This is a genomic window from Anaerosporobacter mobilis DSM 15930 (assembly GCF_900142955.1).
Taxonomy (GTDB): domain Bacteria; phylum Bacillota; class Clostridia; order Lachnospirales; family Lachnospiraceae; genus Anaerosporobacter; species Anaerosporobacter mobilis.
Genome location: NZ_FRCP01000006.1, coordinates 230,685 through 288,355, shown reverse-complemented (window position 1 = coordinate 288,355; position 57,671 = coordinate 230,685). Strand labels below are relative to the sequence as shown.

Below are 57,671 nucleotides of genomic sequence, written 5' to 3'. Positions count from 1 at the left end.
AGGCAGAGGTTCGTGAAGTTAGTATAAGTAAACTTAAATTAACGAAAGATGCTATTTGCTACGATGTGGGCGCAGGTACTGGGTCTATAGGAATTGAGATTGCTTGTAAATCAACAGATATCCAGGTATATGCAATAGAGAAGAATTCAGAAGCAGTAGACTTGATTGAACAGAATAAACGAAAGTTCCGAGTTGATAATCTAAGCGTAGTAGAAGGGCTCGCACCACAAGCCTTAGAATCGCTACCGGCACCGACACATGTCTTTATTGGAGGTACGACTGGGAATTTAGAGAGTATTGTATATGCAATATGGGAGAAGAATCCTACGGTTCGTATTGTACTTAATGCAATTGCGCTCGAGACAGTAGCGCTAGCAGTCGATTTTGAGAAGAAGCACCCAGAGCTTCAAAGCGAAGTAGTTCAACTTCATGTGTCCAAGTCGAGAACATTAGGGGGCTACCACATGATGACGGGGCAAAATCCAATTTATATTATTACATGGCAAAAGCCGTGATATATGTATGTACTTTGCTATAAAAGCAGACAGAAAGGGGGGCTCATATTGAATTCAACAATGAAACGATTGGTTAAAGTTCCAAGAGTATTGATTACAGGGATCTCTAGTGGTAGTGGGAAGACTACAATGGTTTGTGCTGTCCTACAAGAACTAAAAAGACGTAACCTATCACTTGCTGCGTGTAAATGTGGTCCCGATTATATTGATCCTATGTTTCACAAAGCTATTACTGGAGCAAAAACAGCAAACCTGGATTTGTTCTTTACACCGCCAGAAGTAGTGCGAGAGATACTATATCAGAATAGTATTGATACAGACATAACGATTATTGAAGGTGTAATGGGATACTATGACGGAATGCAGTTAGGAAAAGATACTGCTAGTTCATATGATGTTGCAAAACAAACAAGGACACCTGTAATATTAGCTGTTTCTTGTAAAGGGATGAGTCTATCACTTGCTGCAATTATAAAAGGCGTTATGGATTTCCGTGAGGATAGTAATATTCAAGGGATTCTTCTTAATGGTATAGGTAAAGCCATGTATGAAAGAATTAAACCAGTTATTGAGGAAGAAACAAAGTTGCCAGTGGTTGGATTCTTACCTCCTTTAACAGATTTTAAGCTAGAGAGCAGACATCTTGGGTTAGTGACCCCTGATGAAATCGAAAACTTACAGAAACAACTAGATTATCTTAGTGAAATTGCTAGGGAGAGTATTGACCTTGATGCTATTCTTAAGATAGCTGAGAATGCTCCGGAATTCGAAGTTCGAGAAATAGATGAGGTACTTGATAATTCTACGGTTAAGAAAGAGGAGATAATTCGTATTGGCTATGCCTATGATAAGGCATTTTGTTTCTATTATCAGGAAAATCTACAATTACTTGCAAAGATGGGCGCAACGTTAGTACCATTCTCTCCACTAATGGATGCTACAATTCCCAAAAATCTGAATGGCCTATTATTAGGTGGAGGTTATCCAGAAGTGTATGCCAAGGAGCTTGAAGAGAATATAAGTATGAGAAAGTCGATACAGGAAGCAATACATTCTGGAGTGCCATGTATTGCAGAGTGTGGTGGCTTTATGTATCTACATGAACGAATGCAGGGCAAAGATGAAGAGTGGTATGAAATGGTTGGAGCTATCCCTGGGGAGTCTTTTAAAACAAAGCGCTTAGTACGTTTTGGATATGTAACATTAATAGCCAATGAAGAGACCGCGTATTCCACTAAAGATGAAGTAATACGTGGACACGAATTCCATTATTGGGATAGTACTGATACCGGATCCGATTACACAGCTACCAAGACCTCCTCAGCCATATCATATCCCACTACGCATGCTAGGGATAACTTAATGGCTGGATATCCGCATTTATATTATTATAGTAATCCAGATTTTGCGAGGCGTTTTATAGAGAGGTGTAAGGCAACTAGAGATATTTAGCTAGTCAGATCGGGTAATGGCAGGAATAAATATTCTTGATTCTTCGTAGAAACAAGGAAAATGTACCTTTTGACACTAGAATCTTATTGAATAGAGAGGAGTATGATTAAATCGAATGTTAGAACAATCATTACTAGCAATTCTTGAAGAGATAAAACCAAAAGATGAGACAGCAATGGAAGAAGCGAGAAAGCACTGGCTGAATATAGCGAAACCTCTATTTAGCTTAGGAAAGCTAGAGAATGCTGTAATAGATATGGCCGGCATGAAAGGAACCTGTGATTATAGAATTGATAAACGTGGTTTACTGATCTTCTGCGCGGATAATGGTGTTGTAGAAGAAGGAGTTACACAAACAGGTCAAGAGGTGACAGCGATTGTAGCAGATAATTTTACGAAGAATGCGACTAGTGTATGTCATATGGCTAATATTGCTAAGGCAAATGTGATTCCAATTGATATTGGAATGGTAGTTGATGTTGAAAGCATCACAAAGAAAGATTTGAAGGTGTCATATGGAACGAAGAATATGACCAAGGAAGCAGCCATGACGAGGGAAGAGGCTGTAAGGGCGATACTTATTGGAATTGATTCGGTTAAGAGATGCAAGGAAGCAGGTTATGATATCTTGGCCACTGGGGAGATGGGAATTGGGAATACAACAACAAGTAGTGCAATTGCATCGCTACTGTTAGAGAAACCAGTAGAGTTAGTTACAGGAAAAGGTGCAGGCCTTACAGGAGAAGGATTCGAGAGAAAAATTCAGGCAATTAAGAAGGCTATTGACTTGAATAAGCCTGATGTTTCAGATCCAATTGAAGTGCTTGCCAAAGTGGGAGGGCTAGATATTGCGGGACTTGTTGGTGTATTCCTTGGAGGAGCAAGATATCATATTCCAGTTGTGATAGATGGCTTCATCTGCGCAGTGGCGGCTTTGATTGCATCAAGAATTAACCCAGTCGCTAGAGAATATATGATGCCATCTCATGTCTCAAAAGAACCTGCAGGACAGATGTTGTTAAAAGCGCTTGAGTTAGAGCCCTACATAACATGTGATATGTGTTTGGGGGAGGGAACTGGCGCAGTTGCAGTATTACCGTTACTTGATATGGGGTTAGCGGTGTATCGTCAGATGAGTACGTTTGCAGATATTAATATTGATAATTACGAGGTATTTGATGAATGATGACGTTAGTTACAGGTGGCAGTGGAAGTGGTAAATCAGAATTTGCTGAGAATCGAACATTAGCATATAGTAGAGAGGATCTAGTATATATAGCGACGATGGTTGCCTTTGACGAGGAAGCACATCGTAAGATCGCAAGGCACCGCGAGATGAGAAGTGAGAAGAATTTTAATACGATAGAATGCTTTGTAGATTTGAAATCTTTAGCACTTGAGAGAGAGAATACGGTGTTACTAGATTGTATCTCTAATCTTGTTGCCAATGAGATGTATCAAGAAAATGGTGCGCATGATCATACAGTAAAACAGGTTATTGAAGGGGTAAAGAATATAAAAGAGCAAGTAAGAAACCTTGTTATTGTAACAAATGAAGTATTCAGCGATGGAATAACTTATGATGAAGAGACAAAAAGATATATAAATTATCTTGGAGCTATTAATAAAGCATTAGCCCAGATGTCTGACGAAGTAGTAGAAGTCGTGTATACCATACCTGTCTCTCACAAAGGAAAGGAGGAGAAAAGATGTTAGCATCCTGTATTATTGCGTTTTCCATGTACTCAAAAGTTCCGATGCCAAGAGTTGATTGGAATGATAAGAATATGAAATACGCATTCTGTTTCTTCCCATTGGTAGGTGCAGTGCTAGGAGTTATTGTGTATGGGATTGGGACTTTTCTTTTTCGTATTCATATTAGCAGTCTTTGTTTTGCGGCACTGATGACCATCCTTCCAATATTCTATACTGGAGGAATCCATGTGGATGGTCTTTTAGATACACTAGATGCACTGCATTCATATGGAGACAGAGATAAGAAGTTAGAGATTCTTAAGGATCCACATACAGGTGCATTTGCTATTATTGGAGCAGTTTGTTACTTTGTTCTATCACTTGGTGTATGGAGCGAGATTTCTGTTAAAGGACTCTCGATTATAGCAGTCGGCTATGTGCTAACAAGAGCATTCAGCGGATTAAGTATTGTAACTTTCCCCCTTGCTAAGAATACTGGTTTGGCAGCTACTTTTTCTGATATGTCCCATAAAAATCGTGTAAAAGTCGCAATGCTTGTGTATAGTTTTGTGTGTTCCATAGTTCTGTTGTGGATAAACCCATTCCTTGGAGCTGGCGTCATCATCGTTACATTACTTATGTTTGCTTATCATTATTATATATGCAAAAAACAGTTTGGTGGAGTCACCGGGGATTTAGCAGGATATTTCCTTCAACTGAATGAATTAGCCATTCTTATATGGATTGCGGTTGGTTGTAGGATTGGAGGGGTAGTGTGAAAGATGAATCTTTCACACGCAATTTTGTGCCTGCGGGCTAAAGTTTGCAGGCTATGGAAAGGCATGGTTATTACTATGAAACTTATAATAGGCGGTGTAGCGCAAGGAAAACTTGAAGTGGCAAAGCAATGTGCTAAGAGTGTAAATAGTGAGCTTGAAACATGGAATGCAAGTAAAGAACTAGTAATTGCTGATGAGAACTATAATTTTGTTGAAGAATTATATAGTGCAACAATAATTAACCATTTTCATCTTATAATCAAGAGAGTATTACAAGAAAAGCAAGAACCAGAATTAATCCTAGATGAAATAATCGCGAGAAATCCTAAAGTGTGTATTGTAAGTACAGAGATAGGATATGGAATTGTTCCCATGGATTCGTTTGAGAGGCAGTATAGAGAACGTACCGGTCGTATCTGCTGTAAGATAGCAAGCAAAGCGGAAGAAGTATATCGTGTATTATGTGGAATAACAACTCGAATCAAGTAACAAAAAGACTAAAAAAGGAGGTGTGAAAGAATGAAAATCTATATGATTAGACATTCCATCACATCAGGGAATAAAAGACATGCTTATATAGGTGCTACTGATGAACCTCTCTGCGAGGAAGGAATTGAATTGCTTAAGGAACGTATGTATCCAGAAGTAGAGATGGTTATAGCGAGTCCTATGAAGCGATGCATACAAACGTCCATGTGCATCTATCCGGATAAGAAACCTTATGTAATTGATGACTTGAAAGAGTGTGATTTTGGAGCATTCGAAGGAATGACCTACGAAGAATTAAAAGAGAATGTAGACTATCAGGAGTGGTTAACAAAAGAAGGAAAGATTCCATTTCCTCAGGGAGAAGACCAGTTAGAATTTCGCAAAAGATGTGTTAAGGGTTTTGAAGAAGCAGTTGAATATATTCATAATAGGAATATACAAAACGTAGCGATGATTGTACATGGGGGAACGATAATGGCTGTTCTTGAAGCATATGCTAAACCACAAGAAAACTTCTATCATTGGAAAGTCCAGAATGGAGAAGGTTACTTAGTTGAGGTCGATGATGCTAGTTGGTTTACAAAAACTGTTGATAGATACGTAACTGTAAGTGAAATTATTAGATAGTAAAGGGAAAGTGTGAATGGAAAGTATGAGATATGGTATCTATGCATGTATCATAGGATTTATCCTAGATTTGATAGTAGGAGATCCACATTGGATCTATCATCCGATACGACTGATCGGAAAATTAATTAGCAGTACGGAAAAACTAATTCGACACTGTTTTCCCAAGACAAAGACGGGAGAACGAATAGGTGGAATTGTATTAGCGATAATTGTAATGATTATATCAACTGGAATTCCGCTTGTACTATTGATCATCTGTTATAAAACGAATGTTTATCTTGGGATTATAATTGAAGGTATCTTCTGCTATCAATTATTGGCTACTAAGTCTCTTAAGGTTGAGAGCATGAAAGTATATAAGGCATTAAAGGACAAGGATATAGAGAAAGCAAGATATGCGGTGTCTATGATAGTAGGAAGAGATACGAAGAGTCTTGATGAAGTTGGGATAACTAAGGCAGCAGTAGAGACAGTAGCAGAGAATACTTCTGATGGTAGTATTGCTCCTTTGATAGCAATTATTATAGGTGGTGCACCGCTTGGATTCTTATATAAGTCTATTAATACTATGGATTCAATGATAGGGTACAAGAATGATAAATACATTGATATAGGTAGATTCGCAGCAAAACTGGATGATGTGGTTAACTATATACCTGCAAGATTTTCAGCCTACATGATGATCCTAAGTGCCTATATGTTAGGAATGGACGGCAAGAACGCATATAGAATCTATAAGAGAGATCGCTATAAACATGCCAGTCCCAATTCAGCCCATACAGAATCCGTATGTGCTGGGGCTCTACGTATTAGATTAGCAGGTGATGCCTATTACTTTGGCAAGCTTCATAAGAAAGAATATATAGGTGATGCTCTCCGGGAAATCGAGATAGAAGATATCAAAAGAGCAAACCGTTTGTTATATATGTGTGCGTTTTTATCATTTGTTTTATTAATTGGAATTAAGATTGGAGTTAGCATGGCTATTTAGCTATTAGAATTATGTATTCAATTAACAACCAATCTGTACTGATAAGGGAGGAAATCTGATGAATGTACATGGTGGTGATATCTATAAATACCAACCTAAATACGATTTTTCCGCGAATATTAATCCTTTGGGGGTTAATGAAGCAATATTAATGGCAGCAAGAGAGAGTTTACGAGAGGTTGCAAGTTATCCTGATGTTCGTTGTGGAAGATTACGAAACGCACTATCGTCAAAACTTCAGGTTCCTGAGGAGTACCTCTACTTTGGAAATGGAGCTGCAGATGTGTTATTCACACTGGTATTAGCAAGCAAACCTAAGAAAGCTTTGATCGTTAGCCCAACATTTGCCGAATACGAACAGGCTCTACAATCGGTTGATTGTGAAATCAATTATTATGAACTTGATTCTTCGAATGGTTTTTCTGTAACAGAGGATTACCTAGAGGCTCTAACTACGGATCTTAATATGGTTATTCTATGTAATCCAAACAACCCAGTTGGCAATACCATATCCCATGAGTTACTACTGCGTATTCTTAGGCGTTGTGCGGAACTTGATATTATAGTAGTAGTAGACGAGTGTTTTAATGATTTTTTAAAGAAACCTGAATACCATACGCTAACACCACAGTTAGCAGAATATAATAACTTGGTGATTCTACGAGCGTTTACTAAAATATATGCAATGGCAGGCCTACGACTTGGATACCTAATGACGGTTAATGTTAAACTGTTAGCTAAGATGAACAGTGTAAGTCAGCCTTGGTCTGTATCTATTCCAGCGCAAGCAGCAGGTGTCGTTGCATTAGGTCAAGAGGAATACGTAGCTAAGACAAGAGCGTATATTAAGAAAGAACAGGAATTTTTATGTGAGGCGTTATCAGATTTGGGGATTCAGTATTTTATACCAGAGGCTAATTATATCTTCCTCTACGATCAGATAGACTGGTACAAGAAGTTATTAGAAGAAGGTATATTGATTCGCGATTGTAGTAATTATAGAGGTTTGTCAAAAGGATACTATCGAATTGCAATACGTACTAGAGTAGAGAATGATGCTTTAATCAAGGCAATGCGAAAAATCAAAGTTGAACTTAAACAACAAGTGACGAAATGTAATATGAATATTCGTGATTATGCAGGCATAGGAGAGGATTAGGAGGTAAAGACAATGGCAAAATCAATTATGATTCAAGGAACAATGTCTAATGCGGGAAAAAGCATATTAGCAGGAGGACTTTGTCGTGTGTTCGCACAGGATGGTTATAAAGTAGCTCCGTTTAAATCACAGAATATGGCTCTAAATTCCTTCATAACCAAAGAAGGACTTGAAATGGGAAGAGCGCAGGTCATGCAAGCGGAGGCGGCAATGATTCAACCTTCTGTTCTTATGAATCCAATTTTACTAAAACCAACGAATGATACAGGATCACAAGTTATTGTCAATGGAGAAGTTGTGGGAACCATGTCGGCTAGAGAATATTTTGCATGTAAGAAGAAGTTTGTGCCCGCTATATTAGAAGCTTATCATAAACTAGAACAAGAGCATGATATTATCGTAATTGAAGGTGCAGGTAGTCCAGCAGAGATTAATCTTAAAAGCGAAGATATTGTGAATATGGGGATGGCTAAGATGGCGAAAGCTCCCGTGTTATTAGTAGGTGACATTGATCGTGGTGGAGTGTTTGCACAATTATTAGGGACTGTTTTACTTCTTGAAGAAGAAGAGCGCGCTATGGTAAAAGGACTAATTATTAATAAATTCCGTGGAGATAAGACGATTCTTGATCCGGGACTTCGTATGATTGAAGATAAGGTTGGTATCCCAGTGCGTGGTGTTATACCATATTGTCATCTTGATATTGATGACGAAGATAGCTTATCGGAACGATTTACGAAGAAAACTACAACTGGGTTAATAGATATTGCGGTTATACGTCTACCTAGAATCTCTAATTTTACAGATTTCAATCCATTTGAATATGTGGAAGAAGTATCTTTACGTTATGTTACGCAACCGAATGAATTAATGGACCCCGATATGATTATTATTCCAGGTACTAAGAATACAATTGAGGATTTATTATGGCTTCGCGAAACAGGTTTAGAGGCAAAGATTTTGCAACATGCTGCTAGGGGCAAAGTAATCTTTGGTGTATGTGGAGGGTACCAGATGTTGGGAAACACAATTGCGGACCCAGACAATATGGAGACGGATAAGATAGAATTTAAGAAGGTGAAGGGACTAGGACTACTCCCAATCGATACAGTATTCTTATCTGAGAAGACAAGAACTAGGGTACATGGAACATTCACAAGGGTGGAAGGTACTTTAAGTAATCTATGCGGAATCGACTTTGAAGGGTATGAGATTCATATGGGCGATACGGATAGTAAGGGGAACCCATTGACAAACTTGACGGATACCACGAAGAGTGATAACGTGAAAGAAGATGGCAATAATGTTGGGAATATTTATGGAACTTATGTGCATGGAATCTTTGACATGTCTGGGGTGGTAAATAGTATCGTAGAAGCATTATTAAAGGAAAAAGGATATGATGCAACCGACGTTCATGCATTGAATATACAAGAATACAAAGAAACGCAATATAACTTACTTGCAGATGCAATTCGTAAGAACCTAGATATGGAGGCAATCTATCAAATCATGGAACAAGGTGTGTAAGACAGGAGGGATATCTTTGAAGATAGAATTAGAAAAAGTATTACCGGCGGAGATTGAGAAACGTAGTTTTGAGATTATAACAGAAGAGCTACAAGGAAGAGTATTTTTAGAAGACCAAGAGTTGATTATTAAGAGGGTAATCCATACAACTGCTGATTTTGAATATGCTGATAATCTGAAGTTTTCAGAAGGTGCTGTAAGTAAGGCAATCGAGGCAATTAAATCAGGAGCTTGTATTGTCACAGATACGCAGATGGCGAAGGCTGGAATTAATAAGAAGTCGCTTGCCAAACATGGAGGTGAAGTATATTGCTTTATGTCTGATGACGATGTGGCATTAGAAGCTAAGGAATTAGGAACGACAAGAGCGACAGCAAGCATGAATAAGGCTGCTAGATTGGAAAAAGATGTAATATTCGCTATTGGAAATGCCCCAACAGCGTTGGTCCATCTATATGAACTGATTAATGAGCATAAGATTACACCAAAATTGATTATCGGTGTACCAGTAGGGTTTGTTAATGTAGTTCCATCTAAGGAGCTAATAATGAAGACAGATATCCCTTATATAGTAGCAAAGGGAAGAAAAGGTGGCAGCAATGTAGCTGCAGCAATTTGTAATGCACTATTATATATGATAAATAACGAACGATAGGAGGAGTCAGCATGGACATTCAAATGGTAGGAATTGACCATAGCAAGGCTTCCATAGAATATAGAGAAGGTTTTAGTTTTACTCGTCATGAGGCAGCAATGGCGATGAATCAGATTATGGAGTGGTACCAAGAGGAACTTACGGGCTGTGTAGTGCTATCCACATGTAATCGTACAGAATTGTACATCAGTTGTGTAGAAGAGAGCATGGATCCTTATGAGATTCTTTGCCGTGTCAAGGACATAGATGAGGAGGTGTATCAAGATCTTAACACACAAAGAAAAGGTAGCGAAGTAGTAGAGCATTTGTTTTCTTTGGCATGTGGATTAAAGTCAAAGGTATTCGGTGAAGATCAAATCATTACGCAAGTAAAGGATGCATTGGCGAATGCTAGAGAGGCAGAGTCGACAGATATCGTGCTAGAAAAACTGTTTCAGACTGCAATAACTGCGGCAAAAAAGGTAAAGACAAGTGTACATCTTACAGCAGTAAATGCTTCTGTTGTGGAGAATATGATTACAGTGCTAACAAGAGAGTTTAATACTTTACAAGATATTCCATGTTTGGTGATTGGTAATGGGGAAATTGGTAGATTGGCGGCTACAAGGTTATTACAAGTTGGTGCGAAGGTTACTATGACATTACGACAATATAAGAGTAGAGAAGTTGATATACCACTAGGAGTTCATTGCATTGATTATCAAGATCGCTATGGTGTTCTTTCTGATATGTCGGTTGTAGTAAGTGCCACAACAAGTCCTCATCATACGATAAGATATGAGGATTCACATGAAATCTTAGATGATGATAGGAAGAGAATTCTAATAGATATGGCAGTTCCACGTGACATCTCATTACGATTATCGGAATTAGACAATATTGAGCTCTATAATATTGATAGTTTAGGTGGGGTAGCTACCGATACAATTAATAACCAATCTGTTGCGGTAGCTATGGAGATATTAGAGGAATACCAAGAAGAATTTAATACATGGTATCTATTTAGAGAATACATTCCATTGATCCAAAGTGTTGGTAGAACCTCATCCATAAGTGTATTAAACCGTATTGATAAACAGATGAAGAAGATTATAGATGATCCAGAATCTGCAGAGGAGATCAGAAAGCTTGTGAAAGCCGCGTCTAATCGTGTAGTGACGAATCTATTATATGGATTGAAAGAGAGTCTTAATAAGGAACAATGGAGTAGTTGTCTTGAAGCAATTGAAAGTGCATCTAGCAAGAATGGGAATGAGGAAGTGTAATTATGGAACAGGCATATTTTCCGATATTCATAAATTTATTAAATAAAAGAGTAGTTGTAGTTGGTGGTGGTGTGATTGCTACAAGAAGAGTACAGACATTATGCTCCTTTGGGTGTAATATAGAGGTAATCGCACCAGAAATCTCAGAAGCACTAAAGAATTTAGCTAATGAGGAGAAGATTACTTGGCATGCCCGTTCTTATCAAGAGAGAGATGTTATTGGAGCCGCAATTGTGGTAACTGCGACGAATCAAAGGTTGATTAATTATAAAGTTGGACAGGAATGTTTGAAAGTATTAATTCCGGTTAGTGTAGCAGATAGCAAGGAAGAATCCACTTTCTACTTCCCTGGTATCGCGAAAGAAGAAGCTGTTGTTGTTGGAGTAAGCGCCAGTGGAACCGATCATAAAATGGCCAAAAGAGTTACAGATGGAATAAAGAATGTATTAAAATCCATAGTGCAGAAGGAATGAGATTCTATCGTTAACTTATCGAAGGAAACCAAATACTCACTTTGCTCGTGCTTAATTTCATTTGAATAAGTTAAATTAAGGAGGTCTATATGGAAGGAAGAATTAGAAAGAGAATTAGGATTGGGAGCAGAGATAGTAGGCTAGCAGTAACACAGTCACAGATTGTTATAGAGGCTATTAGAAAAGCCCACCCAGAACTTGAATTAGAATTAGTTACTATGAAAACTACAGGTGATAAGATTTTAGACAAAAGCCTTGATAAAGTTGGAGGCAAAGGCTTGTTTGTGAAAGAACTTGATATCGCTCTTAGAGAAGGTAGAATTGATTTATCTGTTCATAGTCTTAAAGATATGCCAATGGAGATACCCGAAGATTTACCGCTCATTGGATATTCGAAAAGAGAGGATCCAAGGGACGTGCTTATCTTAAAAGATGGCTTCCATATGGAAGAGGAATGTGGAATTATTGGGTCATCAAGTAAGAGAAGAGTGCTGCAATTAAAGAAGCTCTATCCGAACTTACAATTTGAGACGATACGAGGCAATGTACAGACTCGGATTAAAAAGATGGAGGAACAAAACTACAATGGTATTGTGCTTGCATTAGCAGGAATTAAGAGATTAGGGTTAGAAAGTATCGTTACAAGAGTATTGTCAACAGAAGAAATGATTCCTGCAGCAGGTCAGGGAATCTTAGCTATCCAAGGAAGAAGGGGATTGGATTACTCTTTCTTAGATACATTTCTTAATAAAGAATCAGAAATTATATCGACTTGTGAACGTGCATTTGTAACAGCACTTGATGGAGGTTGTTCTTCTCCAATAGCTGCTTATGCACAGATAAAAGGCAATGAGATAAGCTTACAAGGCTTATATTGTGAAGAAGATAGTGAAGATATTCGTATTGGAAGTATTCATGGTGAGGTAGAGAAAGCAGCAAAATTAGGAGAAACATTAGCGAGACAACTAAGAAGTGGTAGATAGTGTGAAGATATTTTCGCGTAAACAGTACATCTGTGTTTAAGGTTGTCACCAACAATTTGCTTAGAATCACACGACTTGGTATTCAATAAAGAGCATTGTATGTGACTGCAATTTAGGAAGGAGTTAGCCTGTTTATATGGTAGATAAAAAAGGTAAAGTGTGGCTTGTAGGAGCAGGACCAGGGGATATTGGATTGTTAACCGTGAAGGGAAAACAAGTGCTTGAGTCGGCAGAGGTGGTTGTATATGATGCACTTGTTAGTGATGAAATCGCATCGTTAATTCCGTCTTCTGCAAAGAGAATAAATGTAGGGAAACGGGCAAATCATCATCTAGTTCCTCAAGAAGAGATTAATAAAATTCTACTTATGGAAGCCTTGGAAGGAAATAGAGTAGTTCGTTTAAAAGGTGGAGATCCGTTTGTATTCGGCCGAGGTGGAGAAGAATTAGAATTGTTAGTAGAGAATAACATTCCGTACGAGATTGTTCCTGGAATTACTTCTGCTGTTTCTGTTCCAGCCTATGCAGGGATACCAGTTACACATAGAGACTACACCTCCTCTGTCCATATTATTACTGGGCATGCAAAAAAGGGTGGATCATCTAGAATTCAGTATGATGCTTTAGTTAAGATGAAGGCAACTCTTATATTTCTCATGGGGATAGGAGCACTTGAGGAGATTTGTAAGTCGTTAATAGAAGCGGGTATGAATCCACAAACTCCAGCAGCTGTCCTTGAAAAAGGAACAAGTGCAAAGCAAAGAAGAGTTATTGCAACGGTAGAAACACTTAAAGCGGCAGCAGATCAGGCAATTATACAAACTCCTGCGATTATTGTAGTTGGTGAGGTGTGTAGTTTGTCGGATTCTTTTGCATGGATTGAGAAACAGCCACTTGCAGGTATTCAGGTTGTAGTAACAAGACCAAAAGAAAAGAGTTCTACACTTACTGAAAAACTACGCGCACGGGGAGCTCATGTCATTGAGATGCCTGTAATTAAGACCATAACAATAAAAGAACAAGAAGAGTTAGAGAGATTTTCTAGGAGTTTTGATAAGATTAGTGAAGTAAGTGGCGAACAATGGATTCTGTTTACAAGTCCAAAAGGTGTGGAGAGTTTCTTCTCGCTATTAACAGTAACTAAGAAAGATATACGCCATCTGTATAGTATGGGTGTTAAGTTTGGGGTAGTTGGTAATGCTACAAGGAAGGAGTTACGACTACATGGTATTGAAGCAGATTACATGCCAGATATCTATTGTGGTAAAGAACTTGCGACAGGTTTAATTAAGGAGTTTGGTCAAAATCCTTATGTAACATTATACCGTGCAGAAGATGCCACAGAAGATTTAGTAGAAGTTTTAGAAGACAATAAGATTTCATATCAAGATGTGGCCGTTTATCGTACCCTGTACCTTATTGATGAAGAGCTTGCAACAAGGATTAGTACAGGTATTGAGAGCAAAATGATAGACTATGTGATGTTTACGAGTGCTTCCTGCGTTAAGGCATTTACATCATGTCTTACAGATATAGATTATACTAAGATTAAGGCAGTCTGTATAGGGGAACAAACAGCGGCGGCAGCTACTAAGTTTGGAATACAAGTGGGTGTTTCTAAAAAGGCTACGATTGATAGTATGGTAGAATGTTTGAGCAAATAAGGGCGTTCCAAGTCGCCTAAATTGGGCTCGGAGGTCATGTCAAAGCAAAATCCTAACAGTTATTTATAAGGTGCATAACGTGATTGGTATCATAGTGAGTTAGGCAAGAATTATAAGAAATCTGAAGCAGATTATGAAAGGAATAGTGATATAGATGGAATTACTTAATAGACCAAGAAGGTTAAGAGGAAGCCAAATACTTCGCGATATGGTTAGAGAGACTAGAGTTTCAAAGAATGGTTTAATCTATCCAGTATTCGTGAAAGAAGGGCAGAAGATTAGGGAAGAGATAGCGGCTATGCCTGGTCAGTATCGTTATAGTTTAGATACCTTAGCATATGAATTGGAACGTATTCAGAAATCAGGAGTGCGTGGAGTTTTGTTTTTTGGTATTCCTGAACATAAGGATGCGTGTGGTAGCGGAGCTTGGGCAGAGGATGGTATTGTGCAAAAAGCACTGGAACTTGCTAAGAGAGAATTTCCTGACTTATATCTAATTACGGACGTCTGTCTATGTGAATACACCTCCCATGGGCATTGCGGTATATTACACGATCACACGGTAGATAATGATAGTACCTTAGAAGTATTAGCTAAGACATCTTTATCTCATGTTCAAGCAGGAGCGGATATGGTAGCTCCATCGGATATGATGGATGGTAGAATCTTAGCAATTCGCAATACCTTAGATGGTGCAGGATATACGAATACGCCTATTATGTCTTATGCGGTGAAATATTCATCAGCTTTCTACGGACCATTTCGTGATGCAGCTGGTTCAGCACCAGCATTTGGTGATCGCAAATCCTACCAAATGGATTACCATAATAAAAGAGAGGCAATTAAGGAAGCAGAATTAGATCTAGCTGAAGGTGCGGATATTCTTATGGTAAAACCGGGTCTTGCGTACTTAGATATAGTCAAAGAGATTTCTGAACGTTTTCCAGTTCCTTGTGCGGTATATAGTGTTAGTGGAGAATATTCAATGATTAAAGCAGCAGCAATGGCAGGTTACATAGATGAGGCCGCGGTAGTTGGTGAATCTGCTGTCAGTATGTTTCGTGCTGGTGCAGATATTCTCATCTCTTATTATGCGAAGGAAATTGCAGGGTACATCGAGGAAGGAAGAATAGGGTAGAATTATAATTAGGTAATTGCGAAACTCTTCTCCATGTCGACAACATATCTGTGTTTTAAGGCTACCTACTACAATTCTCTTAAAATTGTGTTACTTACCCATACAATAGAAAGCATTGTATGGGACGTTTAACACAATGCAGAGAATTGTAACGGTAGACATAAAACACATTGATATGTTTGTCGCCATTACAAAGAGTATCGCAACTGTCTATAGAATTATAATAATAAGGGGGGGATTACAATGTTAGTGCAGGATTCCTTAACGAAGATAATTGAGGATCAGACAAGAAGGACATTGTGGGAAGTGAAAAATGTAATTGACTGTATCCCGAATGGATTATGGAATAAGATATATGGTGAGATGCCATTATGGAAGCATGTTTATCATATGCTACATTCGTTAGATTTGTGGTTTATTAATCCCCGTGATCTGAATTATCAGGAGCCATCAATACATGTGAAGGATCTGAATAATCTAGATGTTACTAGTGAGAAGAGGCTAGCAAGAGAAGATATTGAGTATTATTATAATCAAATAGCAGAGAAAATAATAAACTATGTAAATGGTTTGCTGGATAAAGAATTATTAGAAAAACCAGTTAATTGTGAATATGCAAAGTTTACTCTAATATTAGCACAGTATAGACATTTACATTCTCATATGGGAATGATTATGGGCTTTATAATTGACGATACGAATCAATGGCCACGGGTAGTTGGTTTAGAGAAAGAAATCCCACAAGGGGACTATAGCAAGTATTTTTAAGTGAAGTAAATGGCATTAATTTGTAAGATTAAAAATTGTCTTGAATTATGCATGGAGGTAAGAATGAAGACAGATAAATCAGAACGTTTATTTACAGAAGCAGTTGAGATTATACCAGGTGGTGTGAATAGTCCGGTACGTGCTTTTCAAGCGGTTGGTGGAAGTCCGAGATTTATAGATAGGGCAGAGAAACAATACATCTATGACGTAGATGGGAATGAATATATTGATTACATTGGTTCTTGGGGGCCGATGATTCTTGGACATAAGAATGAGCAGGTACAAGTAGCGGTACAAGAAGCAATTGATAAAGGTCTTAGCTTTGGTGCAGCGACAGAAATTGAAGTGGAGATGGCTAAGTTGATTTGTGATATAGTGCCTTCCATTGAGATGATACGAATGGTGAATTCAGGAACAGAAGCTGTTATGAGTGCAATTCGTGTTGCAAGAGGATACACGGCACGTAATAAGGTAATTAAGTTTGAAGGTTGTTACCATGGTCATGCAGATGCTATGCTAGTGAAAGCTGGTTCTGGTGTTATGACGTCAGGTGTACCGGATAGTGCAGGTGTACCGGCCGGTTGTGCAGAGGATACATTAACTGCAGTATATAATAATCTTGAAAGTGTAGAGAAATTATTTGTCGAGAATACAGGTGAGATTGCAAGTTTAATCGTTGAACCGATTGCAGCGAATATGGGTGTTATTTTACCACAGGAAGGTTTCTTACAAGGGTTACGAGAAATCTGTACAAGAGAAGGAGCACTTCTTATCTTTGATGAAGTAATTACGGGATTTCGTTTACAATTAGAAGGTGCATCAGGTTACTTTGGTATCAAACCGGATCTTATTACTTATGGTAAGATTATAGGCGGAGGAATGCCGGTTGGAGCTTATGGTGGACGTAAAGATGTGATGCAAGTTGTATCCCCAGTAGGAGCTGTATATCAAGCAGGTACATTAAGTGGAAACCCCGTAGCTATGCGTGCAGGGATTACACAACTTAGAATACTGAAGGATCACCCAGAAATCTATAGGAAAATTAACGGATATGGAGAAAGACTTCGTTCAGGTTTACGTGATTTAGTTAAGAAGTACGAAATTCCATGTGTAGTGAATGGAATTGGTTCATTAAGCTGTATATTCTTTACGAAGGAACCTGTAGTAGATTATGTGTCCGCAAAAACGTCTGATACTATTATGTTTGGTAGATATTTTAATCATATGCTGAATAAAGGACATTATATTGGACCAAGCCAATTCGAGGCAATTTTCTTATCTGCAGCTCATACAGAAGAGGATATTCATAGATTCTTAGAGGATGCGGAAGAGTTCTTTAAACAATGTTAGGATTAAAGGGCTGAATAGCTATAAAATAGAATATGTAATTAATAGTTAATATAGAAGGAAGACGTGATTGCTTTTAATCAAGATCAATCACGTCTTCCTTTTAGTGAAGCAAAGTTTTATTGTAGTCTTTTACATAAGTGGCTCACTATATAATTATTGATCAGAACAAAATTAGTTCTGTTCTTAAAGTAATAAACAATCACAATTGTCATTGCGTCTACAATTATTTATTGATTGCATGAACATTTTTATTAGTCTGCATGCGACCTAATACCTTAATACCAAGAATAAGAAGAATCGGGAATATAATCGCCCCTAAGATTCCTGCTTTCAAGTTATCAGAGAAGGTACTAGATACCAATCCCACAAAGGTTGGTCCACCAGAGCAACCAAGATCACCAGCTAATGCAAGGAAGGCGAACATGGCAGTGCCGCCTCCACGTATAGTAGCAGAGGCAATACTGAAGGTTCCAGGCCATAATATTCCTACCGATAATCCACATAAACCACAACCGATTAGTCCTAGGACAGGATATGGAGAAAGAGATATAATCAGGTAAGATAGGACGCAAGTGAAACCACTGAATAACATGAAGCGATTCAAATTAATTTTATGACCGTATTTTCCGTATATTGCACGTGAGGTTCCCATAAGGATAGCAAATAACATTGGTCCTGCGAGGTCACCAACCGTCTTACTAACATGTAGTCCTTTTTCTGCAAAAGTTGAGGCCCATTGACTTACCGCTTGTTCGCTTGCTCCTGCACAAACCATTAGCAACATAAGCACCCAGAAAACTTTCGTCTTTACTAAATCTTTCAATTTCAAACCAGTTTCATCATCGTCTATGAGTGGAGCAATTGGTACCTTAGTAAAGGAGATGGCATTTATAATAGGAATGATAGCCCAGAAGATAGCAAGTAACTTCCAGTTATGTATACCGAATAGGGCAAAGAATAAAGTGGAAAGTAAAACAACACTTACATGGCCCCAACAATAGAAGGAATGAAGTAAACTCATAGCCTTTTCTTTGTTATCTGTAGGGCAAGCTTCTACAATCGGACTGATTAGAACTTCGAGTAAACCACCACCAATTGCGTAAACCATTACGGATATTATTATTCCTATATAGGCATCCGACATCAAATCTGGAAGGATAGTTAATAAGATTAATCCTGCAGCGGAGAAGATGTGGGCAAGTAAAGCGGAGGCACGATAGCCTATTTTGTCTACAAAGCCTATGGATAGTAAATCAATTATAAGTTGTAATCCGAAGTTAACAGTCACTAGAAAGGTTATCTTGGATAAAGAGATCTGATAGGTTGATTGTAGGGTAAGAAAGAGTAAAGGGACGAAATTATTAATAATAGCTTGAACAATATAACCAGTAAAACAGGCATATATGGTTTTTTGGTATTTATTTTTCAATAGTAGAATCCTCCGTTATTCATTGATATGCTATCCAATACTACAGTGAAATTAAAATGTAAAGTGTAATTGAATAGGCAAACTAATATAAATAATAGCATATATAAAGTATATTTTCTTGCATTAAACGGTTTAATAATAACACAATAGTAAGATTGTGTTAGAAAAATATAGCAATGTATTGACAATTACTCAACGTTGGATATATAATATATCCAACGTTGAGTAATTGCTATGTCTATAGTACTGTAGACTAAGAAAAATTCATGACAATAGAAAGTTCAAAAACGTGCTTTCTATTGTTTCTGGAAAAGAGGAATTGTATGATAAGAGCGTTAATTCTATATTATCTTAGTATAAAGCCAACACACGGGTATGAGATTCAAAAATTCATTCAGCTGTCAGGTACGGATCAATGGATGAAGATTCAGTCAGGATCTATTTATTATGCATTAACAAAACTGGAAAAAGAAAAATGTATTGATGTTTTAAGGGAAGAGAGAACTGGATCAAGAGTGCGTAAGATCTATAAGATTACAGAACATGGTATGAAGGAGATGCATAAGGAGATAATGAGTGTGTTACAAACCCCAATTGCTGGTACAGGGTCACCCAAATTCATTATAGAACCTATGCTTTCATTACTTGATGAATCTGAATTAAAGGTAGCGATTCAAAACCATATTAAAGAACTAGAAGAAAAGCGCGAATATTGGAAGAGATGGTCCGACATAAAGGCAGGTAAAGATGCAACTAAATTGGTCCAGTTATCTTTCTCGATGACAATTAATGCGTTAGAGGATCAGATTCTTTGGCATAAAGAGCTATTAGATAATCTAGAGCTATATTTGAATGAAGGGGATGCCATGAAGAACTTCATTATACAGTTTGATGTAGATAGTGATGAAACAGAAGTAGAAGTGTCTGAAGTGGATCAAAAAATTAGCTATTTGAATAAAATAAAAGATATTATTAAGGATAATCCGAGTAAAGCTCTAGATAACCTGGACTTAATATTAGAAGAATTACAAAGACAGAAGTCATAACTACGCTCAAAAAGTATATAAGGTGCAAATGTTGAAAAGTCTTGAAGAAAGTATGGAATATCGTCTAAGATAGGAAGCCTAATGTGGATAACGCCATAGAAATTTCTTTGACTTTCAATGCTGCACCTAAATATATAAGCATATATCCAATGTTGGATAAACAATATTGGTCAAAAAATAATTAATAAGGAGAAAGAGGCTGTTATGTTAAAAGAGATTAAGAAGGAAAAAGAATGTATTATGGAATTACAGGATATGCAGAAAAGTTATAACAAGGTAGAAGTATTAAAGGAAATTAGTTTTAGAGTTCAAACGGGGGATATCATTGGACTACTTGGACCTAACGGTGCAGGTAAGAGTACATTGACTAAGGTTATAGCGGGAATTGAGAAGGCGGATAACGGTGTGGTTTTATTCCATGGAGAGAACATACAAAAGAATGCCATCAATTTTAAGAAAAGGCTTGGAGTTGTTCCGCAAGATATTGCATTATATGAGGACTTAAGTGCTTACGACAATGTTAAATTCTTTGGATCGTTATATGGTTATAAAGGGTTAGAGCTTCAAAACAGAATAGAAGAAGTTTTGAATTTTGTTGGGTTGTGGGATCGTAGAAAAGAATCTCCATCTAAATTCTCTGGTGGTATGAAGCGAAGATTAAATATTGCTTGTTCCGTCGTTCATTCCCCTGAAATCTTAATTATGGATGAGCCAACTGTAGGAATAGACCCGCAGTCGAGGAATCATATTATGCATTTGATTCGAACTTTACAAGAGAGAGGAACTACCGTCATCTATATATCACATTACATTGAAGAAATCGAAGAATTGTGTAATCGAGTGATTATTATGGACTATGGTAAGCTCCTTGTGGATGATGAGAAAGATATAATCAAGAAAAGGTACTATGATAAGGGGTGCGAAAACTTAGAGTCAATATTCTTGACTTTAACGGGGACAGATTTAAGAGATGGGGTGGAATAGATGAATATACTAAAGGTTTTAATTCGTTTTCAAACAGGAAGAAGAATAAAAGAAGGTTTTTCTATTGGCTATAACATTATATTTCCTATCTTGTTAATTAGTATATTAGGTGTGTTGACTAGGAATCAATTTGGTGATGTTATAACAAGTTACCAATACTATACGGTTGTAATGATTCCATTCTGTGCATGTATGGCCCTGATTACTGCTGCTTATGCTGGTAAAGAGGAAGCTTATGCAAAAACAGCTGTGCGTATAGTTATGGCGCCAATAAGTGAACGACAGATTGTTTTATCTAAGATATTCTCGTGTACAATCGTATTCAGTATCTGTAACTGTTTTACTTTCGTCATATGTGGCTTCATATGGCAATTACCTAGAGGAATAGAGTGGATCTTGATTTGTTTATTATTAGTGGCTATGAGTTTTTTAGTTGCAGCAATCGGCGTACTTCTCGGAACAGGTATGAAGAATTTTCTTTTCATTAAGAATCTTATCAATCTACCTGTGGGGTTGTGTGCAGTAGCAGCAGGAGTGTTTTTCCCACTTGGAACTAGTAATCCAGTAGTTCAAGGAGTCCTTAATTTATCACCTCTTACTCACGTAAACCGTTATCTTTTTGCTATGCTGTTCGATCATATGAAATCAGGAGTATGCATTCTAATATTGATTCATGTTGTGGTTGGTGTATTCATTTCGATTTTTGCTATAACAACATTTAAAAAGGAGGAATTTTTACATGGGGATTTACCTGGTTATAAAGAATAATATAAAGAGGGCAATGAGAAACCGCATGAATATAGTAATGGTTGTATTGGCTCCTTTGCTGATATGTGTAGTAACGGTTATTTCTCTACAGTTTAAGACTAATATAGTACGGGTAGGAATTCTAGACGATGCAAATACAACAAAAGAAGATATTAAGTATGTTATGGAACAACTAGATGGGTATCAGGGTATTGAAGTTCAAAGGGCTGAGTCAACTTTAATAAATACGAATCTTATAATGGGGAGATATCATAGATATATCGATACGACAAAACCTCTAGAACCACAGGTCCGAGAGATTAAAGCTAGCACAGTAATAGCAAAAAACGTTTCGAACTCAGAAAAATCATCGAAGACGGCAAAGCAGGCAGTGGGTTTATTAATAACAACCTTTTTAATATTAGCAACCGTTCATGCAACACAATATCTTAAGGATCAAAAAAGTGGAACTATTTCTAGATATATGATGTCTGGTCGCGTAAAAGGTAGTTATTTTATTGGTTACTGTGGATATACGTTCCTAATTACTGCGGTTCAGTGTGGAGTGTGTCTGGGGCTTATGACGGCAATAATGCCAAGGGTACGAATGGAGTTTACTCTGTTTATAACCATTGTATTAACCATTGCTTTATTAGCAGCAGTATTGTCCATGTGTATCGTCAAATTAAGTAAGAGTGATCTGAGGGCAAATCTAACCGCATCGTCTGTAGCAATTATCTTATCATTACTAGCCGGAACTTTTGTAGCGACAGAACATATGCCTAAGAGTATGCAAACACTACAAGTACTTAACCCGATAAATTGGATACTGAATCTATTGTAGGGGTTTGAAATAGCTCATAATGAAATTCTTGATTTATTAGTATTAGAATACCCGACTAATGTTATGCCGAACGTAGTTCGATGAGCAACTGTATAATGTCGTTGTTACTAGTACCACTACGAACTTCAGCGTTGCGAGTGAATTAACAAAAGGATATCCAATTGGATATCCTTTTGTTGTTATATTTTTTCTTTATCTTTTGTATCTATATTTCTTTATCCTTCGTATGGTAATCTTTTGTAATTTAATTCTTTATCGTTGGTAGTAATTATCATTCGTATTTTATTCCTATGTACTTTTGTTATTTATCATTTGTGTTTTGTTCTTTTGTGGCTTGTTTATGCATAACACAGCTAACGCTGTGATATTGCTATTATAGTAAACTATTCCTTGGTAGCTAAAGTACTGGTATATCTATGTTTCCTCAGTATTTTTCATCAATCATAAAATGATTATATGCTTTATCTTGTTTTATTATAATACTTCTTATCAAATAATGCAATGTCAATACAAGGAAAAAGTGATAATTAACACTCATATATTTCGCTATGTATTGACGTTATTATTTGAAATCAAAGAAAAGCTATGTTAAGATATTACTACAGATAATAAAAATGGGAGGTAGCATATGAAATTTACATTTGCACATAATAATTATAACGTATTTGATCTTGATAAATCTCTTTCATTTTATAAAGAAGCGTTAGGACTTGTGGAAACAAGAAGATTCGAAGCACCAGATGGAAGCTTCATTCTTGTATATCTTGGCGATGAAACTACACCACATCTTCTAGAGCTTACTTGGTTAAAAGAATGGGATCGTCCTTATAATTTAGGAGACAATGAATTCCATCTAGCTTTCCAAGTAGATGATTATGAAGCAGCTTTAAAGAAACACAAGGAAATGGATTGTGTATGTTTTGAAAATCCTGACATGGGAATCTATTTTATCAGTGATCCAGATGGTTACTGGTTAGAAGTTGTTCCATCTAAATAAATCGATGGTAGTCAAGGCTACACGGGGGGCATACACTTACGTTAACCTAGGCGATATAGAAATGAGGAAATAATATGGATGCATACAGCACGTTTCATGAAACGTTAGTCAATTTGTTTAACGATATAATGGAGTTGGAACAAAAAGCTATTATTACGGAACGATTTAAAAATATTACAAATAATGACATGCATATCATAGAAGCAATTGGAGACAAAGCAGCTAAGAATATGTCTTCTATAGCAAAAACATTAAAAGTAACAGTTGGGACGTTAACGATTGCGATAAACAGTCTTGTTAAAAAAGGATATGTGAATCGAACTCGCAGTGAAAAAGATAAACGAGTAGTGTTGATATCACTAAGCGAACTTGGTAAAGAGGCATATGCACATCATAAGAACTTCCATGAGAAGATGATTAAAGCAATGATAGAGGGATTAGGAGAACAAGAAACCACTACATTAGTAATGGCATTAACTAACCTGAATCAGTTCTTTAAGAGTTACCAGTGTGATAATTAATAATCTGGAGGTACAATGAAAGAGAAATATACACTTACCGCATCACAAGAAGATTATCTTAAGCAGATTTATATTCTAGCACGAGAGCATGAAGAGGTAAGAGTAACAGATGTAGCAAAATATTTAGGGTTATCTAAGCCAAGTGTAAATCGAGCAATTAATACCCTAAAAGAGGACGGATTTATCGTGCATGAACATTATGGAACAGTTAAGTTAACTCCAAAAGGCGAAAAAGCAGCGAATAATATCTATGAGTCATATAAGGTGATTCGTAAATTTCTAATAGAAGTTTTAGAAGTTGACGAAGAAACTGCTAATCTTGAAGCCGATCTTATGGAGCACCATTTAAGCAAATCAACTAGGAAGAAATGGAAGAAATACTTGAAAAAGCGAAAGAAGTAACTGGACAATTAACGTTAGGGTAAGAATGGGTAGGAGGAAAATAGGATGTATGTTAAAAAGCGGAGAACATTTTTACTATGTATCCTTTTAATGATTTCACTTATCTTTCCGCAGATTGTAACAGCAGCGACAACGAAAAATCGTGATGAATTCATCAATGAATTGTATAAGGCAGTTACAAATCGTGAAAGTAAAGTAATAATAACTTATATAGGAAAAGATGGGGATAAGATTTTTAAGGACTTTGATGATATGTTAACGGATGCATACCAGATAGACGATGAAAATACATCCAGTGATGCAGATTATTTACAAGGATTACTTAAATCATATACCGTATCTTCTAATGGAAGTTTATTCGTTATAAAATTTAGTTATTATGAGACATTAGAGGAGACCAATGAAGTTGATGCTGAGATTAAGAAAGAACTAGAATCTCTAGGTGTACGGAGCATGTCGCCATATGGAAAAGTGAAAACGATACACGACTATATTGTTGATCGTTTGGAATACGATACAGACTTAGAGAAATTCAGTGCATATGATGGTTTGTTTAATAATAGTACCGTATGTAATGGTTATGCCCTATTATATTATAAGATGTTAACTGAGGCAGGGATTCCTTGTAAAGTTATTACGGGACTAGCCGAGACAGATGGTGTACAGACGCTACATGCATGGAATATAGTTAAGTTAAAGAATAAGTGGTATTTTGTTGATCCTACATGGGATGATCCCATTGGAGGAACTAGGATCTATTATGATTATTTTCTAAAAGGTAGTAATACGTTTAATAAAGATCATATTGCTACAGATCAATTTGCTACGGAAGAGATATTGGAAGAATATCCGATTTCAGAAAAGAATTATAAAGTAACAACATCTGATATTAAGATGTTGTCGAAGTTATCCTTAAAGGTGAATAAGAGTAAGAAAATTACTCTACCAATTCCAGAGAAGGCAAGTGTACAATGGAAGAGTAGTAATAAGAAGATTGTAGTGGTGTCAAAGACCGGTAAAATAACTGCTAAGTCAAAAGGAGCAGCAACTATAACAGCCACTGTTACTATGCCTGATAAAACAGTGAAAAAACTAACTACAAAAGTTACCGTAACCAAATAAATGAATAACAGGGTATCACTAAGGATTACTCCTTATGTGATACCCTGTTTCTGTATTCTTTTGGTGTGTAGCCAGTTAGTTTCTTAAACTGTCTCATAAAGTGTACATCGTTTTCATAACCACAGAGGGCAGCGATTTCCTTAATCCGATAATTGGTTTGAGTAAGATGATATTTGGCGAATTCTACCTTACTAACAATCACATCCTGAATACAGGATATTCCAAAGGTTTTTTTGTATAAGGCGTGAAAGTGAGAAGGACTAAGGTCTAATCTACTTGCCAATTCCTGTGTGGTGTGCTTCTTATCTACGGAGTTATAGATATACGAACGTAATGAGAGCAAATCGTGGTAATATGGCGAATAAGGTGTAGTTAATTCATTGGCCTTGAGTTGTTCTTCGATTTTTAGAAATAGAAGTTTTACGATTAGCTGCATGGAATCTTCTTTTCTGCTATTTGCTGAGAGATGCTCAAAACTTAAATCACGAACCTTTCTCGATACCAACTCCATGGTTGGAATTTCATATAAAGTATCATAGGAGATAATGGAAGAAACATAGGATTGTTCAGCTTCGTCTTCAAAGTCGAAGTGTATGAAATCATTACAAAAGGGCTGACTAACGGCGCCATAATATTGTGGAGACATTTTGTTGAACAAAATCAAACAGTTTGGTTTCGTTAAGATGGTTTCACCATTAATCTTGAAGAAGCTAGGTGTTAAGGTGAGTAGAAGTAGATAATCACCTGACCCATGAGGGCGATGAATATAAAAGTTTGAATTTTCTCGGTAGTGATAACCTATGCTATGTAGTTTCATTTTAAGTCACTCCATTATGGGATTATTCATATAATAAAAAATAGAATATATCAGTTTTATAATAAGATATATCATTGTAATCAATTTGTCAATTATGTAACATTGAGATATAAAATTCATGAAAAAATATATGGAGATACTTTAGGAGGTACAAGATGAAACAAGCGAAACTATATGTAAACGCAGCAAATCGTAAGAGTAAAATTAACAAAGAAATCTACGGACATTTCTCTGAGCATCTAGGAAGATGTATCTATGAGGGGATTTATGTTGGAGAGAATTCTGCTATTCCTAATACGAATGGTATGAGAAACGATGTTGTAGAAGCCTTAAAAGAAATCAAGACACCAGTACTTCGTTGGCCAGGTGGCTGTTTTGCAGATGAATATCATTGGAAAGATGGTATTGGACCAAAAGAAGATAGAAAGAAGATGGTTAATACCAATTGGGGTGGTGTAACAGAAGATAATAGTTTTGGTACTCATGAATTCATGGAGCTATGTGAACAGATTGGCTGTGAACCATATATCTCTGGAAATGTAGGTAGTGGTACTGTACAAGAGCTTGCTGAATGGGTTGAATATATGACCTTTGATGGTATCTCTCCTATGGCGGATTTGCGTAAGAAGAATGGAAGAGAGAAACCATGGAAATTAAAATATCTTGGTATTGGCAATGAAAACTGGGGCTGTGGAGGCAGTATGCTTCCAGAGTATTATGCACACGAATATAGAAGATACCAAACGTTTTGTAGGAATTTTAGCGGAAACGAGTTATATAAAATCGCGTGTGGACCTAACGCAGCTGATTATAATTGGACGGATAAGCTTATGTCTATGTTGAATACGTTTCATACAAAGGCAATTAGTCTTCATTACTATACTATCCCAACAGGTGATTGGTCTAAGAAGGGTAGTGCTACGGAGTTCTCTACAGAAGAATATTATAAGACAATACAAAATGCATACCAAATCGAAGAACTGATTGTTAAACACTGTGAAATTATGAGTAAGCATGATAAAGACCATGAAATCGGATTAATTGTTGATGAATGGGGCAATTGGTTTGATGTAGAACCAGGTACGAATCCAGGATTCTTATATCAACAAAATACAATGAGAGATGCAATTACAGCCTCCATTAATCTGAATATCTTTAATCAACATTCCGACCGTGTGGTGATGGCTAATATTGCACAAGTAGTTAATGTATTGCAATCGGTTATTCTTACAGAAGGCGATAAGATGATTAAGACACCTACCTTCCATGTATTTCGTATGTACCGTGACCATCAAGAGGCTACTTTACTTGACAGTTATATAGACAGTTGTGAGGCAGGTGAAGAAGTGATTGTGCCTGCGCTTTCCCAATCGGTTTCTATAAGAGAAGATGGAAGTATTCTTATAACAATATCCAATTGTGATTTGCAGGAAGAGTATGAGGTTACGCTAGATCTTGTAGGTAAAGCGTTAGGCGATTGCTCAGCAGAAATATTACAATCAAAAATGGATGCCTATAATTCCTTCGAAGATGGACATGTAGTGGAGCCAGTAAGTTATGAGGGATATAGAGTAGAAGGAGATAAGTTAATTCTTACTGTACCTGCTTGTAGTGTAGTATCCATTAAGGTGAAATAATGACCTGGGCATGTAAGAAATGTTTGCTCTCAGAAATTGATAAGGACAGATATTATGCAAACATGTATGAATATATTGAATTACTTCCAATCGATATAAAGACAGAAGAGAATGAATACCAAAGAAGGCTTTCTCTTTGTAAGCAATGTGACGATCTAGAGAACGGTATGTGTAGAAAATGTGGGTGCTTTGTTGAAGTAAGAGCAGCTAAGAAAGTAAGCAATTGTCCTAGTGAAAAGCATTTTTGGTAAAAAATATGGGGATTACTATTGTGGAAGCGACAAAATACGACTAGAATGAGATAGAATAGATAAGTTCTATTTACTAAAGTAGAAGACGTATTGCAAAACGACAGTAGGAGATATCATGTTATTTTCAAAAAGTAGCTTAAAGAAATTAATAGTACCATTGATTATTGAACAGGTACTGGCTGTAACGGTTGGAATGGCCGATGTAGTCATGGTGTCAACAGTAGGCGAGGCAGCCATATCGGGTGTCTCGCTTGTTGATATGATCAATAATCTTATTATCGCAGTCTTTGCTGCATTAGCGACAGGAGGAGCTGTAGTAACAGCACAGTTTATTGGTGCAAAGAGAAAAGATAAGGCATGTAGGTCAGCAAAACAATTACTGTTGATTGCGCTAACCATTTCAACAGTTGTAATGATTCTTTCGATCTTATTCAGGAAAACCATACTATCCGTATTGTTTGGATCGATAGAGGAAGATGTTATGAGCAATGCATCAACCTATTTTATAGTAACTGCTTTATCCTTCCCGTTTCTAGCTATCTATAATTCTAGTGCCGCATTGTTCCGTGCCATGGGTAACTCGAAGTTATCAATGAAGGTGTCTATTCTTATGAATATAATAAATATAGCTGGCAATGCAATCTTTATCTACGGCTGCAAGATGGGGGTTGAGGGGGTAGCAATACCGTCGTTACTATCTAGGTCGGTGGCAGCAGGTATTATGTTTTTCTTGTTATGTAATAAAAAGAATGAGGTACATCTGGTGGGTAGAAGTATACGGCCCGATTGGTATATGATTAAGAGAATCTTATATATCGGAATTCCAAGTGGAATAGAGAGTGGATTGTTTCAGTTTGGACGTGTAATCGTAGTTAGTATAATTGCACGATTTGGTACGATACAGATAGCAGCTAATGGAGTTGCTAATACCATTGATAGTATGGGTTGTATAGCAGGTCAAGCTATGAGTCTTGCAATGATTACAGTAGTCGGGCAATGCGTAGGTGCCCATGACGAAAAACAGGTTAAATATTATACGAAGAAGATATTAAAGATTACATATGCAATAACAGCAGTGGCGAATACTTGCATCTTACTTGCATTACCTTTGATCTTGCAATTGTTTTCCTTATCACCAGAGACTAGTAAATTAGCGTATATATTAATTTTTATTCATAATGGTATGGCGATATTCTTGTGGCCAGCTTCCTTCACCTTACCGAATGCGTTAAGGGCATGTAACGATGTGAAATTCGCCATGATTCTATCAATCTTTTCTATGTTTGCGTTTCGTATTCTATTCAGTTATATATTAGGAGTATGGTTAGGATATGGAGCGTTAGGCGTATGGATGGCTATGGTTATGGATTGGATTTTCCGTGTTTGCTTCTTTGTGTGGAGATTTGCAAGTGGTAAATGGAGAGCCAAAGCTGGGTTTGTAGATGCATAATAAAACAGACAATCTTTATGATTTGTACGAATTTGCGGATATTTCATATCCACGAAACCGTATAAAACCATTTAAAAGATTGTCTTTTTATGTTGTATTTATTACCTACTGTTACTTATTGTGATTAAGGATTTAATCGCTTGATTTGATATACCATATTAGTAGATGGATATGCTTCAACTGAAAAGATAGTTTCTCCATTAATTGAGGTACCAGTAACTTCCCGTTCTCTTTCCAAATCATATAGGACAACATCTTCCTCGTTAATAACGATAGAGATGTTATGTATGAATGGATTGAATGAACGGACGATGAAAGTATCATTATCATACGTAAAGAGCGTTACGTTTGATCGTGATTGTAGACGTACACGCATCTGATCTTGAATGGATTCTCGTATTGTGTTAAGAATTGTTTCAGGGTAGTTGTATAAATCGCCAAAATCATCTGGAATAGTAACGATAAACATACGACCGTTTCCGTACTTGGTTTTTAATAGGATAGGGAAGTTGTTATCCGTTCCTAAACCTCCAATTAATTCCCACACATCGTTGGTAAAGAACTCAAGTTGAGGTATTAGAATCTTGTTAGAAGTCTCTACATGTCCGCCATAAGATACTCCGCCATTAGGGGAATATGCGTAGGAGTTTACAAGTGCTTTTCTAGAGGTATAAGTGACATGCATGAATTCAAGGAAGTCATCACCAAGTTTTTCTACAAAACCGGAAGTCACCATAACATCAGCACCATGCATCAAACTCTTCTTAACTTTCTCTATAATCTCAGGATCGCAAGCCGCATTTGCTGTTAATAGAATATTCTTAGCTTCGCTAGGGTATGTTGGATAAGGGTCAAGCGGAATACCACACATACCAATATAATTGTGTAAAAAGTCTTCGCCGTGGCTATGGTATGGAAGGTAGGTTGCCACACCTGTTGGAGTTCCTAATAATTGAAGATATCCGTCAACATCCTCCATCATTCGTCCTACTGCAGGTGCAAAGTTATGAAAGGTAGGATCTTTGGTTAAGGATGATAGATTGAATAACATAGCTTCCTTCGCTTTGGCAAATAGGGTAAGATAAGCCTGATCTAGATAAGAAGTCAGGTTATAGGTGCATTCATATGGATCAAACCAACCACCTAGGTTTTTTCCAGGCTTTACATGTTCTAAATAGCGAACGATAAAGTAACTAAGATATTTAGGTAGATGCTGCTGTGAATACATAGGGTTTCTGGTTTCTGTTCCAGTGTATATATAATCGAAGATAAGTGGTTCATCTTCTAGATTATATCCAGCATCTTGATAATGCTCATACCAGTTAGGGTATTTGATAATTGCTTTGACATTGGGATTTACTTCTTTCGCTGTCTTAACGATAGCATTTTCGGAGATATCTTTCATCAAATCTAGACGAAATTGTGTCCAAGAACGAGTTCCCTTTGTTTCGATACATCTTGGGCAACGACAGTTTGTAAAGTAGAAATCATCTAAGATAAACTCATCAAACAGTTTGGAAGTAAGCGTAACAATAGATTTGAGCTTCTCTCTTGTTTGGCTAGAAGTGTAGCAGAAAGGATGAAATCCACCATCACCATGGTCTTCATCTTCAGTAGTGATACCACCTGCAAGTTTCATACCTTTTGATTCAAAGAATGATTTCAGTTTTAGTAGTTCCTCTTCTATTAACATGTTACCGCCTCGATAAGTCTCGAGATAAACTTTGCCCACGTTAGTATGTTTTACAAGTTCATCGAAGTGTTTTTCAAATGTAGTAAAGTCCTGAATGTTAGCAATAGAAAACACAGGACAATACACACTTGAATTAAAATTTTTATAGCCCATTAGTATAATACCTCCTTAGTATGTACTTGGCAAATGAGTGATTGACAATATCAAATCCAACCACTTGAATTGGAGGGAAGTTGCTAACTCCAACCCATTGACCTTGTATAATAGTTATAACAAACTAGTCCGTACATAAATAGTGAGATATTTGGAGATAAAAGATGTAGAAAATGGAGATTATTAAATTCTAACAGATTATACACAAAAAGCACTTGAATAAGTAAAAATTAGTATTCTAATTACCAAATACTATGCTTTTACTTATTAAGTGCTTTAAGAAATTTTATATAGATTGAATCTTATTGCTATTTAGCGGAGTTTATCCACTTATCAAGATATTTATCGATTACAAAAAATTGACTTGGACCAGTCTTTAGAATGAATTCATGAAAGTCTTTTTCTGAGAATTTATCCTCTAATGCTTTTTCAGCTTTATTACGTAACTCCATCAGTTCAATATATCCAATTGTATATTGTAGATAGTTAGCGGGTTCTTCAACCATAGAGATATAGAATTGATCCAATGTTTCTTCATCTGTTATTCCGAGCATGCCTTTGAGATACTCATCAGATTCTTTTCTAGACCAACCTTCGTAGTTAATACCAATATCAGCTCTGGCATACATCATAAGAATAACAGCATTGTTTTCTTCAAGAAGGCTTGCTAAGTTATCATCGATACCAGCCATATGATAGGATATCATTTCAACATAAGTTGCCCAACCTTCTGAATATCCCCCAAAGTTCATAGTGCTACGGATTGGAGCGGGATTTTGCTGAGCATAATATACGTTTTGGAATAGATGTCCTGGGTACCCCTCATGTGCTAACGTTGTGAAGATTTGTGATAAGTCGAACTTGTCACTGCCATTGATATAGATTGAATTATCTTCGTAATTGTCAATAGCAGGAGTAAGGTAGAAGGCAGGGCTTATAAAATCTTCAAGAGATTTATGAACATATTTAATCGTGTAATTTACTTTATCCATATCAGGAAAACGATCCTTAATTGCATCTTGAAGATAAGTGAGAATCTCTTCAGGATCTGTCATTGGATAAGAAGGGTTACTTGCCTGATCTAGAAGAGAAGCATCCTTTGCAAGTAAGGTTTGCATACTTGCGATATTCTTATCCATGTATTTATCAAGAAGCTTGATTAATTCCTCTACACTACGATTCGATCCTGTTTCCGTACGAACTAATGATTTGTAATATTCTTTCCCTTTATCAAGATTGCATAAACCACCTTCGTTTGTACCGGTACCTTTTAGACTTTTTAATCCGTCAATAATTAGTTGATAAGCCGGAATTACATAGTTTATTACAGCGTCTTTGTTCTTTTCTTGATAAGTTTTGATTTCATCTTTGGTTAAGCCATCATATTGTTTCACCTTATCGTTGAAAACGGTAATAAGGAAGTTGTTTTCTTTATCGGCTATTAACGCTTCACATTGTTTAATAATATCATCTGCACTTCGATCACTCATGAAAAGACCAGCATCTGACTTTAGTTTCTCAAATTCAATTATTTGATTAAAGTAATCATATGTACATGGTAGTAATTCCAGGTATGCATCAATATCATCTTTGTCGTAGAAGCTATATTCGGCATATAAGATAGGAAGTTGTGCTTGTAATCCAACAGTTGGACTTAATACTTCATAATACAAAAGTAAATCTTCTGCATTATCATCGACCTTATAATAGTCCTTCATAACATCATAGGTGAGTTTTTGGTCATCAGTAAGTTTTTTGTAATCAATTGCTTTCAAACGTGCTGCGTAATTTTCGCTTTTGGCGAGGCTTTCCTTCATGGCTTCTAATGTAAAATCACCAAGGGTTGGTTTGTAATTGGTAATACCATATTTTTCGGGATTTGCTAACGTATAATTAAGAGTTATGCTGTCGCTTTGTACATTATCTAAGAAAACTTCATTCGATAAAGCGTCGAATTCCTCTTGTGTTTGAGCAGCACTCTTACCCTTATCACAGCCTGTCAAGGCGAATAAGAAAACAATAAGTGTGAGTAGTAGATACAATTTCTTGTATTTCTTCATAGTTACCTCCATGCCTACGCTGTTTTTCTTGACAAGTTTGTGGCGTAGACACAAACCTGTTCCTTACTATTAATAGTATCCACTCCTGATTGTAGTATGTCAGGAATTTCATTAAAACTAGACTATTCACAAACTTTTAAGAAAAGTCAAGCTGAATAGTTAGCAATAGATTAGCATACATAGTGTATATTAATATATTAGTAAAAGAAAGTAAATAGAAACAATTCGAATAGATATTTGTTTTTTACAGATACTAACAGGAAGGAAAATTATTTTGACATTAATGTATGGGAATGCTATACTACTTATTAATATGAAAATGCTGTGAAGAGAAGAGTACATGCGTAAATCATTAACAGAGAACCCTGTTAGCTGAGAAAGGGTAATTGCTAAGCGTATGGAAGATGGTCTTGGAGCTTCGTTTCTGAATGAGTTATACGGATTTTACGTGTATACTCTTTAGGGAATGACGGGAATCTGCAACCGTTACCATGCAAGACTGTTGCTAAGGCATCGACGCTAGTTTAACATTACTTAATGGATAACAAAGCCTGTATAGCGTAGTTAGCAGTTGTTAAGTTCTATTTTGTGAAAAATAGAAGAATTAAAGTGGTATCACGAGACTTCATCTCGTCTTTAAACGAAATCATAGGATTTCCTTAAGGGCGTATTTTTTTTGCCTTAAATAGATTCGTTAACAGCAAAACTCGATACACTTTAATAGAGCTTCTAAGCTAACGTACTATAACACAAAACACGCTAGCACTTTAGTACTTCTATGTGTGTACAGAGGTTTTTGCAATAGGTGCGGAAACGCCTTCGATTCGGCATCCTGCCTCAGCTCTGGCTGGCTCGGCTTCCATGCCTCGCCTTCCTAGACTATCTAGTACACACTAAGAAGTACTAGCAGTGCTTTGCTATCATTTTTTAGTTATAGTACGTTAGCTAAGAAGCAGTTTAACATATTGAGAGTTTTGCATTTACTACTTTGTCCATACACAAGCACAAGTAAGTTTATGAATAGTATTTTGCCTCTCCAATTAAAACAAAATTATTATTAAGTTATCAGGAGGAATGATTACATGAGTAAAAAACCGTATTATATTAGTACTGCAATTGCCTACACATCAGGAAAACCACATATCGGTAATACGTATGAAATCGTATTAGCAGATAGTATCGCAAGATTCAAACGTGCACAGGGATTTGATGTGTACTTCCAGACAGGAACAGATGAACATGGTCAAAAAATCGAGTTAAAAGCAGAAGATGCAGGTATCACACCACAAGAGTTCGTAGATGGTGTGGCTGGCCAAATCAGAGGAATTTGGGATCTTATGAATACTTCTTATGACAAATTCGTTCGTACAACGGATAAGGATCACGAGAAACAAGTACAGAAGATTTTTAAGAAATTATATGACAAAGGGGATATCTATAAAGGTTTCTATGAAGGTATGTATTGTACTCCATGTGAATCTTTCTTTACTTCTTCTCAATTAGTAGATGGGAAATGTCCTGACTGTGGAAGAGAATGTCAACCAGCCAAAGAAGAAGCCTATTTCCTAAAATTAAGCAATTACACAGACCGTTTAATAGAGCATATTAATACACATCCAGAATTTATCCAACCAGAATCAAGAAAGAATGAGATGATGAACAACTTCATCTTAGCAGGGCTTCAAGATTTATGTGTATCTCGAACATCCTTCAAATGGGGTATCCCAGTAGATTTTGATGATAGACACGTGGTATATGTATGGCTTGATGCACTAAGCAACTATATCACAGGGCTTGGTTATGATGTAGATGGTAACAATGAAGAGAACTATGGTAAGTATTGGCCAGCAGATCTTCACTTAATTGGTAAAGATATCTTGCGTTTCCATACAATCTATTGGCCAATCATGTTAATGGCACTTGAATTACCATTACCAAAGCAAATATTTGGTCATCCTTGGTTATTACAAGGTGATGGTAAGATGAGTAAATCCAAAGGAAATGTACTTTATCCAGATGATCTAGTTGATTTCTTTGGCGTAGATGCGGTTCGTTATTTTGTTTTACATGAGATGCCATTTGATAATGATGGTGTTATTACATGGGAACTTATGGTTGAGAGAATGAATTCTGATCTAGCTAACACACTTGGTAACTTAGTTAACCGTACGATCTCTATGTCAAACAAATACTTTGGCGGTGTAGTTACGAATACAAACGTAAAAGAAGATGTTGATGATGAGTTAATTACGCTAGCTTTACAAACTCCGAATAAGGTTGTAGAGAAGATGGATAAATTACGTGTTGCGGACGCAATTTCTGAAATCTTCACTTTATTCAAACGTTGTAACAAATACATTGATGAAACAATGCCTTGGGCACTTGCGAAAGAGGAAAGTAAGAAAGAAAGATTAGAAACAGTTTTATATAACTTAGTAGAATCTATCTGTATTGGTGCAAGTTTATTAGAATCATTCATGCCAGAAACAGCATCAAAGATTCTTAGCCAATTAAATACCAGTGTGCGTTCAATAGAAGAGATGAAAGAGTATGGTAAATATCCATCGGGTAATAAGGTTACTGATGCTCCAGAAATCTTATTTATGAGACTTGATTTAGAAGAAGTTATGAAGAAAGTAGAAGAGATGAAAGAAGCACAGTTGAAAGAGGTTTCTCCACAAAAAGAGGAAGAACCAGTGATTGATATTGAGGCAAAAGCGGAAATAGAATACGATGACTTTATGAAGATGCAATTCCAAGTTGGAGAAATCATTGCATGTGAAGAAGTGAAGAAATCAAAGAAACTACTTTGTTCACAAGTTAAGATTGGTAGCCAAGTAAAACAAATTGTATCAGGAATTAAAGCACACTACACAGCAGAAGAGATGGTTGGTAAGAAAGTTATGGTATTAGTAAACTTAAAACCAGCTAAATTAGCAGGTGTATTATCGGAAGGTATGCTTTTATGCGCAGAAGATGAGAATGGCGAATTAGCACTTATGATACCTGAGAAGAAGATGCCATCAGGAGCAGAAATCTGCTAATGTTAGTTTGTAATGAAAGAAGAGACTTATTAAATGGTCTCTTCTTTTTTCTGCTAATCTGCTTTGTTTCCTAATTTACTTGTAACTTATAGGTTACTTGGTTATAATAAGGAATGAAAATTACGTAGGAAAAGTTAACGAAGCTGTTGACCTAAGACGATGAATAATGGAACTTAGTGCCGTCAGCTAAAGTCGATGGAGGCTAATAATGATAATAGATACACATGCACATTATGATGATGAACAATTTGATATAGATCGAGAAGAGATTTTGAATTCAATGCAAGATAGTGGAATAGAGTTGATAGTGAATGTAGGCGCAGATATGAAGACTTCGGAGCAGACTCTTAAACTTACGGAACAATTTCCTTTTGTTTATGGTGCTGTTGGGGTTCACCCAAGTAGTACGATGGAATTAGATGAAACGAAAATAGAACGTTTGAAAGAATTAGCAAATATGCCGAAAATAGTTGCTATAGGAGAAATCGGATTAGACTATTACTGGGATGAACCTGATCGTGATACGCAAAAAAGGTGGTTTGATCGTCAGATGGAATTAGCAAGAGAAGTTAAATTGCCTATAATCATTCATAGTCGAGATGCTGCGAAAGATACATTCGATATGATGAAAGCAGCTCATGCGGGCGATATCTCAGGTGTAATTCATTGTTTCTCTTACTCCGTGGATATGGCGAGAGAATATCTTAATATGGGATTTTACCTTGGCATTGGTGGCGTGGTAACGTTTAAAAATGCTAGGATAATAAAAGAAGTTGTAGAGTATGCACCGATAGATAGTATTGTATTAGAGACCGATTGCCCTTATCTAGCACCAGAACCAAACAGAGGTAAGAGAAATTCTTCTCTATATCTACCCAATGTCGTAGAAGAAATCGCAAGAATCAAAGGTCTTGAGACAGATGAAGTAATTGAACTTACAAGGAAAAACGCAACAAAATTATATCGTTTATAAGAAAGCAAAGAGGATAATTGAATGGATCACAGTAACAAATTAGCAAATCCACAGAATACGATAGAAGCAATAAAGAAGTATAATTTCGCATTCCAGAAGAAATTCGGACAGAATTTCTTAATTGATACACATGTGCTAGAAAGGATTGTGACAGCTGCTGGTGTAACAAAAGACGATTTGGTATTAGAGATCGGACCTGGTATTGGATCTATGACTCAGTACTTATGTGAGAATGCCAGAGAAGTTATTGCTGTGGAAATTGATACAGCGTTAATACCTATTCTTAAAGATACGTTATCAGAGTATGATAATGTAACAGTTATAAATAAAGACATCCTTAAAGTTGATATTAATCAACTTGCAATGGAGAAGAACCAAGGAAGACCAATTAAAGTAGTAGCGAACCTACCATATTATATAACAACACCGATTATTATGGGGTTATTCGAAAGTCATGTACCAATTGACAATATCACAGTAATGGTACAAAAGGAAGTTGCGGATCGTATGCAAGTTGGTCCAGGAACAAAGGATTATGGAGCGTTATCCCTTGCGGTACAATATTATGCAGAACCATATATCGTAGCGAATGTGCCCCCTAACTGCTTTATCCCAAGACCTAATGTTGGTTCGGCAGTAATACGTCTTACAACCCATAAGGAAATACCAGTACATGTTGAAGATGAGAAGTTAATGTTTCGCTTAATTCGTGCATCTTTTAATCAAAGAAGAAAGACTCTAGTGAATGGACTTAACAATTCTCCAGAGATTCATCTACCAAAAGAAGTCATTGCACAAGCAATCGAAGAGCTTGGAGTTTCGCCGACAATTCGTGGGGAAGCACTTGATTTGGAACAATTTGCAGAATTAAGTAATATAATTAGTCGACTATATCGCAGTTAATTAATAGATTCCTAACATAAAGGACAACCTTTTTGAATATATATAAAGCATAAGTAATTGCGCTTTTCTTTATGATGGCCAAAAAGGAAGGATGAGTGGGATGTCAGAATATAAACGACTGATTTCGTATATTTATAATTATGAAAAGGGTATAAAAAAGAGTAATGTTGGCTTTGCTAAGATTGAACTCAGGAACGGTCAATGTAGGATTTCAATTAACATAAAGGCAGCCAGCCTAAATGGACAGAAGTTACGGATATATGCATTCTATCGTGAAAATAAGAAAATGATTCAAATCCTATTAGCAGAATCAGGGGTTAAGAATGGGGGATTTGAGTGGAAGGGAATCACGAGTGCAAGTAATATTATGAATACGGGACACAATTTTGACCAGTTAGGTGGGGTGCTTTTATATTACTCTAAGGATAAGTATTTTGCGACTGAATGGGACGACCAACCAATTATGCTGACACACCTATATGAATGGGACGAGATGGAAAGTTGGAAAACTAAAGGTAAGGATACTGTTACAGAAGAAAACAAAGACAACATGAAGATAGCAGAAAAAGAGAATTCTCTGAATGAAAAAGTTGTTAATATAGAATTTAATAAGGGAACAAACAAAAAAGTAATCAAAGAGGTAATGCCAGAGCCGAAGATTATTGAGGTTCCTAGAGATGAAATTACATATATTAGACAAAAAAAAGAAGCCGAAGACGCAATTAGTAAGAGCCAGGAAGAAATCGTTCAAAGTATATTGAAGAGTATTGATAGTGGGTGGGAACTTTTTTGTAATAGTCAGAATGATACGAAAACAAAACGAAAGACAAACACAAAAAAGAAAGCAAAATTAGAGTTGCAGGGAGCAGAGTTAGATGATGAGCCTAAGACTACGACGAATATAATTAATGAGATAGAGGATAGTATAACACCAGAGACAGCCAAATTAGTGGGGTATCGGTTTATCAATTGGTATCGGAGCCAAGAAACTGGATTTCCGGTTGTAGATGCCAAGGTTAATGTTGCGAATGCCGATAATCAATACCTTCAACAAGAAGCAAGAGTGACAGAAGGAGTTGATAATGAAGAAGGGGCTGTAGAACTAGTAGAAAATGTAGAAGTAGAAGAGAATATAGAACTTGAAGAGAATATAGAACTTGAAGAGAATATAGAACTCGAGGAAAATGTAGAAATCGAAGAAAATGTAGAATTTGAAAACGAAGAAATTCTAGTTAATGAAGCAAATGATATTGGTGCAAAGATGTATGAACAGGAAGACCAAAAAGAGAACGAAGAGGAAGAAGTCGCGGCAACATTGACTAGTGAGGAATATGGAAAAACTCTGTTTGAAGAGGAACAATCCTTCTATGAAGCGAATACTGAGAAGGAATGGAATGAGCGTCTTGAAGAGGTAGCGAAGAAGAAAACCTCAACAGCTGAAAGAATCTTACAGAAGTACCCAGCTATTTATCCTTTTGAGGACGATGAGATTGTTGCATGTGTTAGAATAGAGCCGGGAGATATTGGATTATTTCCAATAGAAAATTGGGTCCTTGGAAACAATAGTTTTTTACTTCATGGATACTATAACTTCCGCCACCTAATTTTTGCAAAGCGGAAAGTAATAGATGGTGAAGAATATATCCTTGGTGTGCCTGGAGTTTTCCAAAATCGTGAGAAGTTTATGGCAAAGATGTTCGGATTTGCACAGTTTAAATGTTCTAAGAATGTAGAACAAAAGACTGGAGAATTCGGGTATTGGTATCTCAAGATTAATATGTGATTAATGAGATGGATTGATCAGTGCGTAACGCAAATGATCAGTCCATTTGTTGTTTAGACGAATACAGGATTTTGCAATGCCTTCAAATTCAAAACCTAGTTTCTCGATTAAGTGAATGGAAGGAGCGTTCATCGGATGAATAAGTGCTTCTATTCTATGAAAATTGAGGTCATTAAAGACTACCTCAACGGCTTTTTCTAAAGATTCCGATGCGTAACCATATCCAACATAATCCTGGTCTAATTTGTACCCAACGGTACAAGTCATAAGGGAACCTTTTTGAAGATTCTGAAAACATACACAGCCAATTATATGTTCAGGATTGGACTTCTCAAAGATCCAAAAACGCAGAAAATGTAATTTAACCGTTTCATTATATTCATATACAAGATTTGCTCGTTGAAAGTCTTTTGTGTAGAACAAGCGAACGCGATCTGGCTCCCAATAGTTAAAAAAATTTTTATTACGTTCATAAAAATTGAGTACTTCAGCTGCGTAAGAGCTTGTTATTATTCTAAGTTGTAGACGTTCTGTTTCATAATATGACTTCATAATAATAGACTACTCCTTTATTAATTCGTTTCCATTCCACGAATTCCTACAGTATTAAAATATGGTTGTAAAGCTTCTTGATATTCTACCATTGTTTCCTGGGTAGGTGCATGAAGACCTGGCGATAGAATATCTCCACTATCTAAGAATAACTGAAGATAATATTCCTTGGAACCCTCTAACCATCTTCCAATAGCCAGCATGTCTTCTAGGGAATGGTATTCCTTAACAACTGTAGTTCTGAATTCATATGGAATACCGCTGTTTTGTATAAGTGAGATTGAAGCATCGATGGCATCTAAGGAGTATCCAGGGACACCAATTGTTTCTATGTATCGAGCGCGGGAATTCTTTATGTCCATGGCAATATAATCGAGTAATTGCTGTGACAATAAGTACTGCAACATAAGTGGATTACTACCGTTTGTATCTAGTTTGACCTTTAATCCAATATTCTTGATAACTTGTATGAATTCAGGCAAATCTTTAGACAAGGTTGGCTCGCCACCAGTAATGCATACTCCCTCTAAGATACTACTACGACTCTTTAAGGTATCAAGTACTTCAGAAACAGTAAGTGATGGTTGTGTATCTGTAGATAGTACAAGAGAAGAGTTGTGGCAGAAGGGACAACGGAAGTTGCAACATCCTAAGAAAATAGTTGCAGCCAGATGCTTAGGATAATCAAGCAAAGTGGTTTTGTTGAATCCATGGATTTGCATAGAAGTAAACGTGCTCCTTTCACAACAGTATATTTTATGTTATTATAATAGCATATATAATTAGAATAAACAAATTAGATTAGTACGTTTATTATTTGCCAAACTCTTTTCCTTGTCGCCATTACAAAGAGTTTGGCAATTTCCTAACTACTAGAATAGATTAAAGGAGCATGTTGGCTAAATATGGACCAAAAATATATGAGAGAAGCTTTGAAACAAGCGAAAAAAGCGGATAAAATCGATGAAGTGCCAATAGGTTGCGTCATAGTATATGAAGATAGAATTATAGCGAGAGCTTACAACAGAAGAAACACAGATAAGAATACTCTGGCGCATGCAGAATTGTTAGCAATTAAAAAGGCTAGTAAGGTGCTTGGTGATTGGAGACTTGAGGACTGTACCATGTATATAACGCTGGAACCTTGTCAGATGTGTGCAGGTGCAATTGTACAAGCAAGAATTAAGAGAGTGGTTGTCGGGAGTATGAATCCGAAAGCTGGATGTGCGGGCTCTGTACTGAATCTCTTGCAGATGAATCAGTTTAATCATCAGGTGGAATTAGAAACTGGTGTAATGGAAGAGGAATGCAGTCGAATGCTTAAGGAATTTTTCAAAAGACTACGAGAGGAAAAGAAAAAAGGATAATTGTAGCAGTCAAAATATATTGACAAGTACAAGGGATTTGTGTATACTGAATATCTGAATGCAGTACAAATTGTTACTGTGAATCATATAATTTCATAATAGATATATTTAATTTGTCATAAAATTTCCGTGCAGCCGGGGAGATAGCGGTGCCCTGTACCTGCAATCCGCTACAGCAGGGGTGATGTCTTGTCCGAGGGTATTCTATTGTAGAGCTGCCCTTTAAAAGTGATGTTGACGTCTGGGTCTTACGCAACAGGAATTCGTGAACCGTGTCAGGTCAGGAATGAAGCAGCACTAAGCGAAACCTCTTGTGTGCCGTAAGGGTGCCTGGGCCGAGTTAACTAGAAAGGTAACGTTTATGAAGAATATTCGAAGCGAGGCGCACGGATTAATATAATATAGATATTTTGCAGACCATTTTAATCGAATGGTCTTTTTTGTTTTCTTTTTTAGGAATATAGTCCCAAAACGCTTTAAATTCGCGCTAATTCTACAAAAGGTAAGAAATTTACTTTGATGTTAGACGCATTTTGCATTATAATAGATTCAATATATTTAGACAGTCTATAATGATAGGATAAAATTTGAATTTCGAGGTGATATAATGGGAGTGAGTCTTAATCCACACACAGTCAACCAGCTAATAAAAGGGACAGAAATCTATGGAGAGAACGAGAGTTTATCTACCATTTGTTTAGTACTTAAGGGGAGAGTATTAATTCAGAATGATGGATCTAGAGTGGTGGTTGGTTCGGGAAGTTTTATAGGGGTTACTGATTTATACGCGGGGAGATTTGTTAGTAGTTACATAGCTTTTGATGATGTAGTATTGTTCCCTTTTGAGGTGACGAATAAGGACAGTATCAAAGCAATTATAGAAGGGAATAAGGATTATTCAGGATTGTTAGTAGCTAGCTTATCAAGATATCTAGTTGAGGTAAGTAAGACCTATGTTGAATTTGATCTAAAAGCAAAAAAGTTGTATGAGTTTTTATGTTATGCATATTCAGAGTTCAAAACGTTAGCAGCGAAGGTAGGATTTCGTGTGAATCCTATGGACTCTTTAGAAACTCTTGAGCCATTCCCGGCAGAAGTATTACGAAATCGTGTTAATATGGACTATTACAGCGTGCTTAGTAAAGTACCTGTTGATATACAGAAAGCCTTTTTTGCCTGCGGCGAAGCACTTACGACACGTCATGTTAATGAAATCGCGGCAGATTTTATTACATACATCACAGAGACAAGAGAAAGAGCAGTTTATGTTAGTCAATTACTTGAATATATGATAAGTGAGACGGGGGATTCACTCTTCTACCAAGCAATTAATATTGCAATTGAAGTGCATAAACTTGGAAAGAAGAATGAGGAACTAGATGTATTAATTGATCAAATAATTGAAGAGATTAATAGCGCGGAGAAATTACTTTCAACTAAAACTGCTAGAGCATTATATATTAATCGCGATAGAATGGAACAGCTATATTCTGTTTTACTTACAGGGACATCGGTTGAAATCGATAAGAAGGATACGGATAATGATCAGTTGCAAGAAGTCGATGAGATGAAGGTAATGAATGAGTTACAAGACTCTATGAGAAAAATTATTGAGTATGCACAGCTTGGATCTGACGAAACGGTTGAACTTAAGAAATATGTTGCCATGTTTAGGAACCTTACAGATAAATACGATTCCTCAGATGAAGCAAGAGCAATTCGTAGAGGCATATCTAAGATGTTTTATCCGATGTATCAAACTGTGTTTTTAAGAGCCTATAATGAAAAGAATACAGATAAAGTAATTGATCTTTTCTTACGCTATGGTTTTTTTGATGAAACATTATTAACAAAACAACAATTAGTAGAATTATATTACCTAGATACTCAGATAGATGAAAGTATACCATGTAAAGTTTATAATATTAGAGATTGGTTGGTTGAGATCTATGAAGGACGTAGGGAGCCTTCAAAGAGTGAATTTGATTTAGACTATACAGAATCAATTCGTGAAATGAAGAGGTCTATTCGTATGTCTGCGGAAGAAGAGAAGGCATTGTTAAATGACTCCCTCAAAAAGTTAAATTATGAAATTATTAACATGTTCCAATGTAATAATCGCCTTGTTAATGGACAAGTTTATTCGTTCATACCTATTCTTCACCAAGATATGTTTGTAAAGAGTTTACGCTCAACCTATGTAACAGCAGCTAAGGTTAATTACGTTATTAATCAATTAAGAGAGATTGATTATTCCGTATTCTATCGTGAAGCTCTTTATTATGATGCGGAAAAGAATATAGAGAAAGAATATATTCAAAAGGAAGTTTTTCCGGATATTATTCTCTTACCAACAGCAGGTATTAACGGTGTTATGTGGCAAGAGATTTCAGGTAAGAAGAGAGACACTAGTGGTCGATTCCTATTACCTTGCTTTGCTGAAGTTGAATTAGAGGATATGCTAATTAAGGTTTTTGGAAGATTTCACTGGGAACTTTGCAGAAGTATTCAAGGAACTGCTTGGAATAATATCAAATACAAATCACTCACATCAGAGTATGTTGACTATATTCAGTTTTATAAGAAGAATCGTGATTTATCACCAGAAACAAAAGAGAGAATTAAGTCGCAGATTCAAAAAGGAAAGAGTAATTCTAGAGAAATCTTTGTTATTGATTATGTGAATTGGATTAAGAATGAATCAAAGGGTGCTATACGCTTGAATAAGTATGTAAGAGAATTACTTGCCATGTACTGCCCATTCAAGAAACCAATTCGCGAGCGTCTTATGAATCAACCTTTATTCGCAGAAGCCATGACGCGATTCAACAGAGAGAATAGTAAGAAGATCCATGAAATCGACCTTCGTTATAAAGCGTTAGAAAAAGAAGGTATAGAATTAACGCAAGAGTTAATTGAGACGAGAGCATACTATAATGAGTTATAATTATATTGGTTTAAAATATGCAAGTTTACTATAGTAGTAGCCTAGCGGGTTGAAACATCCGTTGGTAATAAGAGGACAATTTTTATCGACTGGAATGCGATAATAGTTGTCTTTTTATTATGTCTTGTCACATTTTGTTATATGCAGTTTGATAGAAATATGGTATGATAAAGGGCAGCATTTTAGATTAGGGAGGGATAAGTGTGATACAAGAAGTTGTAGATTTTCATTATGAACGTATGCAAAATCTAAAGAAATACTACCCGTTTTTTAGAATTAAAGAGTACTCCCTCACACAGTATAAAGAAGGGAAATATGCGGATATCGACATGGGTTATGTGCTAATGGCGGTATTACGCTTTTTTATAGAAGAGAATAATTTTAATAATATGGAAGTGACATATGCAAGATATGCTGCTTTTTTGGCCTCGTTATTAGAAAGAGATTTTGGTATACCTTCATTATCTGAAGAGACTAAGGAATTAATTGGATATATATTCGATAAGATTCACAACGAGGGAAAACCGTTCTATATGGATTATTATGATCCAGCCACGCGTAAGAAGAATGTAACTCGTGTAAAGTTAATTAATAGCCAGTTAGAGGGGGATCAAGTTACATATACCCTTACTTCTGATGCAATTGAATTCTATCTTGATACGAAGGAAATTAAAGATGAAAGTAAGATTAATATTGAACAACTATTATTAGAGAAGATGATTCGTTCGCAGGATTTTAGATCGGGAATTCAAGTTGTTCGTCGTATTAATCATGAAGTGAATATGCTTAGCCTTCGTAAGAATGAAGTGATTCAAGTACTAAGTAATGACGTATTCGAAGGTATGAAAGCCTATGATAGTTTCGTGAAGACGGGGATGAAATGGTTTGAAGAAGAACAAAGGTTGTTTTCAAAGAATACAGAATTGATTCGTAAAGCGGTAGAAAAAGCGGAGTTAGGTAATGACGAAGATGGGAAAACAGACTCTTATATACAATCTCTACAAGAGATACATGAGTTAGAGAAGGAGCTGTTAAAAGCGATTGGAAAACACAATGAGTTACTAGTAGATTGTATGGACCTGCAAAAGAAAGCGGATGAGATGCTTAGAACTGCCAAATTAGGTAGGTTACGAGCGTCTTTTGATTTTAGAGATTATGAATCTAAGATCCGTTTGAAGCAAGATACGAGTTTACTAAAAGCCATGATTGAACCGCTTTTATTACCGAATATACGAAAGACCTGGAATCTGGCTAGTATCGATGAACTTACTACGTATCCGCAGAGTGCAGAAGAACAGGCTGAGAAAGTAGAAGAAATTGAAATAACTACGTATGCATATGAAGATGAGAAAGAAGACGAACGTATTAGGAGCAATTTCATATCAATTGCCAGAACCTTATTTGAGTTGCTAATTGCAAAGAAACAATTTGATTTGGTTTCTTTTAACCGTAAGCTTGAAGTGAAATATTTTGATGAGATTTTCAAGAACAGTGATTACTATTCGTTCTTAGTGCATCTATGCCAGAAGAAAGAATATCGCATATGGGAAATCGAGAAAGAACCTGACACGTTCCTTGAAGGCATTATTTCCGATATGTTACGGTCACCAGAGAATGAAAAATATAGGAAGTTACATTTTGAAATTGTTATGTCAAAGGAATTAAGCGAAGAAATGATAGAGAACATTCAGATTGTATCTGGTGGAGATAAGGCTAGTTTCTTTACTTCGAATATTGAATTTGTAAGGAAGGAGTATGTGGATTAATATGGATAACCGTAGTTTAGAGAAAGCCATGGAGTTGTTCGGAAAACTAATTGCTTTAGAAGAGGTTAGTATGAGGACATCGAAGAATGTGGAACTATATCAAGAATACCGTGATCATGCTGAAGTAGCGAATCTATTAGATACGATGTTAACCCAGATGAATCTTAAGCTTTATGAATACAATGAGACTTTATTCATTACAGCAGGGAATCAAAATCGAGTGTTTGGATATACGAATGAGGAACTACGTCGTTTAATTGGTGTACGTTTGAATAAGGAACTATATCTATGTTATTTTATTATCTATCAGATTATCACCAAGTTTTATACGGGATCAGGTACCTATACGTATACGGAGTACGTGAGAATTGAAGATGTTATGAAGGCAGTCGATGCTGGGTTACATAATGTAATAGCTGGTATGGAACAGTTCCGCTTGAACGAACTGGAAGAAAATAGTTTTGAAGCAATAGCAAATCTGTGGGATGAACTTCCTAGTGTGTCTAATGAAGAGAATATGACTGGGAAGGCATCAAGAGGATCAAGATATGGCTATATGAAGCTTGTATTCAACTTCTTATTGTCGCAAGCCTTGTTTCTTGAGAGTGAAGAACGTTACTATATAACCGACCGTTTCCGTATTATTATCACTAGGTATTTTGAAGAAGAGCGTGGTCGCTTATATGAAATTATGTCAAAGGAGGATAACGACAATGCCTCATATTAATAGATTGCGTGTAAACAATGTTAAATATAATTTCGGTACGCAATATTATGATGATTTCATGATGAAGCCATATGGCAAGAATATGTTGTACGATCTTGCCAATGGCGGTGGTAAGAGTGTACTTATGCTGCTGTTATTGCAGACGGTAATCCCAAATTGTACATTAGATGATAAACAACCAGTGGAGAAGTTGTTCCGTACATCAGGAGGGAGTACAACCATTCATTCCTTGATTGAGTGGAAGTTAAATGATAACAACATAAAAGATGGTTTTCAGTACATGACAACAGGTTTCTGTGCAAAAAAAGGTACGGCGCAGGAAGAGAAAGATACTGCTTCCATTGATTATTTCAATTACTGTATCTTCTACCGTGAGTACAATGAGAATGATATTCGTAATTTACCACTTATCAATGAGAATGAGCGCGTTACGTATTCGGGTCTCAAACAATATTTAAAAGAATTACAAAGAAATCCAGGACTTCGTGTAGAAGTGTTCGATCGTAAGGGAGAATATCAACAATTCATAAGTAATTATGGCATCTATGAAAGTGAATGGGAGATCATTCGTGGAATTAATAAGACAGAAGGTCATGTTCGTACGTATTTTGAGACCAATTATAAGACAACACGTAAGGTGGTAGAAGATCTTCTGATAGAAGAGATAATTCAAAAAGCTTACAACCGTTATCTAGATGGTGGGAACGATAGTGAAGATTCCATGGCCCAGGCATTACTAAGTATCAAAGATAAATTAATTGAGTTATCGCAGAAGAAGGCGACTGTTAATTTCTATGATCGTCAGATCGAGATTATTGATGGATTAAAAGAACAGCTAAGTATACTTGACCATGTCTATACAAGAGATAAAGAACTAAAGACGAAGTTACACCAAGCGTATACCTATAATGAGAGATGTATTGCTAGTAAACAAGCACATTATGAGCAACTTTGTAAGGAACAAGATGATTTAGACCAGAAGATGAAGCATCTGGAGATTATTGTAGAAGCGGCAAAACTTCAAAAAAACGAAACACACCTTGCACAAATCAATAAGGAGATAGAACGACTAACAAGGGAAATTTTATTACAAGAAGATATGTTAGCACGAAAGCAAAAGGACATCTCGTTAAAAGAGAGTATGAATGATTATCTTGAATATTTGAGGGAAAAAAGTAATCGAGATGAATTAAAGGAGTCCTTAGAAGCAATTAAAGGTGGAAATAAAGTTGAGATTCAGGAACTAAATCAGCTTGCTTTTAATAAAAAGGTACATGTAGATAAGAAGGTACAGGACTTAGAAACTGCAAAGGCAGAATTACTTGATAAATTAAAAGAAGCAGACGAAGTTCTAAGTGATTCAGGCGAAGAGGAAAGAAATCTTGATATTGAACGTGCCATCAAAGAGAATGCATTTACAATGGTCGAAGAAAAGGTAGTAGCACTACAACAGAAACTAAACCAGATGCGTAAGAATGTAAGTCTATTGTTCTTTGAGGAGATTACAGAGGCAATCAGCCAAGTAGAAGAAGAGAACAAAGCTTCTGAAGGAAGGTTGCAGGCAATCAGACAGGAACTAGACTCTTGTCAAGAGACAATGGTAATGCTTAAAACCAGTCTACAGATCAAAGAAGAGAAGAAGACTAGGATAACTACTACAATTAAGGAATACGAGGATTGGCTAGAAGGTTATAAGATACGCCAGGCGGAGTATGAGAAGCTATTAGAGGTATACCATATAGTATCCAAAGATAATTGCTTACAAGAGTTAGAGGAGCAATATAAGGCACTTGTAACAAAATTAGTCAAGTGTAAAGAGCATATCCAGATAAATGAAAGATATCTGACGCAGCTTGTGGAGCGAAATCTTGATGTAGAGAGTGAAGGGTTAACCAAGGTAAAAGAATACTTAGAGAAGAGATATAAAGACAAAGTAATGACGGGAACCGCGTATCTTCATACGCTACCTGAAAAGGAAAGAGAACGTATATTACGTAAGATACCAATTCTACCATATGGATTGATTGTTATGGAAGAGTATGAGTCATTGTTGGAAGACCGTTATTTTAAGCGTAAGGATTTTGGTGCATATGCAATACCGATTTTAAATCTAGAAGAAATCAAGCAAGGAACCATAAGCTTCGCTAAGAAGTCTATAACCTTTGCAATGAGAGAAGAAGAGTTATTCTACCGTGAAGAGCGTATGGCGGAAGAAGAGAGTGTTGTTCGTGGAGAAGTAGAAGATGAAAAAGAACAGCTTAGAAGATTAGAACAGCAAGAAGAAATTCTCAAAAAGGATATGGACAAAGTCCGTTATTATCTTGGTGAAGATAGAAAAAAATGTGCAGAAGTGGAACAAAATCATATGAAGAGCAAACAGGAGCTCTCTTCTCTATCAAGAGAGATTCAGGAACTAGCTTCTGATTATATGAATAGAGAGCAGTCTGTGAAGCAGATGTCTGATGAAATCACTACCATCACTGCAACTATGAAAGAAAATGAACAAGAGCGCGTACGTTTGGTAGAAATCGAAGCTGTGACTACACAAAAGCGTGGACTAGAAAAAGAGAGTACGCAACTACGTAACGCGTGTGAGGAACTACAGAGTCGTTATGAACGAATCTGCCAATTACGAGACGAGTGGAAAACAAAACATGACCAGTGGAAACTGCAAGTGGATTCTGTGGATAAGCAACTGAAATTTTGCAAAGAGCAGTGGACAACTCTCTTCCTTCCGTACTACAAGGAGGGAGAATTTGATGTACTTTCTCTATTAGAAGAGGAATTAGATGCAAGATTCTTAGGGAAGAAGGATGCTTTCGAGAAGGAATACAGTGATTTAGGAGATAAGGAACGTCTTCTTAATTCTTATATCAATGCCATGAACCGAAGTTTAAAAGCAATCGCAAAACGTAAGATCAGCTTAGCTACGTTAGAAGAGATGAAGAATAATCATTCGCTAGTAGCTATAAGTGAAGATATTATACAGAGTGAGAATGCCGATTATGTTCATGGGGAAGCGATTCTTAGCAAGCTCCGAGAAAGTATGGATGAGAAGAAAGCACTGAAGCATCAGTTAGGTGGTAAAATAGAACAAGCCCGAAATGTAGCAGAAGAAAAGTTCGGTGATGTATTCAAAGAGACACTTCTACGAGTAACTGCAGATACGAATATCGAGGAACAAAAAGCTGCCCTTCAGGTTATACTACAGAAGAAGCAGAATATGAAAGAGGAGTTCGCACTTAGTGAAAGAGCTATTAAGGTCTGCGAGAATGCCAAAGACGATATGGAGAGAATCTATCGTCAGATGGAACTAGTTAAGTCCAAAGAAGTTGAAAGTATAGATATAGAGGATATAGAAGGGTTCGTGAAGATGCTTTCTAGAGATTTAGAGTCGATTGTAAAAGATACGAATAGAAAACGTGAAGAATTCTATCAGCAATTACAAAAGACTGCACAGACATTAGAACTTCTGAAGGCATATGAGCTTGCACAGGAGTTACGTACTGCGGTAACAGTGCCTGGAACGTTAGAAGAATCCAATGACTTAAAGAGCAATCTAGAGGGAGTATGTGATTGTATACGTTTGGAGAGAGCGCGTATAGAACAAGGCCTTGAGGATATGGAGAGAATTAAGCAAAGCTTTGAGAATCAATGTTTACAACGTTGTGATAATGTGAAAGCGGCACTAGAACGTCTACCAAAGCTTTCAAAGATTATGTTAGATAATGAACAGATTCAGATGATTGGTCTCAGTATTCCATATGTGAATGAGGAATTACAAGGACAGAGAATGTCAGACTATATTGATTCAATCGTAGCTGGTGTTGATAAATATGAAACACCGAACGAAAAGATTAAGTATATCAGAGAATCGTTATCTTTAAAACGTCTCTTCTCGGTTATTGTAACGGATATGAATCGAATCAAGTTGACGTTATATAAAAGAGAGCGTATCAAAGAACAAAGTAGACACCTTCGTTATGAAGAAGCAGTAGGAAGTACGGGACAATCACAAGGTATCTATATTCAGTTCTTGATCGCAATTATCAACTATATTACGTATATGAATTCAGGCAATATCGATAATAAAGGACTTCGTAAAGTTATCTTTATCGATAACCCATTCGGTGCTGCCAAAGACGTCTACATCTGGGAACCAATTTTTGAACTACTTAAGATGAACAAGGTGCAGTTAATCGTACCTGCTAGAGGTACGACACCTGCTATAACAGGTAAGTTTGATGTGAATTATATACTAGGACAATGTTTAAACGATAAGAAACAACAAACAGTAGTAGTGGAGTATCACAGCAATGTAGATACAACGGAGATGGAATATATTCCGCTACAGTATGAACAGACAAGCTTGTTCGAATAGACCGATGAATATAACTATTATTGCAAGTACAACATCTAGAATAACTGCAATATTCATAGTTGCCCCTCAATAGTATAATACATGTATAAATATAGATGAACTAAGAATTGGGGACACATTTTGTCATTCTAGGAGGTATTTTATGAGAAGTACAAAGGATATAGTACAAGCTATGAAAGCAGGTTGGAACCTTGGAAATTCTATGGATTGTTTTGGTGGAGAGACTGCATGGAAAAATCCGAAGACAACAAAAGAGATGATTGATGTAGTGGCAGCAGCTGGATTTAATACAATTCGTATTCCTGTCACTTGGCATGAGCAAACTGGCCCTTCACCTGAATATAAGATTGCAGATACTTGGCTAGCAAGAGTGAAAGAGTTAGTGGATTATGCGTATGATAATCAGATGTATGTAATTGTTAATATGCATCATGAAAACAAATGGATTAAGCCGGAGAAAGAGGGATTTGAACAAGTACTAGAACAGTATAAAATCATGTGGAAACAGATTGCATCATATCTTTCCTGCTATGATGACCATCTATTACTAGAGGCGCTTAATGAGCCAAGGATTGAGTTCAGTGAGAACGAATGGACTGGAGGTTCTAAGGAAAATCGTGAATATGTGAATCAATTAGATGCAGCTTTTGTGGAAGCGGTACGAAGTACTGGTGGAAATAATCAGGAGAGAAGTCTGCTAGTAACTACAGTAGGAGCTTCTGTATCAGAAGAAGCGATACAGGGATTACGTGTTCCACAAGATAGTCATATAGCGGTATCGCTACATCCGTATACACCGCATCATTTCTGCTATTCGAAAGATGAGATTGGAAGTCTAGAGGTTTGGGACGGCTCTCTGAATAAAGAAATTGATGAAGTTATGGGGCTAATCAATGATGCTTTCATTAAGAAGGGTATTCCTGTAGTCATTACCGAATATGGTGCTGTGAATAAAACTCATGTGAATGCAGAAGGTAAGGAAGTGTCAAATGAGGAAGAAGTAATCAAGTGGGCAACGTATTACTTAGAGAAGGCATCAGGCATTGGAGTACCTTGTATCTGGTGGGATAATGGATATTACAATAGTGGAGATGAATATTTTGGAATATTCAATCGTAGTGATCTCACATGGTTTACCCCTAATCTTAAAGAGGCAATTGTTAAGGCAGTTAACTAATATATAACTGAAATAAAGAAGTCTTCATCTACTAGTGTTGTAGAGTCGAAGACTTCTTTTGATTTAGAAGCTGGTTACTTTGGTAGTGTAAATTACTTCATGATGAAAATCAGTATATAGTATTTTATAATGAAATTTATAGTTGAATGAAATGCTATCTTGTCTTATGTAGACAAAAAATGCTATAATAACAAGGAGAACTATGAAATATATAAAATGGTAGATTTTGTTATACTATACAAGGATAGATGTAACAACGTGGAACATGTAGAGAAAATATACTAAATGACTGGTATGAGGTTCTGCGGTATGCATATGGAGGTGCGGGAAATGGAACGTTATGCTTCCAGTCTGAAAATCAAAGAAATAAAGAGACTTGCACAGGAAAAGCAGTACCTGAAAGCAATGAAGATTCTTGAATCTATGAATGTGGATAAGATTAGAAGTATGTCTGACTTATCTGTTATAGCAGAGATTCTTATTCACAATGATGAATATGAAGATGCCATGGAGATATTATTAAGGATTTACGAAAAATCTTGTTCTAGAAGGATTGTCGAACAGCTAATTGACTTGTCAATTGTGATGAAAAACATGGAGGAGACGAAGGAGTTTTATAATGAATATCTTCGTATTGCTCCAAGAGATCCCTATCGTTTGGTGTTACGCTATCGAATAGAAAAAGCGAATCATACGCCGTATGCACAGAGAATTGAAACACTTGAACAGCTTAAGCAAGAAGATTATATGGAAGAATGGGCCTATGAACTCGCCAAGTTATATCATAAAACAGGTCAAGTAGATAAATGTGTAGATGAATGTAGTGATATTATTCTGTGGTTTGGACAAGGAATCGTGGTTGAGAAAGCACGATTATTAAAGGAACACTATACAAGTGGATTTAACATTACGGATAATCTAGGAGCTGGTGAATTTGATGCTACTAGAAGTCTAGAAGAGGTAATAAGACAGGTAAAAATGCAAAGAGGTGTAAGCCAACCATCTACGGTATCATCACCAAGCGATATGGATAGTACTGTCCTAGGTAGCAGTCAAACGGATAGCGAAGCGTTATATTCTGATAATGGTAAAGTAACTAATATAGAAAGTGATTACACTAACTTAGCTGAAGTAGAAATTGAGCCTGAAATTAAGGAAGATGTGGTGGTAGAGACGCAATCTTTGGCAGAAGAAACTACTTTAGCAGAAGAAACTACTTGGGAAGAAGAAACTACTTTAGCAGAAGAAACTGCATTGGCAGAAGAAACTACTGCAGCAGAAGAACTTACAATAGAAGAATCTACAGTGGAAGAAGAATCTACAAATTATGTTCTTACACCAGAGGTGATTAATAAGGTCAGAGCACGAGTAAATGCACGTGAGAATGCAGTTGTGAAAGTTAAAGAGTATGAACAAGAACTTGAGAAGGCAGAGGACAAACTACAAGATACTGTTCAAGAGGAAAGTCCTGCGGATCTAACACAAGCCGTTGAAAGTGTACAAGGGTTAGAAGATGCAGTAACGGAAGTAGGAGTTATATTAACACCTACAGATATGAATGATTCCCAAGAAGATATTACTTCTGAGAAAACTAAGAAACTCGAAGAAGTTGGAGCAGAAGACAAAACGCTATCAGAAGAAGAAACGATATCGGAAGAAGAAAGGCTATCGGAAGACAAAATATTACCAGAAGATGAAACTCTAGTAGAAGCAAAAGAATTAACACAGGAGTCAACAGAGGAATTACCAGAAGATAATAAGGAGACGCCACAAACTGAGCCTGCACATACTCTTACTAAAGAAGAGTTGCATAAGATGAAAGAAAGAATGCGACAATTACAAGAGAATGATGTTACTAAGACTTACCGTCATGATTCCCAAGATATCTATGAAGATGGTGAAAACACATATGCATATGGTATTAATCTGAATACTATTTTTCAAAACTTCATCTATAATGAGTCCATCAAAAAACAATTACTTTCGATCTTAGAAAATATGGATAATAGCAAGCAATGTAATAACTTTATGGTTTGTGGAGATATCCAAACGGGTAAAACTTCATTAGCAAGAGCGATAGCAATTGCTATGTGGAAACTAAACCGTATTCCGACAAAGAAAGTGGCTAAGATTAGTGCATTGAAGTTGAATCAAATTAATTTGCTTGAGAAGATGGAACAATTAGCAGATGGATCTTTGGTTATTGAGAATGCAAGCGTATTGAATGCTAATTCAGTGAAGTCAATTATACAGATGATAGAACATTTTGATGGAAGAATTCTTGTATTGTTTGAGGATAGTACAAGAAATATGGAAGAATTAATGATGAAAGAAGAAACGCTTCGTAGATTCTTTACACATCGAATTATCATACCACGTTATAGTGCAGAGGATGTAACTGGTTTTGCTTATAGTATGGTAAAACAACAAGAGTATGAAGTAGAAGAAAATTCAAGAAAATACTTTGTAGAAAAGATAGAGCAAATCTGTCGTATAACACCATATGCAGAACAACTTACAAAAATTAAAGTTTATGTCGGTGAATTAATAAAGAGAGCCGAAACTAGAAACATGTTGTTACTGATGAAACAAGCGAAAGAAGGAAAGTTCTCACAGAAAGTAACAAATGTTATAACAATTGATGATATCGCCGGTTAGATGGCAGATATTAATCATAATCCATATTTAATGCATAATGCAAACATAACAATGGAAAAATGAAACTAAAAAGATTTTATATTTATAAGGAGTATTTATGAGTGAAGAAGAAAAGAACACGACAATATATGTAATAGGACATTGTAACCCAGATACTGACTCTATTTGTTCAGCAATTGCATATGCAGATTTAAAACGTAAATTAACAGGAAACAAATACAAAGCAAAACGTGCCGGTCAAGTAAATTCGGAGACAAAATTTGTTCTCCAACATTTTGGAGTGAATCCGCCAGGATATCTTCCTGATGTACGTGCTCAAGTAAAAGATATAGAGATTCGTAAGATCCAAGGTATTGATAGAAATATGTCAATAAGACGTGCATGGGAAAAGATGAAGGATAATAGCGTTGTGACATTACCAGTAGTGGAGTCTGATAATCAGTTAATTGGTCTCATTACAATCGGAGATATTACGAAATCGTATATGAATGTGTACGATAACAAGATTTTATCTACAGCTAAAACGCCAATTGTTAATATATTAGATACCTTACAAGGTGAATTGGTTGCAGGAAATCCAGATAAGATTATTGATTCCGGTAAAGCCTTAATAGCAGCAGCCAATCCAGACCTTATGGAGAACTATATCGAAGAAAATGATATTGTTATCTTAGGTAACCGTTATGAATCACAGTTATGTGCTATTGAGATGAATGCGAAATGTATCATTGTATGTGATGGTGCTCCTGTATCAAGAACAATCACAAAATTAGCACAAGATAAAGATTGCACAATTATTAAAACACCATATGATACGTACACAGTTGCGCGTTTGGTAAATCAAAGTATGCCAATTAGTCATTTTATGAAACAAGATAATTTAATAACATTTACAACAGAAAATTTCATTGATGATATCAGAGCTGTCATGGCTAAGAAGAGACATCGTGACTTCCCTATAGTCGACAAGAAAACTGGTGAATTCATTGGTATGATTTCTAGACGTAACCTGTTAGAGGCAAAGAGAAAACAGTTAATTCTTATGGATCATAGTGAGCGTTCACAAGCTGTAGATGGTTTGGAAGATGCTGAAATTCTTGAGATCATTGACCACCATCGTATCGGTAGTATTGAAACGATGAACCCAGTATACTTCCGTAATCAACCACTTGGCTGTACATCAACAATTGTATTCCAGATGTTCGAAGAGAATAACATTCCAATTGAAAAAGATATTGCAGGTTTATTATGCTCTGCTATCTTATCAGATACGTTAGTATTCCGTTCACCAACTTGTACACCAGTGGATGAGATGGCAGCTAAGAAGTTAGCAGAGATCGCAGGTATTGAGATTGAAGAATATGCCAAAGAGATGTTTACAGCGGGCAGTAACTTATTAAGTAAATCACCAGAAGAAATCTTCTATCAAGATTTCAAGAAATTCACTGCGAATGATTTAACATTTGGTGTTGGTCAAATTACTGCAATGAATCAGGATGAATTAGAAAAAATCAAAGATAAATTACTTCCTTATATGGAAAAGGCATTCAAAGACCATGGCGTTGATATGCTATTCTTTATGTTAACGAATATTCTGCAAGAGTCTACAGAGCTTATATACCAAGGTAATGGAGCAAAAGAAGTTGTGGCAAATGCATTTAATGTAAGTAACCCAGATGAGAAGGTTATTCTTGAGGGTGTTGTA

At 36.4% G+C, this 57,671-nt stretch carries 47 protein-coding genes, 1 other RNA gene and 1 other annotated feature (2 of these 49 cut by a window edge); of the genes, 42 read left to right on the top strand and 6 right to left on the bottom strand.

Annotated elements, in window-relative coordinates; translation table 11 throughout:
* The 18 genes from BUB90_RS04055 to hemL all read left to right on the top strand — a co-directional run.
* Positions 1-515, top strand: partial view of a bifunctional cobalt-precorrin-7 (C(5))-methyltransferase/cobalt-precorrin-6B (C(15))-methyltransferase gene (locus BUB90_RS04055; RefSeq protein WP_073283224.1) — the end only. The gene continues 721 nt to the left of window position 1, outside the view; only the last 515 of its 1,236 coding nucleotides appear in the window; the start codon falls outside the window, past its left edge; it ends in the stop codon at positions 513-515.
* A gap of 48 nt (positions 516-563) precedes the next feature.
* Complete coding sequence (locus tag BUB90_RS04050) at positions 564-1,967, top strand: cobyrinate a,c-diamide synthase (protein ID WP_242952473.1); 1,404 nt, start codon at positions 564-566, stop codon at positions 1,965-1,967.
* A 115-nt stretch (positions 1,968-2,082) separates the two neighbouring features.
* The gene (gene cobT / locus BUB90_RS04045; RefSeq protein WP_073283221.1) at positions 2,083-3,153 is read left to right on the top strand and encodes a nicotinate-nucleotide--dimethylbenzimidazole phosphoribosyltransferase; all 1,071 of its coding nucleotides are present in this window, start codon (positions 2,083-2,085) and stop codon (positions 3,151-3,153) included.
* Complete coding sequence (locus BUB90_RS04040; protein WP_073283216.1) at positions 3,150-3,683, top strand: bifunctional adenosylcobinamide kinase/adenosylcobinamide-phosphate guanylyltransferase; 534 nt, start codon at positions 3,150-3,152, stop codon at positions 3,681-3,683. The genes cobT and BUB90_RS04040 overlap by 4 nt, the downstream gene beginning before the upstream one ends.
* The gene (locus tag BUB90_RS04035; protein ID WP_073283212.1) at positions 3,677-4,441 is read left to right on the top strand and encodes an adenosylcobinamide-GDP ribazoletransferase; all 765 of its coding nucleotides are present in this window, start codon (positions 3,677-3,679) and stop codon (positions 4,439-4,441) included. The genes BUB90_RS04040 and BUB90_RS04035 overlap by 7 nt, the downstream gene beginning before the upstream one ends.
* 75 nt (positions 4,442-4,516) lie before the next feature.
* On the top strand, positions 4,517-4,930 hold the full coding sequence (locus BUB90_RS04030) for a bifunctional adenosylcobinamide kinase/adenosylcobinamide-phosphate guanylyltransferase (protein ID WP_073283817.1): 414 nt from the start codon (positions 4,517-4,519) through the stop codon (positions 4,928-4,930).
* Positions 4,931-4,960: 30 nt separating this feature from the next.
* A complete protein-coding gene (locus BUB90_RS04025) occupies positions 4,961-5,557 on the top strand; it encodes a histidine phosphatase family protein (RefSeq protein WP_073283208.1) in 597 nt (198 codons plus the stop codon).
* Positions 5,558-5,582: 25 nt separating this feature from the next.
* Positions 5,583-6,551 carry an adenosylcobinamide-phosphate synthase CbiB gene (gene cbiB / locus BUB90_RS04020; RefSeq protein ID WP_073283813.1) on the top strand — a complete coding sequence of 323 codons (969 nt, stop codon included), beginning with the start codon at positions 5,583-5,585 and terminating at the stop codon, positions 6,549-6,551.
* Positions 6,552-6,609: 58 nt separating this feature from the next.
* The gene (locus BUB90_RS04015) at positions 6,610-7,710 is read left to right on the top strand and encodes a pyridoxal phosphate-dependent aminotransferase (RefSeq protein ID WP_073283204.1); all 1,101 of its coding nucleotides are present in this window, start codon (positions 6,610-6,612) and stop codon (positions 7,708-7,710) included.
* A 12-nt stretch (positions 7,711-7,722) separates the two neighbouring features.
* Positions 7,723-9,240: a cobyric acid synthase gene (locus BUB90_RS04010; RefSeq protein ID WP_073283199.1), complete on the top strand. Its 1,518-nt coding sequence runs from the start codon at positions 7,723-7,725 to the stop codon at positions 9,238-9,240.
* Positions 9,241-9,256: 16 nt separating this feature from the next.
* Entirely contained in the window at positions 9,257-9,895 is a 639-nt protein-coding gene (locus tag BUB90_RS04005; RefSeq protein WP_073283186.1) for a precorrin-8X methylmutase, read from the top strand.
* 11 nt (positions 9,896-9,906) lie between these two features.
* The gene (gene hemA, locus BUB90_RS04000) at positions 9,907-11,160 is read left to right on the top strand and encodes a glutamyl-tRNA reductase (protein WP_073283184.1); all 1,254 of its coding nucleotides are present in this window, start codon (positions 9,907-9,909) and stop codon (positions 11,158-11,160) included.
* Positions 11,161-11,162: 2 nt separating this feature from the next.
* Positions 11,163-11,633: a precorrin-2 dehydrogenase/sirohydrochlorin ferrochelatase family protein gene (locus BUB90_RS03995; RefSeq protein ID WP_073283180.1), complete on the top strand. Its 471-nt coding sequence runs from the start codon at positions 11,163-11,165 to the stop codon at positions 11,631-11,633.
* An 89-nt stretch (positions 11,634-11,722) separates the two neighbouring features.
* On the top strand, positions 11,723-12,616 hold the full coding sequence (gene hemC / locus BUB90_RS03990; protein WP_084139076.1) for a hydroxymethylbilane synthase: 894 nt from the start codon (positions 11,723-11,725) through the stop codon (positions 12,614-12,616).
* Positions 12,617-12,752: 136 nt separating this feature from the next.
* Entirely contained in the window at positions 12,753-14,279 is a 1,527-nt protein-coding gene (cobA, locus tag BUB90_RS03985; RefSeq protein ID WP_073283175.1) for a uroporphyrinogen-III C-methyltransferase, read from the top strand.
* A gap of 154 nt (positions 14,280-14,433) precedes the next feature.
* Positions 14,434-15,417 (top strand): porphobilinogen synthase, encoded by a 984-nt coding sequence (gene hemB / locus BUB90_RS03980; protein WP_073283172.1) that lies wholly within the window; start codon positions 14,434-14,436, stop codon positions 15,415-15,417.
* A 243-nt stretch (positions 15,418-15,660) separates the two neighbouring features.
* Positions 15,661-16,185: a hypothetical protein gene (locus BUB90_RS03975; RefSeq protein ID WP_073283167.1), complete on the top strand. Its 525-nt coding sequence runs from the start codon at positions 15,661-15,663 to the stop codon at positions 16,183-16,185.
* Positions 16,186-16,248: 63 nt separating this feature from the next.
* Positions 16,249-17,535: a glutamate-1-semialdehyde 2,1-aminomutase gene (gene hemL, locus BUB90_RS03970; RefSeq protein WP_073283163.1), complete on the top strand. Its 1,287-nt coding sequence runs from the start codon at positions 16,249-16,251 to the stop codon at positions 17,533-17,535.
* 223 nt (positions 17,536-17,758) lie between these two features.
* Here the strand turns inward: hemL and BUB90_RS03965 are convergent, their stop codons facing one another.
* Positions 17,759-18,964: an MFS transporter gene (locus tag BUB90_RS03965; protein WP_073283159.1), complete on the bottom strand. Its 1,206-nt coding sequence runs from the start codon at positions 18,962-18,964 to the stop codon at positions 17,759-17,761.
* Positions 18,965-19,287: 323 nt separating this feature from the next.
* Here BUB90_RS03965 and BUB90_RS03960 point away from each other — a divergent pair, with 323 nt between their 5' ends.
* The 8 genes from BUB90_RS03960 (at position 19,288) to BUB90_RS03925 (ending at position 25,627) form a co-directional block, all read left to right on the top strand.
* Positions 19,288-20,010, top strand: coding sequence for a PadR family transcriptional regulator (locus tag BUB90_RS03960; protein ID WP_073283156.1), 723 nt, complete (start codon positions 19,288-19,290; stop codon positions 20,008-20,010).
* Between the two features lie 204 nt (positions 20,011-20,214).
* Entirely contained in the window at positions 20,215-20,994 is a 780-nt protein-coding gene (locus BUB90_RS03955) for an ABC transporter ATP-binding protein (RefSeq protein WP_073283152.1), read from the top strand.
* Positions 20,995-21,762 (top strand): ABC transporter permease, encoded by a 768-nt coding sequence (locus BUB90_RS03950; protein ID WP_073283149.1) that lies wholly within the window; start codon positions 20,995-20,997, stop codon positions 21,760-21,762.
* On the top strand, positions 21,734-22,585 hold the full coding sequence (locus tag BUB90_RS03945) for an ABC transporter permease (RefSeq protein WP_073283145.1): 852 nt from the start codon (positions 21,734-21,736) through the stop codon (positions 22,583-22,585). Before BUB90_RS03950 ends, BUB90_RS03945 begins: the two co-directional genes overlap by 29 nt.
* Positions 22,586-23,213: 628 nt before the next feature.
* Positions 23,214-23,582, top strand: a complete 369-nt coding sequence (locus BUB90_RS03940; protein ID WP_073283142.1) for a VOC family protein — start codon at positions 23,214-23,216, stop codon at positions 23,580-23,582.
* Between the two features lie 74 nt (positions 23,583-23,656).
* Positions 23,657-24,103, top strand: a complete 447-nt coding sequence (locus BUB90_RS03935) for a MarR family winged helix-turn-helix transcriptional regulator (protein ID WP_073283139.1) — start codon at positions 23,657-23,659, stop codon at positions 24,101-24,103.
* Positions 24,104-24,118: 15 nt separating this feature from the next.
* Complete coding sequence (locus BUB90_RS03930) at positions 24,119-24,505, top strand: metal-dependent transcriptional regulator (RefSeq protein WP_073283136.1); 387 nt, start codon at positions 24,119-24,121, stop codon at positions 24,503-24,505.
* Between the two features lie 45 nt (positions 24,506-24,550).
* Positions 24,551-25,627 carry a transglutaminase domain-containing protein gene (locus BUB90_RS03925; RefSeq protein ID WP_073283131.1) on the top strand — a complete coding sequence of 359 codons (1,077 nt, stop codon included), beginning with the start codon at positions 24,551-24,553 and terminating at the stop codon, positions 25,625-25,627.
* A gap of 25 nt (positions 25,628-25,652) precedes the next feature.
* Here the strand turns inward: BUB90_RS03925 and BUB90_RS03920 are convergent, their stop codons facing one another.
* Positions 25,653-26,444: an AraC family transcriptional regulator gene (locus BUB90_RS03920; protein WP_073283127.1), complete on the bottom strand. Its 792-nt coding sequence runs from the start codon at positions 26,442-26,444 to the stop codon at positions 25,653-25,655.
* 155 nt (positions 26,445-26,599) lie between these two features.
* On the opposite strand from BUB90_RS03920, the gene BUB90_RS03915 reads away from it, so the two are divergent.
* The 3 genes from BUB90_RS03915 to BUB90_RS03905 all read left to right on the top strand — a co-directional run bounded on the left by BUB90_RS03915 (position 26,600) and on the right by BUB90_RS03905 (position 29,782).
* Complete coding sequence (locus tag BUB90_RS03915; protein WP_073283124.1) at positions 26,600-28,081, top strand: alpha-N-arabinofuranosidase; 1,482 nt, start codon at positions 26,600-26,602, stop codon at positions 28,079-28,081.
* Positions 28,081-28,332, top strand: coding sequence for a DUF6171 family protein (locus BUB90_RS03910; RefSeq protein WP_073283121.1), 252 nt, complete (start codon positions 28,081-28,083; stop codon positions 28,330-28,332). The genes BUB90_RS03915 and BUB90_RS03910 overlap by 1 nt, the downstream gene beginning before the upstream one ends.
* A 115-nt stretch (positions 28,333-28,447) precedes the next feature.
* Complete coding sequence (locus BUB90_RS03905; protein WP_073283117.1) at positions 28,448-29,782, top strand: MATE family efflux transporter; 1,335 nt, start codon at positions 28,448-28,450, stop codon at positions 29,780-29,782.
* A 124-nt stretch (positions 29,783-29,906) separates the two neighbouring features.
* On the opposite strand, the gene BUB90_RS03900 is transcribed toward BUB90_RS03905, so the two are convergent.
* A complete protein-coding gene (locus tag BUB90_RS03900) occupies positions 29,907-31,628 on the bottom strand; it encodes a hypothetical protein (protein ID WP_073283114.1) in 1,722 nt (573 codons plus the stop codon).
* A gap of 308 nt (positions 31,629-31,936) precedes the next feature.
* Positions 31,937-33,688 (bottom strand): DUF885 domain-containing protein, encoded by a 1,752-nt coding sequence (locus tag BUB90_RS03895; protein WP_073283111.1) that lies wholly within the window; start codon positions 33,686-33,688, stop codon positions 31,937-31,939.
* A gap of 315 nt (positions 33,689-34,003) precedes the next feature.
* Positions 34,004-34,329: a binding site (T-box leader), on the top strand.
* A gap of 441 nt (positions 34,330-34,770) precedes the next feature.
* On the opposite strand from BUB90_RS03895, the gene metG reads away from it, so the two are divergent.
* The 4 genes from metG to BUB90_RS03875 all read left to right on the top strand — a co-directional run bounded on the left by metG (position 34,771) and on the right by BUB90_RS03875 (position 40,391).
* Entirely contained in the window at positions 34,771-36,732 is a 1,962-nt protein-coding gene (metG, locus tag BUB90_RS03890) for a methionine--tRNA ligase (RefSeq protein ID WP_073283108.1), read from the top strand.
* A 208-nt stretch (positions 36,733-36,940) separates the two neighbouring features.
* Positions 36,941-37,705, top strand: coding sequence for a TatD family hydrolase (locus tag BUB90_RS03885; protein WP_073283105.1), 765 nt, complete (start codon positions 36,941-36,943; stop codon positions 37,703-37,705).
* A gap of 21 nt (positions 37,706-37,726) precedes the next feature.
* The gene (gene rsmA, locus BUB90_RS03880) at positions 37,727-38,608 is read left to right on the top strand and encodes a 16S rRNA (adenine(1518)-N(6)/adenine(1519)-N(6))-dimethyltransferase RsmA (RefSeq protein ID WP_073283101.1); all 882 of its coding nucleotides are present in this window, start codon (positions 37,727-37,729) and stop codon (positions 38,606-38,608) included.
* A gap of 100 nt (positions 38,609-38,708) precedes the next feature.
* Complete coding sequence (locus BUB90_RS03875; protein WP_073283097.1) at positions 38,709-40,391, top strand: DUF6128 domain-containing protein; 1,683 nt, start codon at positions 38,709-38,711, stop codon at positions 40,389-40,391.
* On the opposite strand, the gene BUB90_RS03870 is transcribed toward BUB90_RS03875, so the two are convergent.
* Positions 40,392-40,943, bottom strand: a complete 552-nt coding sequence (locus tag BUB90_RS03870) for a GNAT family N-acetyltransferase (protein ID WP_073283093.1) — start codon at positions 40,941-40,943, stop codon at positions 40,392-40,394. It lies immediately after the preceding gene.
* Positions 40,944-40,963: 20 nt separating this feature from the next.
* Positions 40,964-41,665, bottom strand: coding sequence for an anaerobic ribonucleoside-triphosphate reductase activating protein (locus BUB90_RS03865; protein WP_073283090.1), 702 nt, complete (start codon positions 41,663-41,665; stop codon positions 40,964-40,966).
* Between the two features lie 183 nt (positions 41,666-41,848).
* Between BUB90_RS03865 and tadA the strand changes: the two genes are divergently transcribed.
* The 9 genes from tadA to BUB90_RS03820 form a co-directional block, all read left to right on the top strand.
* Positions 41,849-42,310 (top strand): tRNA adenosine(34) deaminase TadA, encoded by a 462-nt coding sequence (gene tadA, locus BUB90_RS03860; protein WP_073283086.1) that lies wholly within the window; start codon positions 41,849-41,851, stop codon positions 42,308-42,310.
* 127 nt (positions 42,311-42,437) lie between these two features.
* An RNA gene (gene ffs, locus BUB90_RS03855) (signal recognition particle sRNA large type) lies at positions 42,438-42,700 on the top strand.
* A gap of 217 nt (positions 42,701-42,917) precedes the next feature.
* Positions 42,918-45,257: a hypothetical protein gene (locus BUB90_RS03850; RefSeq protein WP_073283083.1), complete on the top strand. Its 2,340-nt coding sequence runs from the start codon at positions 42,918-42,920 to the stop codon at positions 45,255-45,257.
* Positions 45,258-45,460: 203 nt separating this feature from the next.
* Positions 45,461-47,023 carry a hypothetical protein gene (locus BUB90_RS03845; protein ID WP_084139073.1) on the top strand — a complete coding sequence of 521 codons (1,563 nt, stop codon included), beginning with the start codon at positions 45,461-45,463 and terminating at the stop codon, positions 47,021-47,023.
* Complete coding sequence (locus BUB90_RS03840) at positions 47,013-47,750, top strand: DUF6063 family protein (RefSeq protein ID WP_084139072.1); 738 nt, start codon at positions 47,013-47,015, stop codon at positions 47,748-47,750. The genes BUB90_RS03845 and BUB90_RS03840 overlap by 11 nt, the downstream gene beginning before the upstream one ends.
* Complete coding sequence (locus BUB90_RS03835; RefSeq protein WP_073283080.1) at positions 47,737-52,131, top strand: coiled-coil domain-containing protein; 4,395 nt, start codon at positions 47,737-47,739, stop codon at positions 52,129-52,131. The genes BUB90_RS03840 and BUB90_RS03835 overlap by 14 nt, the downstream gene beginning before the upstream one ends.
* A gap of 142 nt (positions 52,132-52,273) precedes the next feature.
* On the top strand, positions 52,274-53,308 hold the full coding sequence (locus tag BUB90_RS03830) for a glycoside hydrolase family 5 protein (protein ID WP_073283077.1): 1,035 nt from the start codon (positions 52,274-52,276) through the stop codon (positions 53,306-53,308).
* Positions 53,309-53,638: 330 nt separating this feature from the next.
* Positions 53,639-55,966 (top strand): tetratricopeptide repeat protein, encoded by a 2,328-nt coding sequence (locus BUB90_RS03825; protein WP_073283074.1) that lies wholly within the window; start codon positions 53,639-53,641, stop codon positions 55,964-55,966.
* Between the two features lie 97 nt (positions 55,967-56,063).
* Positions 56,064-57,671, top strand: partial view of a putative manganese-dependent inorganic diphosphatase gene (locus BUB90_RS03820; RefSeq protein ID WP_073283070.1) — the 5' portion only. It continues 60 nt past the right edge of the window; only the first 1,608 of its 1,668 coding nucleotides appear in the window; it begins with the start codon at positions 56,064-56,066; the stop codon falls past the right edge of the window.

Bases quoted from the DNA above. Each gene is read 5' to 3' on its own strand.
- cobT (WP_073283221.1), top strand. From the start codon at position 2,083: ATGTTAGAACAATCATTACTAGCAATTCTTGAAGAGATAAAACCAAAA.
- BUB90_RS04040 (WP_073283216.1), top strand. From the start codon at position 3,150: ATGATGACGTTAGTTACAGGTGGCAGTGGAAGTGGTAAATCAGAATTT.
- BUB90_RS04035 (WP_073283212.1), top strand. From the start codon at position 3,677: ATGTTAGCATCCTGTATTATTGCGTTTTCCATGTACTCAAAAGTTCCG.
- BUB90_RS04030 (WP_073283817.1), top strand. From the start codon at position 4,517: ATGAAACTTATAATAGGCGGTGTAGCGCAAGGAAAACTTGAAGTGGCA.
- BUB90_RS04025 (WP_073283208.1), top strand. From the start codon at position 4,961: ATGAAAATCTATATGATTAGACATTCCATCACATCAGGGAATAAAAGA.
- cbiB (WP_073283813.1), top strand. From the start codon at position 5,583: ATGAGATATGGTATCTATGCATGTATCATAGGATTTATCCTAGATTTG.
- BUB90_RS04015 (WP_073283204.1), top strand. From the start codon at position 6,610: ATGAATGTACATGGTGGTGATATCTATAAATACCAACCTAAATACGAT.
- BUB90_RS04010 (WP_073283199.1), top strand. From the start codon at position 7,723: ATGGCAAAATCAATTATGATTCAAGGAACAATGTCTAATGCGGGAAAA.
- hemA (WP_073283184.1), top strand. From the start codon at position 9,907: ATGGACATTCAAATGGTAGGAATTGACCATAGCAAGGCTTCCATAGAA.
- BUB90_RS03995 (WP_073283180.1), top strand. From the start codon at position 11,163: ATGGAACAGGCATATTTTCCGATATTCATAAATTTATTAAATAAAAGA.
- hemC (WP_084139076.1), top strand. From the start codon at position 11,723: ATGGAAGGAAGAATTAGAAAGAGAATTAGGATTGGGAGCAGAGATAGT.
- cobA (WP_073283175.1), top strand. From the start codon at position 12,753: ATGGTAGATAAAAAAGGTAAAGTGTGGCTTGTAGGAGCAGGACCAGGG.
- hemB (WP_073283172.1), top strand. From the start codon at position 14,434: ATGGAATTACTTAATAGACCAAGAAGGTTAAGAGGAAGCCAAATACTT.
- BUB90_RS03975 (WP_073283167.1), top strand. From the start codon at position 15,661: ATGTTAGTGCAGGATTCCTTAACGAAGATAATTGAGGATCAGACAAGA.
- hemL (WP_073283163.1), top strand. From the start codon at position 16,249: ATGAAGACAGATAAATCAGAACGTTTATTTACAGAAGCAGTTGAGATT.
- BUB90_RS03960 (WP_073283156.1), top strand. From the start codon at position 19,288: ATGATAAGAGCGTTAATTCTATATTATCTTAGTATAAAGCCAACACAC.
- BUB90_RS03955 (WP_073283152.1), top strand. From the start codon at position 20,215: ATGTTAAAAGAGATTAAGAAGGAAAAAGAATGTATTATGGAATTACAG.
- BUB90_RS03950 (WP_073283149.1), top strand. From the start codon at position 20,995: ATGAATATACTAAAGGTTTTAATTCGTTTTCAAACAGGAAGAAGAATA.
- BUB90_RS03945 (WP_073283145.1), top strand. From the start codon at position 21,734: ATGGGGATTTACCTGGTTATAAAGAATAATATAAAGAGGGCAATGAGA.
- BUB90_RS03940 (WP_073283142.1), top strand. From the start codon at position 23,214: ATGAAATTTACATTTGCACATAATAATTATAACGTATTTGATCTTGAT.
- BUB90_RS03935 (WP_073283139.1), top strand. From the start codon at position 23,657: ATGGATGCATACAGCACGTTTCATGAAACGTTAGTCAATTTGTTTAAC.
- BUB90_RS03930 (WP_073283136.1), top strand. From the start codon at position 24,119: ATGAAAGAGAAATATACACTTACCGCATCACAAGAAGATTATCTTAAG.
- BUB90_RS03925 (WP_073283131.1), top strand. From the start codon at position 24,551: ATGTATGTTAAAAAGCGGAGAACATTTTTACTATGTATCCTTTTAATG.
- BUB90_RS03920 (WP_073283127.1), bottom strand. From the start codon at position 26,444: ATGAAACTACATAGCATAGGTTATCACTACCGAGAAAATTCAAACTTT.
- BUB90_RS03915 (WP_073283124.1), top strand. From the start codon at position 26,600: ATGAAACAAGCGAAACTATATGTAAACGCAGCAAATCGTAAGAGTAAA.
- BUB90_RS03910 (WP_073283121.1), top strand. From the start codon at position 28,081: ATGACCTGGGCATGTAAGAAATGTTTGCTCTCAGAAATTGATAAGGAC.
- BUB90_RS03905 (WP_073283117.1), top strand. From the start codon at position 28,448: ATGTTATTTTCAAAAAGTAGCTTAAAGAAATTAATAGTACCATTGATT.
- BUB90_RS03900 (WP_073283114.1), bottom strand. From the start codon at position 31,628: ATGGGCTATAAAAATTTTAATTCAAGTGTGTATTGTCCTGTGTTTTCT.
- BUB90_RS03895 (WP_073283111.1), bottom strand. From the start codon at position 33,688: ATGAAGAAATACAAGAAATTGTATCTACTACTCACACTTATTGTTTTC.
- metG (WP_073283108.1), top strand. From the start codon at position 34,771: ATGAGTAAAAAACCGTATTATATTAGTACTGCAATTGCCTACACATCA.
- BUB90_RS03885 (WP_073283105.1), top strand. From the start codon at position 36,941: ATGATAATAGATACACATGCACATTATGATGATGAACAATTTGATATA.
- rsmA (WP_073283101.1), top strand. From the start codon at position 37,727: ATGGATCACAGTAACAAATTAGCAAATCCACAGAATACGATAGAAGCA.
- BUB90_RS03875 (WP_073283097.1), top strand. From the start codon at position 38,709: ATGTCAGAATATAAACGACTGATTTCGTATATTTATAATTATGAAAAG.
- BUB90_RS03870 (WP_073283093.1), bottom strand. From the start codon at position 40,943: ATGAAGTCATATTATGAAACAGAACGTCTACAACTTAGAATAATAACA.
- BUB90_RS03865 (WP_073283090.1), bottom strand. From the start codon at position 41,665: ATGCAAATCCATGGATTCAACAAAACCACTTTGCTTGATTATCCTAAG.
- tadA (WP_073283086.1), top strand. From the start codon at position 41,849: ATGGACCAAAAATATATGAGAGAAGCTTTGAAACAAGCGAAAAAAGCG.
- BUB90_RS03850 (WP_073283083.1), top strand. From the start codon at position 42,918: ATGGGAGTGAGTCTTAATCCACACACAGTCAACCAGCTAATAAAAGGG.
- BUB90_RS03840 (WP_084139072.1), top strand. From the start codon at position 47,013: ATGTGGATTAATATGGATAACCGTAGTTTAGAGAAAGCCATGGAGTTG.
- BUB90_RS03835 (WP_073283080.1), top strand. From the start codon at position 47,737: ATGCCTCATATTAATAGATTGCGTGTAAACAATGTTAAATATAATTTC.
- BUB90_RS03830 (WP_073283077.1), top strand. From the start codon at position 52,274: ATGAGAAGTACAAAGGATATAGTACAAGCTATGAAAGCAGGTTGGAAC.
- BUB90_RS03825 (WP_073283074.1), top strand. From the start codon at position 53,639: ATGGAACGTTATGCTTCCAGTCTGAAAATCAAAGAAATAAAGAGACTT.